This window comes from Calidithermus timidus DSM 17022 (genome assembly GCF_000373205.1).
Taxonomy (GTDB): domain Bacteria; phylum Deinococcota; class Deinococci; order Deinococcales; family Thermaceae; genus Calidithermus; species Calidithermus timidus.
Genome location: NZ_KB890697.1, coordinates 111,302 through 168,972 on the forward strand (window position 1 = coordinate 111,302; position 57,671 = coordinate 168,972).

General features: G+C 65.6%; 48 protein-coding genes (2 of these 48 running past the window's edge). 22 read left to right on the forward strand and 26 right to left on the reverse strand.

The annotated features are described in order from the left end of the window. The 3 genes in view from B047_RS0109635 to B047_RS0109645 are tightly spaced (at most 59 nt apart) and all read left to right on the forward strand, a layout consistent with a single transcriptional unit that may run on beyond the window. A protein-coding gene (locus B047_RS0109635; RefSeq protein ID WP_018466750.1) for an aldehyde dehydrogenase family protein crosses the window boundary here: on the forward strand, positions 1–2,302 show its 3' portion. Its footprint begins 83 nt before the window's first position; 2,302 of the gene's 2,385 nt are visible here — the last part of the coding sequence; its start codon lies beyond the left edge, outside the window; its stop codon occupies positions 2,300–2,302. Positions 2,303–2,361: 59 nt separating this feature from the next. Continuing rightward, complete coding sequence (locus tag B047_RS0109640; RefSeq protein WP_018466751.1) at positions 2,362–3,324, forward strand: GNAT family N-acetyltransferase; 963 nt, start codon at positions 2,362–2,364, stop codon at positions 3,322–3,324. Then, positions 3,321–4,199 carry a glucosamine kinase nucleotide-binding domain-containing protein gene (locus B047_RS0109645; RefSeq protein WP_018466752.1) on the forward strand — a complete coding sequence of 293 codons (879 nt, stop codon included), beginning with the start codon at positions 3,321–3,323 and terminating at the stop codon, positions 4,197–4,199. The genes B047_RS0109640 and B047_RS0109645 overlap by 4 nt, the downstream gene beginning before the upstream one ends. Here B047_RS0109645 and B047_RS0109650 read toward each other — a convergent pair. The 10 genes from B047_RS0109650 to B047_RS0109695 form a co-directional block, all read right to left on the reverse strand. Next, positions 4,167–5,261: an exo-beta-N-acetylmuramidase NamZ family protein gene (locus tag B047_RS0109650; protein WP_018466753.1), complete on the reverse strand. Its 1,095-nt coding sequence runs from the start codon at positions 5,259–5,261 to the stop codon at positions 4,167–4,169. The two genes, B047_RS0109645 and B047_RS0109650, sit on opposite strands and share 33 nt — an antisense overlap. A 16-nt stretch (positions 5,262–5,277) precedes the next feature. Next, positions 5,278–7,044: an ABC transporter substrate-binding protein gene (locus tag B047_RS0109655; RefSeq protein ID WP_040779700.1), complete on the reverse strand. Its 1,767-nt coding sequence runs from the start codon at positions 7,042–7,044 to the stop codon at positions 5,278–5,280. A gap of 49 nt (positions 7,045–7,093) precedes the next feature. Continuing rightward, positions 7,094–8,203, reverse strand: a complete 1,110-nt coding sequence (locus B047_RS0109660; RefSeq protein WP_018466755.1) for an ABC transporter permease — start codon at positions 8,201–8,203, stop codon at positions 7,094–7,096. A 39-nt stretch (positions 8,204–8,242) separates the two neighbouring features. Beyond that, a complete protein-coding gene (locus B047_RS0109665; RefSeq protein WP_018466756.1) occupies positions 8,243–9,211 on the reverse strand; it encodes an ABC transporter permease in 969 nt (322 codons plus the stop codon). A 76-nt stretch (positions 9,212–9,287) separates the two neighbouring features. Next, complete coding sequence (locus B047_RS0109670; protein WP_026234777.1) at positions 9,288–11,027, reverse strand: ABC transporter substrate-binding protein; 1,740 nt, start codon at positions 11,025–11,027, stop codon at positions 9,288–9,290. 82 nt (positions 11,028–11,109) lie between these two features. Beyond that, positions 11,110–11,991, reverse strand: a complete 882-nt coding sequence (locus B047_RS0109675) for an N-acetylmuramic acid 6-phosphate etherase (protein WP_040779704.1) — start codon at positions 11,989–11,991, stop codon at positions 11,110–11,112. Beyond that, complete coding sequence (locus B047_RS0109680) at positions 11,988–12,998, reverse strand: serine hydrolase domain-containing protein (RefSeq protein ID WP_018466759.1); 1,011 nt, start codon at positions 12,996–12,998, stop codon at positions 11,988–11,990. Before B047_RS0109680 ends, B047_RS0109675 begins: the two co-directional genes overlap by 4 nt. A gap of 6 nt (positions 12,999–13,004) precedes the next feature. After that, a complete protein-coding gene (locus tag B047_RS0109685; protein WP_018466760.1) occupies positions 13,005–13,847 on the reverse strand; it encodes an ABC transporter permease in 843 nt (280 codons plus the stop codon). Then, on the reverse strand, positions 13,844–14,794 hold the full coding sequence (locus B047_RS0109690; RefSeq protein WP_018466761.1) for an ABC transporter permease: 951 nt from the start codon (positions 14,792–14,794) through the stop codon (positions 13,844–13,846). Before B047_RS0109690 ends, B047_RS0109685 begins: the two co-directional genes overlap by 4 nt. 57 nt (positions 14,795–14,851) lie before the next feature. Beyond that, the gene (locus tag B047_RS0109695; RefSeq protein ID WP_026234778.1) at positions 14,852–16,360 is read right to left on the reverse strand and encodes an ABC transporter substrate-binding protein; all 1,509 of its coding nucleotides are present in this window, start codon (positions 16,358–16,360) and stop codon (positions 14,852–14,854) included. Positions 16,361–16,520: 160 nt separating this feature from the next. Here B047_RS0109695 and B047_RS0109700 point away from each other — a divergent pair, with 160 nt between their 5' ends. The 4 genes from B047_RS0109700 (at position 16,521) to B047_RS0109715 (ending at position 19,662) form a co-directional block, all read left to right on the forward strand. Then, positions 16,521–17,246, forward strand: a complete 726-nt coding sequence (locus B047_RS0109700; RefSeq protein ID WP_018466763.1) for a GntR family transcriptional regulator — start codon at positions 16,521–16,523, stop codon at positions 17,244–17,246. After that, positions 17,243–18,319, forward strand: a complete 1,077-nt coding sequence (locus B047_RS0109705; protein WP_018466764.1) for an anhydro-N-acetylmuramic acid kinase — start codon at positions 17,243–17,245, stop codon at positions 18,317–18,319. Before B047_RS0109700 ends, B047_RS0109705 begins: the two co-directional genes overlap by 4 nt. A gap of 169 nt (positions 18,320–18,488) precedes the next feature. Then, the gene (locus tag B047_RS0109710; protein WP_018466765.1) at positions 18,489–19,085 is read left to right on the forward strand and encodes a TetR/AcrR family transcriptional regulator; all 597 of its coding nucleotides are present in this window, start codon (positions 18,489–18,491) and stop codon (positions 19,083–19,085) included. 106 nt (positions 19,086–19,191) lie between these two features. Further along, positions 19,192–19,662 carry a methylated-DNA--[protein]-cysteine S-methyltransferase gene (locus tag B047_RS0109715; protein ID WP_018466766.1) on the forward strand — a complete coding sequence of 157 codons (471 nt, stop codon included), beginning with the start codon at positions 19,192–19,194 and terminating at the stop codon, positions 19,660–19,662. A 14-nt stretch (positions 19,663–19,676) separates the two neighbouring features. Here the strand turns inward: B047_RS0109715 and B047_RS0109720 are convergent, their stop codons facing one another. Next, positions 19,677–20,795, reverse strand: coding sequence for a site-2 protease family protein (locus tag B047_RS0109720; RefSeq protein WP_018466767.1), 1,119 nt, complete (start codon positions 20,793–20,795; stop codon positions 19,677–19,679). Positions 20,796–20,916: 121 nt separating this feature from the next. Between B047_RS0109720 and B047_RS0109725 the strand changes: the two genes are divergently transcribed. Next, entirely contained in the window at positions 20,917–24,330 is a 3,414-nt protein-coding gene (locus tag B047_RS0109725; protein WP_018466768.1) for a PAS domain S-box protein, read from the forward strand. 292 nt (positions 24,331–24,622) lie between these two features. Here B047_RS0109725 and B047_RS0109730 read toward each other — a convergent pair whose 3' ends face one another. After that, a complete protein-coding gene (locus B047_RS0109730; protein ID WP_018466769.1) occupies positions 24,623–25,669 on the reverse strand; it encodes a DUF4388 domain-containing protein in 1,047 nt (348 codons plus the stop codon). Between the two features lie 92 nt (positions 25,670–25,761). Beyond that, complete coding sequence (gene ruvB, locus B047_RS0109735) at positions 25,762–26,748, reverse strand: Holliday junction branch migration DNA helicase RuvB (protein WP_026234780.1); 987 nt, start codon at positions 26,746–26,748, stop codon at positions 25,762–25,764. 134 nt (positions 26,749–26,882) lie between these two features. Here ruvB and B047_RS0109740 point away from each other — a divergent pair, with 134 nt between their 5' ends. Both B047_RS0109740 and B047_RS0109745 read left to right on the forward strand, forming a co-directional pair. Further along, positions 26,883–27,776 (forward strand): universal stress protein, encoded by an 894-nt coding sequence (locus B047_RS0109740; RefSeq protein WP_018466771.1) that lies wholly within the window; start codon positions 26,883–26,885, stop codon positions 27,774–27,776. Between the two features lie 63 nt (positions 27,777–27,839). Further along, positions 27,840–28,757, forward strand: coding sequence for an RluA family pseudouridine synthase (locus tag B047_RS0109745; RefSeq protein ID WP_018466772.1), 918 nt, complete (start codon positions 27,840–27,842; stop codon positions 28,755–28,757). On the opposite strand, the gene B047_RS0109750 is transcribed toward B047_RS0109745, so the two are convergent. The 3 genes from B047_RS0109750 to B047_RS0109760 form a co-directional block, all read right to left on the reverse strand. After that, positions 28,743–30,017, reverse strand: a complete 1,275-nt coding sequence (locus B047_RS0109750) for an O-antigen ligase family protein (RefSeq protein WP_018466773.1) — start codon at positions 30,015–30,017, stop codon at positions 28,743–28,745. The two genes, B047_RS0109745 and B047_RS0109750, sit on opposite strands and share 15 nt — an antisense overlap. Positions 30,018–30,274: 257 nt before the next feature. Further along, positions 30,275–30,643, reverse strand: a complete 369-nt coding sequence (locus B047_RS0109755) for a type II secretion system protein (protein WP_018466774.1) — start codon at positions 30,641–30,643, stop codon at positions 30,275–30,277. Between the two features lie 63 nt (positions 30,644–30,706). After that, on the reverse strand, positions 30,707–31,060 hold the full coding sequence (locus B047_RS0109760; protein WP_018466775.1) for a prepilin-type N-terminal cleavage/methylation domain-containing protein: 354 nt from the start codon (positions 31,058–31,060) through the stop codon (positions 30,707–30,709). 339 nt (positions 31,061–31,399) lie between these two features. Here B047_RS0109760 and B047_RS18705 point away from each other — a divergent pair, with 339 nt between their 5' ends. From B047_RS18705 to wbaP, 6 genes are read left to right on the forward strand one after another with little or no spacing between them, the layout of a single operon-like run. After that, on the forward strand, positions 31,400–32,620 hold the full coding sequence (locus B047_RS18705; RefSeq protein ID WP_084784982.1) for an oligosaccharide flippase family protein: 1,221 nt from the start codon (positions 31,400–31,402) through the stop codon (positions 32,618–32,620). 9 nt (positions 32,621–32,629) lie between these two features. Next, the gene (locus B047_RS17630; RefSeq protein WP_084784983.1) at positions 32,630–33,793 is read left to right on the forward strand and encodes a glycosyltransferase family 4 protein; all 1,164 of its coding nucleotides are present in this window, start codon (positions 32,630–32,632) and stop codon (positions 33,791–33,793) included. After that, positions 33,790–34,629: a glycosyltransferase family 2 protein gene (locus tag B047_RS17635; protein WP_211209146.1), complete on the forward strand. Its 840-nt coding sequence runs from the start codon at positions 33,790–33,792 to the stop codon at positions 34,627–34,629. The genes B047_RS17630 and B047_RS17635 overlap by 4 nt, the downstream gene beginning before the upstream one ends. Next, positions 34,617–35,621, forward strand: a complete 1,005-nt coding sequence (locus B047_RS0109765) for a glycosyltransferase (RefSeq protein WP_026234781.1) — start codon at positions 34,617–34,619, stop codon at positions 35,619–35,621. Before B047_RS17635 ends, B047_RS0109765 begins: the two co-directional genes overlap by 13 nt. A 9-nt stretch (positions 35,622–35,630) precedes the next feature. Next, the gene (locus B047_RS0109770) at positions 35,631–36,764 is read left to right on the forward strand and encodes a glycosyltransferase family 4 protein (protein ID WP_018466777.1); all 1,134 of its coding nucleotides are present in this window, start codon (positions 35,631–35,633) and stop codon (positions 36,762–36,764) included. A 2-nt stretch (positions 36,765–36,766) separates the two neighbouring features. Continuing rightward, positions 36,767–38,206, forward strand: coding sequence for an undecaprenyl-phosphate galactose phosphotransferase WbaP (gene wbaP, locus B047_RS0109775; protein WP_026234782.1), 1,440 nt, complete (start codon positions 36,767–36,769; stop codon positions 38,204–38,206). A 58-nt stretch (positions 38,207–38,264) separates the two neighbouring features. On the opposite strand, the gene B047_RS0109780 is transcribed toward wbaP, so the two are convergent. The 3 genes from B047_RS0109780 to B047_RS0109790 form a co-directional block, all read right to left on the reverse strand. Beyond that, positions 38,265–39,866, reverse strand: a complete 1,602-nt coding sequence (locus B047_RS0109780; protein WP_018466779.1) for a DAK2 domain-containing protein — start codon at positions 39,864–39,866, stop codon at positions 38,265–38,267. Continuing rightward, positions 39,859–40,200, reverse strand: a complete 342-nt coding sequence (locus B047_RS0109785; RefSeq protein ID WP_018466780.1) for an Asp23/Gls24 family envelope stress response protein — start codon at positions 40,198–40,200, stop codon at positions 39,859–39,861. The genes B047_RS0109780 and B047_RS0109785 overlap by 8 nt, the downstream gene beginning before the upstream one ends. Positions 40,201–40,282: 82 nt before the next feature. Further along, entirely contained in the window at positions 40,283–40,945 is a 663-nt protein-coding gene (locus tag B047_RS0109790) for a DUF3108 domain-containing protein (RefSeq protein WP_018466781.1), read from the reverse strand. Between the two features lie 88 nt (positions 40,946–41,033). Here B047_RS0109790 and B047_RS0109795 point away from each other — a divergent pair, with 88 nt between their 5' ends. The 6 genes from B047_RS0109795 (at position 41,034) to nirB (ending at position 49,024) form a co-directional block, all read left to right on the forward strand. Beyond that, complete coding sequence (locus tag B047_RS0109795; RefSeq protein WP_018466782.1) at positions 41,034–42,212, forward strand: lipid-A-disaccharide synthase-related protein; 1,179 nt, start codon at positions 41,034–41,036, stop codon at positions 42,210–42,212. Positions 42,213–42,513: 301 nt separating this feature from the next. Beyond that, a complete protein-coding gene (locus B047_RS0109800) occupies positions 42,514–44,154 on the forward strand; it encodes an amidase family protein (protein ID WP_157205878.1) in 1,641 nt (546 codons plus the stop codon). Positions 44,155–44,225: 71 nt separating this feature from the next. Further along, positions 44,226–44,612: a hypothetical protein gene (locus tag B047_RS0109805; protein WP_018466784.1), complete on the forward strand. Its 387-nt coding sequence runs from the start codon at positions 44,226–44,228 to the stop codon at positions 44,610–44,612. A gap of 56 nt (positions 44,613–44,668) precedes the next feature. After that, positions 44,669–45,574 carry a hypothetical protein gene (locus B047_RS0109810; RefSeq protein WP_018466785.1) on the forward strand — a complete coding sequence of 302 codons (906 nt, stop codon included), beginning with the start codon at positions 44,669–44,671 and terminating at the stop codon, positions 45,572–45,574. A 241-nt stretch (positions 45,575–45,815) separates the two neighbouring features. Further along, on the forward strand, positions 45,816–47,138 hold the full coding sequence (locus B047_RS18420) for a molybdopterin oxidoreductase family protein (protein WP_018466786.1): 1,323 nt from the start codon (positions 45,816–45,818) through the stop codon (positions 47,136–47,138). Beyond that, positions 47,087–49,024: a nitrite reductase large subunit NirB gene (gene nirB / locus B047_RS16630; protein ID WP_018466787.1), complete on the forward strand. Its 1,938-nt coding sequence runs from the start codon at positions 47,087–47,089 to the stop codon at positions 49,022–49,024. Before B047_RS18420 ends, nirB begins: the two co-directional genes overlap by 52 nt. A gap of 140 nt (positions 49,025–49,164) precedes the next feature. Here nirB and B047_RS16635 read toward each other — a convergent pair whose 3' ends face one another. From B047_RS16635 to B047_RS0109850, 7 genes are all read right to left on the reverse strand, one after another. After that, positions 49,165–50,271, reverse strand: a complete 1,107-nt coding sequence (locus B047_RS16635; protein WP_018466788.1) for an FAD-binding oxidoreductase — start codon at positions 50,269–50,271, stop codon at positions 49,165–49,167. Continuing rightward, on the reverse strand, positions 50,250–50,561 hold the full coding sequence (locus tag B047_RS18230) for a hypothetical protein (RefSeq protein WP_211209148.1): 312 nt from the start codon (positions 50,559–50,561) through the stop codon (positions 50,250–50,252). The genes B047_RS16635 and B047_RS18230 overlap by 22 nt, the downstream gene beginning before the upstream one ends. 821 nt (positions 50,562–51,382) lie before the next feature. Continuing rightward, complete coding sequence (cas6, locus tag B047_RS0109830) at positions 51,383–52,177, reverse strand: CRISPR system precrRNA processing endoribonuclease RAMP protein Cas6 (RefSeq protein ID WP_018466789.1); 795 nt, start codon at positions 52,175–52,177, stop codon at positions 51,383–51,385. Next, complete coding sequence (locus B047_RS0109835) at positions 52,177–52,926, reverse strand: hypothetical protein (protein ID WP_018466790.1); 750 nt, start codon at positions 52,924–52,926, stop codon at positions 52,177–52,179. The genes cas6 and B047_RS0109835 overlap by 1 nt, the downstream gene beginning before the upstream one ends. Positions 52,927–52,934: 8 nt before the next feature. After that, positions 52,935–54,020 (reverse strand): DevR family CRISPR-associated autoregulator, encoded by a 1,086-nt coding sequence (locus B047_RS0109840; protein ID WP_018466791.1) that lies wholly within the window; start codon positions 54,018–54,020, stop codon positions 52,935–52,937. After that, on the reverse strand, positions 54,017–55,420 hold the full coding sequence (locus B047_RS0109845; RefSeq protein ID WP_018466792.1) for a hypothetical protein: 1,404 nt from the start codon (positions 55,418–55,420) through the stop codon (positions 54,017–54,019). Before B047_RS0109845 ends, B047_RS0109840 begins: the two co-directional genes overlap by 4 nt. Continuing rightward, positions 55,411–57,671 carry the 3' portion of a CRISPR-associated helicase/endonuclease Cas3 gene (locus B047_RS0109850; protein WP_084784985.1) on the reverse strand. It continues 283 nt past the right edge of the window, so 2,261 of the gene's 2,544 nt are visible here — the last part of the coding sequence; its start codon lies beyond the right edge, outside the window — the gene reads right to left on this strand; its stop codon occupies positions 55,411–55,413. Before B047_RS0109850 ends, B047_RS0109845 begins: the two co-directional genes overlap by 10 nt.

Here is a 57,671-nt window from a genome sequence, read left to right on the forward strand (position 1 = left end):
GCACAAGGGGCGTTTCGGGCTGTTCATCGGCGGCAAGTGGCGCGACCCCTCCACCCAGGAGTGGTTCGCCTCCATCAACCCCGCTAATACCCAAAAACTCGCCGACATCGCCCAGGCTGGCCCCGACGACGTGAGCGAAGCGGTGAAGGCCGCGCGCAAGGCCTTCGCCGCCTGGAGCAAGACGCCCGGCCACGTGCGGGCCCGCTACCTCTACGCCATGGCCCGGCAAGTGCAGAAGCACTCGAGGCTCTTCGCCGTGCTCGAGACCCTCGACAACGGCAAGCCCATCCGCGAGACCCGCGACATCGACATCCCGCTGGTGGCCCGGCACTTCTACTATCACGCCGGCTGGGCGCAGCTCATGGAGAGCGAGCTCTCGGGCTACGCGCCGGTGGGCGTAGTAGGCCAGATCATCCCCTGGAACTTCCCGCTCTTGATGCTCGCCTGGAAGATCGCCCCCGCGCTGGCAATGGGCAACACCGTGGTGCTCAAGCCCGCCGAGTTCACCCCGCTCACCGCCCTGCTCTTCGCCGAGATCTGCCAGAGCATCGGCCTGCCGGCGGGCGTGGTCAACATCGTCACCGGCGACGGGCGCACCGGGGCGGCCTTAGTGGAGCACGAGGGCGTGGACAAGATCGCCTTCACCGGCTCGACCGAGGTGGGGCGCATCATCCGACGGGCCACGGCGGGCAGCGGCAAGAAGCTCTCGCTCGAGCTCGGCGGCAAGTCGCCCTTCATCGTCTTTGACGACGCCGACCTCGATAGCGCGGTAGAGGGCGTGGTAGACGCCATCTGGTTCAACCAGGGGCAGGTGTGCTGCGCGGGCAGCAGGCTCTTAGTGCAGGAGGGCGTGGCTGAAAAGCTTTACCGCAAGCTGCGCGCCCGCATGGAAAAGCTGCGGGTAGGCGACCCGTTGGACAAGGCCGTGGACATCGGGGCCATCGTGGCGCCGGTGCAGCTTCAGAAGATCCAACGACTCGTGCAGAAGGGGGTGGAGGAAGGGGCCGAGCTGTGGCAACCCAGTTGGGCCGTACCTACCGAGGGCTGCTTCTATCCCCCCACCCTCTTCACGGGCGTGGCCCCGGCTTCGACCATCGCACAGGAGGAGATCTTCGGCCCGGTGCTCGCCGCCATGACCTTCCGCACCCCCGAGGAGGCGGTCAAGCTCGCCAACAACACCCGCTACGGGCTGGCCGCGAGCATCTGGAGCGAGGACATCAACCTCGCCCTCGATGTGGCGACGCAGATCAAGGCCGGAACCATTTGGATCAACAGCACCAACCTCTTCGACGCGGCTTCGGGCTTCGGCGGCTACCGCGAGAGCGGCTTCGGACGCGAGGGGGGCAAGGAGGGGCTGTGGGAGTACGTGAAGAAAGCCGAGCGCCCAACAGCGAACGCCGAACGCAAGACGCTAAACGCAAAGCGTAAGGCGCAAGATGCCCTGACCCTCGACCCTCGGCTCCCGGCCCTCGGCTTCCCTCCCATCGACCGCACCGCCAAGCTGTTCATCGGCGGTAAGCAAACCCGCCCCGACAGCGGTTACAGCAAGGTGGTCTATGGCCCGCAGGGGCAGCTCATCGGCGAGGTGGGGCTGGGCAACCGCAAGGACATCCGCAACGCGGTGGAAGCAGCCCGTGGGGCCTTTGAGGGCTGGCGCAGGACCACCGGGCACAACAAGGCGCAGATCCTGTACTTCCTGGCGGAGAACCTGGAGGCCCGCGCCCTCGAGTTCGCCCGCCGCCTCGAGCTCCAGACCGGCTTAGATGGCATGGCCGAGGTCGAAGCCTCGATCCAGGCCCTCTTCACCGCCGCCGCCTGGGCCGACAAGTACGACGGCGTGGTGCACAACACCCCCATCCGCAACGTCACCCTGGCGGTGCCCGAACCCATCGGCGTGATGGGCCTGCTCTGCCCCGACGACCAGCCCCTGCTCGCCCTTGCCACGCTGGCCGGGGCCGCACTGGCGATGGGCAACACGCTGGTGGTGGTGCCCTCCCCTGTCCATCCCCTGAGCGCCACCGACCTCTACCAGGTGCTCGAGACCTCCGACGTGCCCGCCGGGACCTTCAACATCGTCACCGGCGAGCGCGACGAGCTCGCCAAGACCCTGGCCGAGCACGACGACGTGGACGTGGTGTGGTACGCCGGGCCCCAGGCGGGCCGGGCCATGGTGGAAAAGGCCAGCGCCGGCAACATGAAGCGCACCTGGACCCTGGCCGAGAGCGGCCCCCTGCCCGGCATGGACGAGATCCTGCGGCAGGCCACGCAGGTCAAGAACATCTGGGTCCCCTACGGGGCCTAACCCTTCCGCAGCCCCCGACGGCGGTCAATTGGTCCTGGGTTGGTATATGCTTGGTACGCATGCTTCGTGCCTGGCAACCCTCGGACGAGACGGCCCTCCTCGAGCTCTGGCGGCGGCGCTGGGGCGAGCGCTTCCCCCTGGACAAGGCCCTCTGGGAGCAGCAGACCGCAGGCGACGCGCGGCACTTCCGGGCGGACCTGGCGCGGGTGTTCGAGGAAGGGGGTCGGGTCGTGGGGGCGGTGAGCCTCAAGACGCCGCCCTCACCGCCCTCCTGGGCCAACCAGAACCCGCACAACGCCTGGATCAGCTTCCTGCTCGTGGAGGAGGGGCGGGAGGGGGACGCGGGGCGGGAGCTGCTCGAGTACAGCCTCAACACCCTCCGCGCTGAGGGCTTCGCCCGGGTGCAGTACGGCGGCGACCCCAGCCACTTCTTCCCCGGGGTGCCGGTCGAGGATGCCGCGCTGGCCGGACTGCTACAGGCTTATGGCTTCGAGGCGGCGGGCCTCGAGCAGGACTTCATCCGCGACCTGGCCGACTACGCCTTGCCCGCCGCCGCGCGGGAGGCGCTCGAGGCGAGCGGGCTCAGGATCGGCCCCTGCCAGCCAGAGCAGGTGCCCAGTCTGCTGGGCTTCCTCGAGGCCACCTTTCCGGGGCGCTGGCTCTACGAAACCGAGCAGCGCCTGAAGGTCGAGCCCGGCCCGGCTGACGTGCTGGTGCTGGAGGGCGAGGGGCAGGTGTGGGGCTTCGCCCACGTGTACCACCGGGGCTCGAGGCGCATCGGGCCGGGGATTTACTGGCAGGAAGCGCTGGGGACGGCCTACGGCGGCCTCGGCCCCATCGGGGTTTCCGGGGCCCTGCGGGGGAAGGGGCTGGGCTTTGCGCTCTTGTGCTACGGGGTGCAGCACCTCAAGGGCTTGGGTGTGGAACGCATGGTGATCGACTGGACCACCCTGGCCGACTTCTACGGCAAGATCGGCTTCGTGCCCTGGCGCGGCTACCGCCCGCACAGCCGCGGGCTATGAGCCTGTACCGCGTGGGGGTGGACGCCGGGGGGACCGCGGTCCGGGCGGTGCTGGCGCGGAGGGGGCCGGAGGGCCTCGAGGCGCTGGGCAAGGGCGCGGCGGGGAGTGCCAACCCGCGGCAGGTGGGCCTCGAGGCCGCCCACCGCGAGCTACGCGCGGCCATCGAAGCCGCCTTCCGGGAGGCCGGGCTCGAGGCCGAGCTGGCGGGTTGCGCCGTGCACGCCGGGGTGGCAGGGCTGGCGACGCCCGAGGAGATGCGGGCCTTCGAAGGTTTTCCCCACCCCTACGCGCGGCTCGAGGCCCAGAGCGACGCTACCTTGACGCTGGACGCCTACTTCGCCGGGGAACCGGGGGTGCTGCTCATCGTGGGCACCGGCTGCATCGCTTTGGCCCGGGGGCCAGAGGGACGGCTGTACCGCCGCATGGGCTGGGGCTTCCCGCTCGAGCAGGGCGGGGGAAGCTGGCTGGGGCTCGAGGCCTTGCGGCTGGCCCTGGCAGACTGGGAGAGCGGACGGGCGAGCCCGCTGGCCCAGAGGGCGCAGGAGCGCTTCTCGAGCGTGCGCGAGGCCATCGAGTGGGCGCGGGGACAGGGCGCAGGCGGCTACGGGCAGTTCGCGCCCTGGGCCTTCGAGGCCGCGAGCGATCCTCACGCCGCCGCGCTGCTGCGCGAATGGCACGCACTGGGCCACCGGCTCGTGCGCGAACTCCAGGCCGAGAGCGGGTCCGGGAGTGCCGGGGTCTGGGGCGGGCTGAGCCAACGCTTCCTGGAGCTCGGGCCGCCCGAGGGCTACCGACCACCCAGGAGGGGGCCGCTCGAGCAGGCCCTGTTGCTGGCCGACCGCTTAGCCTCTGGGGTAGAGCCAGGCGCCCGATAGCCGCTCCTGGGCGTAGCGCCGAGCCGCGAGCTCCCAGGCCTGGCAGCGCTCCTGGGCCTTCTCCGGCACGAACAGCTCGGGCTCGAAGGGGACCCCCAGGAGTTTCTGCAACCAGTCGGGGTTGAGCTCGAGGCCCTGCTCGGCCAAGGCGCCCACCAGAGCGATCCCGACGGGGAGGGCGCGGGCGAGGGGCTCGAGAACGTGGATTTGCACCCCCGCGCAGTGCTGCCCGGCGTGCTTGGAGAGGGCAGGGGTGAAGTAGGCGGGGCGGAAGCGCAGCGGGCCGAGCTCGAGACCGTTGAGCCGCCGGGCCAGCGCCACCGCGTCGAGCCCGGGGGCGCCGACGAGGCGGAAGGGCAGGGCCGTGCCGCGCCCCTCCGAGGCCGCACTGCCCTCGACCAGGCAGGTGCCCACGTAGAGGCGGGCGGTCTCGAGGTCGGGGAGGTTGGGCGAGGGGGGAACCCAGGGCAGGCCGCCGTAGCCGAAGGGCTCGAGCGGGTCGCAGGGGATCACGTGGGCCTGCGGGTTCACCAGGCGGGCGCACTCCCCCAGGGTCAGGCCGTGGCGCAGGGGAACCTCGAGCGCCCCCACGAAGGAGCGGAAGCGCGGCTCGAGCACGGGGCCCTCCACCACGGAGCCCAGGGGGTTGGGCCGGTCGAGCACCACCACCCGGGTTCCGGTCTGCCGGGCGGCCTCGAGCACCTGCACCAGGGTAGAGACGTAGGTGTAGAAGCGCGCCCCCACGTCCTGCAGGTCCACGAGCAGGGTGTCCACCTGGGCGATGAGCTCAGCGATCTCGGGGATCTGCTTGTGGTAGAGGCTGTGGGTGGGCAGGCCGGTCTGGCGGTCGGTGGCGACCTCGGGCGCCTCCCCGGCTTGCCCGGAGCCGTCGATGCCGTGCTCGGGGCCATACAGGCGCTCGAGCCGCACCCCTGCCCGCAGGAGCGCCACCGCCGAGGGGGTGAGGTCGCGGGTCACACCTGCCGGGTGGGTCAGCAGGCCCAGCCTGCCGGGGCGGGGCAGCAGGCTGGGGTCGGAGCACAGGCGCTCGAGTCCGGTCATAGGGCCGATAGCGCAACTATTTCTCGAACATCGTGTAGTTGCTCTGCAAGATGCGGTTGTCCTTGGCGAAGAAGTTGCCCAGCCGGGCGTGGGCCGCGGCCACCGCATCGGGCTTGACGATCATGATGACGGGGAGGTTCTGGGCGAACAGCAGTTGCCAACGGTCGTAGAGCCGCTTGCGCTCGGACTGGTCGCCGAGCTGTTCGGCCTGGCGGAAGATCTCCCAGATGTTCTTCTCCCAGCCAAACATCTCGCCGAACTTGGGCTCTTCCCCGCCCTTCTCCGGCCACACCGAGCGGTGCCAGTAGTTGAGCTGGCCGCCGGGCTGCCAGATGTCCTTGCGCAGCTGGGGATCGGGCTGGTCGCCGAAAGCCACGATGATGCTCTCGAAGTTGCCGCTGGTGGCGGTGGGGAGCACGGTGCTCTGCTGGATGCCCTGGAGGTTGAGCTTGACCCCGATCTGGCGCAGATCGTTTTGCAAAATGGCGGCGATGGCCGAGATGGGGATGGAGTCGGAGGCGTAGGTGAGGCTGAACTCGAGCGGCCTCCCGCTCTTCAGGCGCCGCAGCCCGTCGGGGCCGCGCTTGAGGCCGAGGCTCTCGAGCAAGCCCGACGCCAACTGGAGGTCGTACTTGCCGAGGTAGGAGCGGGTGTCGTAGTACCAGAAGGTGCCCGGGGCCACCCCGTGGCCGGGCAGGCTGGCGAGGCCGTTGTACACGTCGTCGATGATGCGCTGACGGTTGAGGGCGGCCTGCATGGCCTTGCGGAAGGTGAGGTTACGGAAGAGCTCGACAAGCTCGGGGTTTTTAGCATCGAAGTTGAAGCCCCAGTGCGGCGGGGAAGTGTAGATGGTCACCCCCTTGAGCACCCGGATCTTGGCCCCGGCCACCTCCTGGCGCTTGAGGTCGGGGAATTGCGCGCCGGTGATGGGCACCGAGTCGAGGTTGCCGGCTTGGAACTGCGCAACCTGTAGGTTGGGGTCGCGGATGATGAGGTACTCGAGGCGGTCGAAGTAGGGCAGTTGGTTGCCTTGGGGATCGCGCCGCCAGGAGTGGGGATTGCGCACCAGCGTAACCTTCTGATCCACGGTGTAGCTCTGGATCACGAAGGGCCCGGTGCCCACGATCTCCTTGGGATCGGTGTTGGTCGCCCAGGCCCTCGAGAAGCCCTGCGCGTCCTGCAGGGGCTTGAACTGCGCAAGCTTGTGGCGCGGCAGGATGGGCGAGAAGGTCAGGGCCTGGAGCACCGCGCCGTAGGGCTTGGCGGAGGTGACCCGGAAGGTGAGGTCGTCGACCTTCTCGAACTTCAGCGGCGTGCCCGCCACGGTGAGGGTAGCGGCCTGGTTACCGCGCAGGTTGGGGTTGAGCGCGACCTCGGTGAAGGTGAAGAGCACGTCGTCGGCGGTGAAGGGGGTGCCGTCCGACCACTTCACTCCCCGCCGCAGCTTCACCGTAACCGTGCGGGCGTCGCGTGAGAAGGACCAGGACTCGGCCAGCACACCGCTGAGCTCGAAGGTCAGGGGGTCGAGCTGCATCAGTCGGTCAAGCACGTTGTTGAGCACGGTGTAGGCGAAGTTGTCGATGACCGAGAAATAGTTGAAGCTCTGCGGGCTGGCCCCCAGCGGCAGCGTGAGCGTACCCCCGCGCTTGCCGATCTCCTGGAACAGCGAGAGCGGGACGTTGGCCTGCCCCTGCTGGGCCATCGCCTTAGCGAGGAGCTGGGGGGCCAGAGCCCCCGCCCCCAAGGCCAGTGCCGACTTGGACAAAAAGTTTCTGCGGTTCATGCTTACCTCCATACGTTTTTCGCGCTTTTGGCTATGGGCTATCGGCAACTCAGTCCACGCTCCGCACGTCCGCCGCGTCACGCAGCGCGTCGCCGAAGAAGTTGTAGGCCAGCACCGCTACGAAGATCAGGATTCCGGGCGTGAGCAGCCAGGGGTAGAGGTTGAGCGACTGGAAGTTCTGTGCGTCCTTCAGCAGCAGGCCCCAGCTCGCCATCGGCTCCTTAATGCCCAATCCCAGGAAGGAGAGCGCCGACTCGCCGATGATGTAGCCGGGCAGCGCCAGGGTGGCGGTGACGATGAGGTAGGAGGTGAGGTTGGGGGTGATGTGCCACAGGATGATGCGCAGGTCGGAGGCTCCGATGGCCCTGGCTGCCATCACGTAGTCGAGGTCACGCGCGGCGAGCACCTGCCCGCGCACCACCCGCGCCAGCCCCGCCCAGCCGATGAAGGAGAGCACCGCGATGATCCCCAAGTAGACGTAGGTGCTGGGCCAGGAGGCCGGGATGACGGTGGAAAGGGCCATGAGAATGGGAAGACGCGGAATGGAGAGCAACACCTCGATGAGGCGCTGGATGACGGTGTCGATCCAACCGCCGAAATAGCCCGAAATGCCACCCATCAGAATGCCGATGGCGAAGGAGATCAGCACCCCGATCACCCCCACGGTGAGCGAGACCTGCGAGCCCACCAGGATCCTCGAGAGCAGATCCCGCCCGAACTGATCGCTGCCCAGCGGGAAGAAGTAACCCTCGGAGAGCGGCACGCCGAAGAGGTGCAGGTCGGTTTTGAACCCCAGAAAGCTGTAGGGCTCGCCCTGCCGGATGAAAAAGCGGATGGGCGTGGGGCGGGTCTTGTCCTCGACGAAGGTGTTGACGAAGGTAACGGGGTCGCGTTCCTTCTTCATCTGGTAGACAAAAGGACGCGTGAGCCTGCCCTCGTGGACGATCCGCACCCGCTGCGGCGGCTGGTACACGGCGTCGGGGTGCTGGGTGGTGAGGTTATAAGGGGCCAGGAAGCCGGCGAAGAGGGCCATCAGGTACAGCAGCGCCAGCACCCACAGGCTCACCACGCCCGGCTTGTTCTTGAGGAAGCGCCGCCAGGCCAGGTAGAGCGGGCTGCCAGGGTCGAAACGGAGCTTAAGGAGGGCCGGGGCGCTCATTCGGGTACCTCCCACGTCACTCCGGCGTCGGGTGTGCGGCTATCCATAGCGGATCCTCGGGTCGGCCCAGGCCAGGGCCACGTCGGCCAGCAGGTTGCCGATCATCAAGAGCACCGCCGACATCATCAACAGCGCCATCACCACGTACTGGTCCTTGTTGAGCAAGGAGTCGTAGAGGAAGGGGCCGATGGTGGGCAAGTTGAGCACGATGGAGGCGATGATGGTGCTCGAGATGAGGTTGGGCAGCGAGAGCCCGGCGATACTGATGAGCGGGTTGATGGCGTTGCGCACCGCGTGCTTCCACAGCACCACCCGCTCCGCCAAGCCCTTCGAGCGGGCCGTGCGCACGTAGTCCTGCGAGAGCACGTCGAGCATGTTGGCCCGCATCTGGCGCATGATGCCGGCAGTGCCGTCGAGGCCGATGACGATGAGGGGGATCCAGAGGTGACTCAGCATGTCGGTGAACTTCGCCCAACTCCATGGCGCATCGATGTACTGTGGGCTGAAGAGGCCACCCACGCTGGTGCCCCCGGCGCTCAGCACGGCGAAGATCAGCAGCAATGCCACCAGGAAGTCGGGGGTGGCGAGGCCGAAGTAGCCGATGAAGTTAGCCAGCATGGCCCCGAAGCCGTGCCGTCGCAAGGCGGTGTAGATGCCCAGCGGGATGGCGACGACCCAAGTCGCGAAGATGGTGATCACGGCCAGGAAGACCGTCCACCCCAGCCGCTCCCAGATGAGCTCGGAGACGGGGCGGTTGTTGAGGAAGGAGTAGCCGAAATCCCCGCGCAATACCCCGCCCAGCCAGTTGAGGTACTGCACCCACACCGGCTGGTCGAGGAGGTACTGCTGGCGGATGCGCTCGACGGTCTCGCGGGAGACGCGGGGGTCCTCGAGCATGTTCTCCAGGAAGCCCCCCGGCTGAAGCTGGATCACGGCGAAAACCAGCACCGAGATCAGGAGCAGGGTGGGAATCGCGATCAAAAAGCGCTTGAAAACGAAGGTCCACATAAAACGAAGGCCGGGGTTCGGGTGCAGGGGTGCGGGTGTGGGGCATGACGCACCCCACACCCTCTAGCTGAGGCCTTTACCTCTGGAACATCAGCGGCACGGGGTTGTAGCCGGGGATCACGCCCAGGCTGTAGACGTAGTTGCCGTAGCGGTTGGAGACCGCGCCCGCGGCGTACTCCTTGGCGATCATGATCACCATGGCCTCGCGGGCGAAGATGGCCTGCCAGCGGTCATAGAGCGCCTTGCGCTGGGTGACGTTGGTGGTGCTGGCCGCCTTCTCCCAGATGTCGTAGATCTCCTTCTCCCAGGGCAGGAAGTTGTTGAACTGCGGCGCGCCCTCGGGGGTGGCGGGCTGGGTGGACTGGTGCCAGTAGTACAGCGCCCCGCCTGGCTTCCAGATGGGCGTGCGCAGCTCGGGGTCGGGCTGGTCACCCAGGCCCAGGATGATCGCCTCCCAGTCCTTGCCGCGCCCGGTGGAGAGCAGGTTGGCGGCCAGGATGCCCTGGAGGTTGACCTTAACCCCAACCTGGCGCAGGTCGTTCTGCAGGATGGTGGCGATACCGGTGAAGGCGGTGGAGTTGGAGCCGTAGGTGAGGGTGAACTCGAGCAGCTTCCCGCTGGGCAGCAGCCGGATGCCGTCGGGACCGCGCTTGAGGCCGAGTTTGTCGAGCGCGGCGTTGGCGGCCTTGAGGTCGTAGCTGCCCAGGAGCTTGCGGGTATCGTAGTACCACTCGCTGATGGGGGCCACGCCGTTGCCCGGCAGCTCGGCCAGGCCGTTGTACACGTCCTCGATGATACGGTTGCGGTTTACTGCCGCCTGAATCGCACGGCGGAAGTCGGAGTTGCGGAAGAGCCGGGCCAGCTCGGGGTTCTTGGCGTCGTAGTTGAAAGCCAAGTGCGGGGGCGAGCCAAAGAGGGCGCGAAACTGCACCACCTTGAAAGGAGCCCCTTGCACCTCGCGGCGCTTGAGGTCGGGGAATTCGGCGCCGCTGATGTTGATCTGACCCAAATTTCCGGCCAGGAACTGGGCTACGCGGGCCTGCGAGTCGGTGATGATGAGGTATTGCAGGCGGTCGAGGTAGGGTAGCACAGCGCCATTCTCGTCACGCTTCCAGTAGTTGGGGTTCTTCACCAGCGTAACCTGCTGGCCTGGGGTATAGCTCTGCAGGCGGAACGGCCCGGTGCCCACCACTTCCTCAGGGTTGACGTTGGTGGGCCAGGCGTTGTTGATCTCCGCCGGGGCCTTACCCCCCTCCTGGCTGAAGCCCACCAGCTTGTGCTTGGGCATGATCGGCAGGCGCATGTAGTGGATGAAGGCCGGAGCGGGTTTGGGCAGGGTGAAGCGCACCCGGTAGGTATCGACCTTCTCGATCTTGACCCCGGCGAAGTTGCCCGCGTCGCCGCCGCGGGCTTCGGGATTGGCCACGATCTGGCTGTAGGTGAAGACCACGTCATCGGCGGTGAAGTCGCGCCCATCGTGCCACTTCACGCCCCGGCGCAGGTTGAAGGTGTAGACCCTGCTTCCCCCGCTGATCTGCCAGGAAACCGCCAGGGCGGGCTCGATCTTGTAGTTAGCCAGGTTGTACTCGATGAGCCCGTCGAACATCTGGTTGGCGAGGGTCTGGATGGCCGAGTCGATGGCCCCATAGTAGAAAAGCGTCTGGGGCGCGCTGCCCAACGCGAGGGTCAGGCTGCCCCCGGCCTTGCCGCCCGTCACCCCCAGGTTGCTGTAGCTGGAGATGGTCTTGGATTGGGCCAGGGCGAGGGCCCCCAGGAGCAAGAACCCCACTAGCCATAGTGCTCTTCGTTTACTCATCCCATTTCCTCCTTCTTATGTATACCATTCTAATACCAGTTGCCCGCTCATAGCACTAGATGCGCTGATGGCCCATAGCCATTCACCCCTCCCGCTCGAGCCGCTCGAGTGCCCCCCGCAGCCCACCGGCCTGGCTCAAGAGACGGTGGGCCTCCTCGAGCCCCACCCCTCTGAGCAGCAGCACCGCCAGGCTCACGCGACCTTGGGCTTGCTCGAGAGCCCGCTCAGCCTCGGCCCGCTCTACCCCGCTCAGCTCGCGCAGCATCGCCACCCCCCGCCGCCAGAGCTTCTTGTTGGTCAGCTCGACTTCCACCATGCGGTTGCCGTAGACCCGGCCCAGCCGGATCATGGTCAGGGTGGAGAACAGGTTGAGGGCCACCTTTTGCGCCGTCCCGGCGGCCATACGGGTCGAGCCCGCCACCACCTCGGGGCCGGTGTCGAGGCAGATGGCATGCTCTGCCGCGCATAACAGGGGGGTGCCTGGGTTATTGGCGATGGCGACGGTGAGGGCACCCCTCGAGCGCGCCTCCTCGATGACCGCCACCGTGTAGGGGGTGCGCCCGCTGGCTGCCACCCCCACCAGCACGTCGTTTGCACCCAACACCGAAGCGGCCTCACGGCCTGCTCTGGCATCGTCCTCCGCCCCCTCGACCGAGGAGAGCAAGGCCTTCTCACCCCCGGCCAGCAAGTAGAGCAGGCGGCTCCGCGGCCAGCCGTAGGTGGGTGGGAGCTCAGTGCCATCCTGCACGGCCAACCTCCCGCTGGTCCCGGCCCCGGCGTAGGCCAACCTTCCCCCCCGGCCCAGCCGCCGGGCAGCAGCCAGGGCGGCGGCTTCGATCTCCCCGCGCACCGCCCGCACCGCCGCGACGGCGACGAACTGGCGCTCCAGCAGGGCCTCGAGGATCTCCCCCGCCTCCCAGATGTCGAGGTCTGCATAACGTGGGTTAGCGGATTCGGTGTTCACCTCAAACTCATCCTCCATTCGGCGGCGATGGCGTTGCCTACCGCCCGCCTCAGCTCGGCAATGCCGCTTTCCCTGTGGCGGCCAGGGTGGACGCGGTTGGTGAGGAGCGCCCAGGCGTAGCCGCGCTCGAGGTCGATCCACACCCCGGTGCCCGTGAAGCCCGTGTGGCCGATGGTGCGCGGACTGCACAGGCTTCCGCCGCTAAAGCCCGGCTGCCACAGGACCCAGCCCAAAGCCCGCTCAGCAGTCTGCGGGCGGGTCATCTCCTCGAGGGCGGCTTGCGAAAGCAGGCTGCCCTCGAGCACGGAGCGGGCCCACTCGAGGACGCCCGCCAGACTGCCAAACAACCCCGCTTGCCCCGCACCCCCCAGGGCGAAGGCGTTCTCGTCGTGGATTTCGCCCCGCAGCACCCGCCCACGCCAGGGGCAACGCTCGGTGGCGACGGAGTTCTCGGGCCGGGGCTTCCAAGTGAGCCCCGAGGACAGCGCAAAGTCGGTGAGGGGTTTGCCGCGCAGGCGCTCGAGCAAAAGTCCCAGCAGGATATAGCCGATGTCGGAGTACACCGTCGGGCCCGGCTCACCCACCTCCCAGCGGTGCTGAAGGACCTGCTGCTTCAAGAGCTCGGGGCTCGAGTTCCAGGTATACAGCGGAGCCCAGGCCGGCAGCCCGGCGGTGTGGGTCAAGAGTTGGCGCAGGGTGCGCCTGGGGAGTTCACTGTTTTGCATCCAGGCCATCTCGGGGAAGAAGCGCGCGAGGGGGTCGTCGAGGTCGGCCAGCCCGTCTTCAACCAGGCGCAGCACCTCGGGCACCGTGAAGATGACCTTGGTCAGGCTGGCGAGGTCGAAGGTCATGGCGGCCTCGAGCGGCAAGCTTTCCGGCTCGAGCTGGGCCTTGCCATAGACCCAATGCTCAGCCTCCCCCTCGGCCCACACAACCCCCAGGGCCGCGCCGGGGATCTGGCCGGAGTCTATGGCGGATTGAAGGATTCGGGTGGCGTTGTGGATCATGGTCTTCTAGCGTCCCTTCAGGCGGGGATCGAGCGTGTCGCGCAGCACATCTCCCAGCAGGTTGAAGCCCAGCGAGGCGAGCAGGATGGCCAATCCGGAGAAAAGCGAAGTCCAGGGCGAGAGGGTCAGGTAAGCCCGCCCCTCCGAGAGCATCAGGCCCAACGAGGGGGTGGGGGGCTGGGTGCCCAAACCCAAAAAGGAGAGCGAAGCCTCCACCAGGATGGCCGTCGACAGCGAGAGGGTCGACTGCACCAGGATTACCGAAGCCAAGTTGGGCAGGAGGTGGCGGCCGATCACCCGCGCCGTCGAAGCACCCAGGGCCTGGGCCGCCTGGACGTACTCGCTCTCGCGCAGCACCAAGGCCGGGCCCCGCACCAGCCGGGCGAAGATCGGGGTGTAGACGATGCCGATGGCTAAGGCGGTGTTCGACTGATTAGGCCCCAGCATGGCGATGATGCCGATGGCCAGCAAGATGATGGGGAAGGCCAAGAACACGTCCATCACCCGCATAACCAGCCGGTCGTAGAGGCCGCCGTAGTAGGCCGCCGAGACACCCAGGAAGCCCCCTACCAGGAGTGCCAGCGCAACCGAAAGCCCCGCCACGAAGAGCGAAGCCCGGATGCCGTAGAGGATCCGCGAGAGCACATCGCGCCCGAACTGGTCGGTGCCCAGCCAGTGTTGAGCGCTGGGTCCGGCGAGGCGGGCCAGGATGTCCTGCCGCAGGGGGTCGTAGGGCGCAATCAGGGGAGCCAGCAAGCCACCGAGCACGATCAGCAGGGTCAAACCCAGGCCAAGCGCCCCCAACGGGTTCTTCAGGAGGCCTCGAGCAGAGCTCCAAATGCCGCTCATGCGTACTCCACACGGGGGTCGAGGTAGGCGTAAGCCAGGTCTACGAGCAGGTTGATGAACACAAAGCCCGCCGTGACCAGCAAAATGGTGCCCTGCACCAGCGGATAATTGCGCTCGTTAATGGCCCCCACGATCAGGCGGCCCATGCCCGGCAGGGCGAAAACCTGCTCGACGACGATAGCCCCACCAAAGAGGTAGCCCGCCTGAATGCCCACGACCGTGACCAGCGGAATGAGCGCGTTGCGCAGGGCGTGCTTGTACATAACGATCCGCTCGGAGAGTCCCTTGGATCGAGCGGTACGGATGTAATCCTGGCCCAAAATGTCCAGCAGGGTCGAGCGCAGCAGCCGCGAGAGCCCCGCCAAAAGCGGCAGGCTGAGGGCCAGTACGGGGAAAAGAAGTCTCTGGAAATGTCCCACGGGATCCTCGGCCAGCGGCACATAACCGATGGCGGGAAAACCGGGCCACAGCTTGAAGGAGAGGTAGATGAACAGCGTTCCCAACCAGAACGACGGCACCGTCACGCCCGCGATAGCCACCAACCGCACCAGGTACTCCCCCATGGAGTTGCGCCAGTAAGCGCTCAGAACCCCAATGGGAATAGAGAGCAAGACCCCAAAGGCCAACGAAAGCACCGTCAGCTCGAGCGTCAGCGGCAGCCGGGCAAAGATTTCCTCGCGGATGGGGGCTCCCGTCCACACGCTCTGCCCTAGGTCACCCCGCAACACCCCGGTGAGCCAGTCCCAGTACTGCGCCAGCAGGGGCTTGTTCAATCCCAGCTTCTCGCGCAGGGCCTCCAGGCGGTCTGGGGTGATCTCGGTGTTGGCCCCCAGCATGATCTGCACCGCGTCGCCGGGGATCAGCCGGATCATCAAGAACACCAGCACCGAGACCCCGAAGAGCACCAGCACGAGATCTAAAAGACGACGAAGGGTATAGGCAAACATGAGCCTCAGGCTTCGTAGGCCTTAGAGCCAGGAACGTACGACGTAGGGCAGCATCACTCACCGTGCCAGCCAGGTGTCGCGCAGGTACAGCAAGGAGCGGGTGGGGACGGGCTTGAAGCCCTGCACCCCCTCGCGGGCCGCCGAGAAGAGGGTGCCGTAGACCAGGTGGGCGATGGGCCCCTGGCAGGCCAGCTTCACCTGCAACTCCGCGTAGATCCTCCGCCGGGCATCGAGGGTGGTGGCGATGCGGCCCTGGTTGAGCAATTGGTCCACGCGGGCGTCGGAGTACTTGAAGACGTTGGTCGAACCGCCGGTGGAGAAGGTGCGGTAGAGGTAGCCATCGGGGTCGGCGCTGCCGCCGTTGAGCGAGGCGAAGGCGTCGAAGTTGGAGTTGCGCCACTCCTGCACGAACTTGCCGAGCTCGAGAATCTCGATCTTGGCACGGAAGCCGGCGGCGGCGAGCTGAGCTTGCAGGACCTGGGCCGCGTCCACCACGGTCTTGACTGAGCCCAGCGTCAGGATGGTGAAGTCCACCCCGCCAGGGTAACCGGCCTGGCGCAGTAGCTCACGGGCTTTGGCTGGGTTGGTGTTGTAGCAGGGGAAAGCCGAGGTGGGCGAGGCCCAGCCCTTGAGAGCCGGCGAGAGCGGCCCACCGGGAACCCCGTTGCCAAAGTACACCGCCTGCACCAGCGCCCTGCGGTCGATGGCGTAGTTGAGGGCCTCGCGCACCTTGGGGTTATCAAAGGGCTTGCGGCTGACGTTCATCCCCACCAGGCTGTAGGCCAGGTCCTGGGTCTGGTAGAGCCTAACCCCAGGGGCGTTCCTGAGGGTCACGGCCAGCGAGGGGTCGATGTTGGGCAGGAAGTGGTAGGTGCCGCTGGAGATCCCGATCTGGCGCGTGGCCGCGTCGGGGACGATGTTAAAGCGCAGGGCGTCGAGGTAAGGCCGGCCCTGGCGCCAGTAGCGCGGGTTACGCTCGAGCTGGATGTAGGTGTCGGGCACCCACTCCTTGAACTGGAAGGGCCCGGTGCCCACCGCCCGACGCTGCAGGTCGCCCCCGCCCGCGACGTACTCCGAAGGCACGATGGAAAGCCCGGCCAGCTCGCTGAGGAAGGGAGAGAAGGGCTGGGAGAGCTCGAAGACCACCTCCTGCGGGCCGTTGGCCCGGACCTCCTTGACCAGGTTGAAGCGGCTGGCGAGGGGCGAGCCGGTCTTGGGGTCACGCACGCGGTTGAAGCTCGCCACCACGTCTTTGGCGTCGAAGGCCTGGCCGTTGTGGAAGATCACCCCGGAGCGCAGCTTGAAGGTGTAGGTCAGCCCGTCGGGGCTCACCTTCCAGGACTCGGCCAGCGCCGGGCGCACCCGCAGGCCCTCGTCCACCTCGGTGAGCCCCTCGTAGATGTTGCCGATCACCACGAAGGTGGCGAAGGCCGTCGCCACGTGGGGGTCGAGGCCCGCCGGGGAAGAATCCACCGCGATCTGTAAGGTGCCCCCCCGCATCGGGGTCTGCGCCCAGGCCAGAGATCCGATCAGTACCGCCAGAAAGAGCCATCCCATTCGCCGCATAGGGCCTCCTCCTCGTGCTGAGATCCGTACCCTTCCGATCTTAGTGGCTCGAGCTTTGGTATTCAAGTGGTATTATGCAGAAATACCCTGATTTGCGTGGATTAGCAAGCCCCAACGGGTTGAGAAATTTTGGTAGTCAGGTGGTATATTTAGGCAAGGCATGAAGTTGCACCTGGATGGCTCCTCGCACACGCCCCTGTACCTCCAGCTCGAGGCCGCCCTGCGTGAGCGCCTGGCTTCGGGGGAGTGGCGCTCGGGACAGGCCCTACCGCCCGAGCGGGAGCTAGCCCAACAGCTCGGGGTCTCGCGCATCACCCTGCGGCGGGCGCTCGAGCGCTTAGAGGACGAGGGCTTGCTCATCCGCCGTCAGGGCAGCGGCACCTACGTCAGCCAGCGGGTCGAGCAGACCCTCACCGCCCTCACCGGCTTCAGCCAGGACATGGCGGCCAGGGGGCTCAAGGCCAGCAGTCGTTGGCTTCAGCGGGGCATCTTCCGCGCCACTCCCGAGGAAGCCCTGGCCTTCGGCCTCTCCCCTACCGCCGAGGTCAGCCGCCTGGAGCGCCTGCGCCTGACCGAAGGCGAGCCCATGGCCCTCGAGCTCGCCGCCCTCCCCGTGCGCTACCTGCCCGACCCCCAAGCCGTGGAGGATTCGCTCTACGCCTACCTCGACCTGCACGGGCTGCGCCCGGTGCGGGCCCTCCAGCGCCTGCGGGCGGTAGCCGCCCTCCCCCGCGTGGCCGAACTCCTGGCCATCCGCCCCGGCGACCCCGTGCTCTACATCGAGCGCCTGACCTATCTCCCCGACGGCAGCGTGCTCGAGTTCACCCGCAGCCATTACCGCGGCGACCGCTACGACTTCGTGGCCGAGCTCAAAGGGGGCAAGTGAGGGTCCTGGGCCTGATGTCGGGCACCTCGGTAGACGGGGTGGACCTGGTGCTGGCCGAGCTCGACGGGCGCCCTCCCCGCCTGGAGTGGAGGGTGCTCGAGCACCGCGAGGCTCTCTTCCCCGCCGGGCTGCGCGAACGGCTGCTGAGGGCTTTGCGCGGCGAGAGCCTGACCCGCGAGCTGGCCCTGCTGCACCACGACCTAGGCCGCTTCTACGCCGAGGCCGCGACCCCCTTCGCCGGGAGAGCCCAGCTCGCCGCCATCCACGGCCAGACCCTGTGGCACGAGCCCCCGCAAGCCACCTTGCAGATTGGGGAGGCGGCCTACCTGGTCGAGGCGCTGGGGGTTCCGGTAGCCGCCGACTTCCGCCCCTCCGACCTGGCTTTGGGCGGCGAGGCGGCCCCGCTGGTGCCCTACCCCGACCTGCTGCTCTACGGCGAGGCGGGCGTGCGGCGGGCCATCCACAACATCGGCGGCATCTCTAACCTGACCTACCTGAGTGGCCTCGAGCCCTCCGGCGTGCTGGCCTTCGACACCGGCCCTGGCAACTGCCTGATCGACGAGGCGGCGAGCTGGGTGGGCCTGAGCCACGACCCCGGCGGCAAGCTGGCCCAGAAGGGAAAAATCAACGAGGAAAAGCTCTGGGCCTGGCTGGCCCACCCCTATTTCCGGCGCCCCCCGCCCAAGTCCACCGGGCGGGAGATCTGGCGGCTGGACCAGCTCGAGACCGAGGGCTTCACCCCCCCCGACCTGCTGGCCACCCTGACCGAACTCACCGCCCGGAGCATCGCCCAGGCCTATGAGCGCTTCGTACTGCCGCACGGCCTCGACGAGGTCTGGGTCGCCGGGGGTGGCGCCTACAACCAGACCCTCATGCGCCGCCTGCGCGAACTCCTGCCTGTGCCCATCTACACCTTCGAGGAGCGTGGCCACAATTCCAAGGTGCGCGAAGCCCTGGCCTTCGCCGTCCTGGGCTACCTGCGCTTTTTGGGCCTGCCCAACGTGCTGCCTCAGGTCACGGGGGCCAAGGCCGCCGCCGTCGCGGGCAAGCTGCTAGTGCCGGGGGTGAGGTAGGGGAAGCGGTCAGCTTGTGGCCCGTGGTTGCCCCTCCCCAGCCCTCGCGTCTTGTATTTGGCGTACGACCCGCGCCCGGCCATCGGCGTTCAGCGTTGAACCTCACCTCCGACTCAGCCCAACAAAAAGTAAGTAGCCTGACCGAACGAACCTGAGTACAATGTATACCATGCCAAGCCTGCGCGAACGGCAAAAACTTCGCCGCCGCGAGCGAATCTACCGTACGGCGGTCAATCTCTTCCGCGAACGCGGTTTCCACCAAACCAGCGCTTCCGAGATTGCCAAGGCCGCGCACGTCTCGAGGGGCACCTTCTTCAACTACTACCCGTACAAGGAAGCGGTGCTGCTCGACTACGGCGCGGCCTTGCTGGAAGAGCTGCGCCTGAAGGCCCGCGACGAGCTCGCCAACGGTGATCCGCCCCTGGACGTGCTGCGCCGCCTGTGGGAGAGGTTGGCCGAAACCAGCGAGAACGAGCGCGAGCTGCTCTCGCCGTTGGCCTACGAGCTGCTCAACCCCGATCCCGCGCGGGCTCGAGCCGCCTTTGAGGCGCTACCTCTGGGGGCGCTGGTGGGCGAGATCCTCAAACCGCTGCTGGAGTCGGGTCAGTTGCGCAAGGACCAGTCCTTAGAGCGCATCGCCCGCTCCATCGCCGACGTCTACCTGCTGGCCGCGCTGCGCTGGGCGGCCTATACCCCCAACCGCCGCCTCAAAGACGAGATGATGAAGTTCCTCGAGCTCATGCTCGAAGGCGTTCTGGCCCGATAGACAAAAAAGAAGCTTACGATGGCTTAGGCGCCCGCGTCTTGGGGCGTTCGCTGGCAATGCCAAAGCCGCTCGAGGGAAGCCGGAGAGCGCGATAAGCTGGGGGGCGATGTTCTCCCGGCTCATCCCCACCCCACTCGGCCCGCTCTACGCCGAAGCCAGCGAGCGGGGCCTGACTTCGGTGCGGCTGCTGGTGCTGGCGGAGGGCTTTCCTGAGCGCAGCAATGCGCTGCTCGAGCGCCTGGCCGCCGAAGTCGGGCGCTACTTCGGGGGCGAAGGCGAGACATTCCTCGACATGCCCCTCGACTACCGCGGCCTCTCCCCCGAACGCATCGCCCTCTACGAACGCGTGCGGCACATCCCCTTCGGCAACACCACCAGCTACGCGGCCCTGGGGCGCGAGCTGGCCCTCTCACCCAGGGCGGTAGGGGCCGGAATGCGGGCCTGTCCCTTCTTCCTGGTGGTTCCCGCTCAGCGGGTCATCCACGCCGACGGGCGGCTGGGCGGCTTCATGGGCGCCGAGGGCATCAAGCTGCGGCTGCTGGTGCACGAGGGCCTCGAGGCCAACCGGTTCAGGTAGCCCACTACGGAAGGCTATTCACGCGGGTCTGTCATGCTCATTTGGGCCGCGCGCAACTGCAATACCCTCAGCAGATCGGTCTTGCTGAGGATACCCACCAGGTTTCCGGCCTGGTCGATCACCACCATGCGGGCAAAGCCCTGCTCGGCCATGCGCTGCAGGGCCTCGAGCGCCCCCGCGTATTCGCCAATCGTCTGGGGTGGGCGCATTCGCTCACTCACCGGCGCATCCGGAGAAGCCCCCTGCAAGTCCTCCAGGCTGACCATGCCCAGCAGCCGTCCATCGGCCACCACCGGGTAGCCCACGTGGCGCTCGGAGATCATCTTCTCCAGCAGCCCGGCCACGCTTAGCGTGGGAACGACCGTGCTGACGCTTCGGGTCATCAAATCGCGCACCCGCAGCCCCTCCAGGGCCTGGCTGAACACCGCCTGCTCGGCCTCGGCGCTGGCGGCCATGTAGACGAACAGCGCGACCAAGGCCATGAAGAGGTTGCCCACCAGCAAGCCCAGCAGGCCCAAGCCGAAAGCCAGGAAGCGGCTGACGGCGGCAGCGGTGCGGGTGGCGACGAGGTAAGGGCGGTAGAGCGCGAGCACGCCGCGCAACACCCTCCCCCCGTCCAGCGGCAGGGCCGGGAGGAGGTTGAACAGGGCCAGGCTCAGGTTCACCACGCCCAGGTAGCCCAACACAAAGGCCAGGCCCCCTTCCGCCGGCAGTAGGTTGCGCAGCAGGGTGAAAAGTCCGGCCAGGCCCAGACTCACCAGCGGGCCCACGATGGCGATGACGGCCTCGGCGCCGCGGGCCCGGGGGATGCGCTCGAGCTGCGCGACCCCGCCCAGCAGCCAGAGGGTGATCTCGCGGGTCTGCACCCCGTAGCCCCTCGCCGCGAGGGCGTGACCCAGCTCGTGAATCAGCACGCTGGCGAACAGGCTCAGCGCCGCGAGCAGGCCCAGTAGATAGGGCACGAGCCCCTCGGTCAAAGCGGGCTGGGGCTCGAGCCCCAACAGGCGCAGGTACTCAGGAAGCTGGCTCCCGATCAAGAAGGCGAAAAAAGGCAGCACGATGAGAAAGCTCAGGTCCAGCGAAATCGGGATGCCCAGCAGCCGAAAAGGAAGGCGGATGGCCCTTTGGAACATCGCCCCATTGTACGGGGGACGGGGGAGCGCTCGGTCGAGGATCGGCTCATAGGACATCTGGCTTTAGCCGGTGTGGGCCATACGACCCCCCCTCCAATCCCAGCCAGTAGAATGTCCAAGTATGGCGCGCATCCTCGTCGTCGCAGACGACGAAGCCAGCCTTTCGTTCGTCCGGCAGAGCCTCGAGGGGCTGGAGGTCGGGTTGCTCCATGCCGAGAACCCGGAGGCGCTGGAGCAGGCGCTGAGGGCGGGCGCTTTTGAGCTGGCGATCACCCAGTGCAATCTGGCTTTTGGCAGCGGCCTCGAGGTACTGCGCCGGGTGAAGGAGCGTTTTCCCGCGGTTCCGGTCCTCTTGCTCATTTCCCCCGACTTGGAGCAAGTCGCGCTCGAGGCCATGCAGCAAGAGCTGGACGACTACGTGATCGCAGAGCCCACAGGGCTTCCCCGCCTGCGGGTCTTGGTGAAAAAAGCCCTTGAGCGCAAACACCAGTGGGATCTCTTCGAGGCCATGCCGGTGGGGCTCTACCGCTCGAGCCCGGACGGGCGCATCCTCGAGGCCAATGCCGCCCTGTGCGCCATGCTGGGCTACAGCCGAGAGGAGCTTTTGGGCCTGAGTGCGCAAGCACTGTACTTCGAAAGTGAAGAGCGCAAGGCGCTGCTGAGGGACCTCGATCCTTCCAGCTTGTCCGGAACCCACCGCCTCCGCCTGCGGCGCAAGGACGGAAAGGTCATCTGGGCGGAGGGGTACGCTCGGGTGGTGCGGGATAGCCAGGGCCAGGTGCGCTACCTCGAGGGCAGCCTGGTGGACATCAGTGAACACGCCCGGCTGGAGGAGCGCTTCCGGGCCCTGGTGGAGAACACCTCCGACCTCATCTACCTGGTGGACGAAAACGGCACCATGCTCTACGTCAGCCCCAACGTGCGGCAGGTACTGGGCTACGACCCCGAGGGCTATTTACGCGAGCGAATGAGCGTGCTCGAGTTCACCCACCCCGAAGACCTCCCTTACGCCAAAGCCTCCCTGGAGGACCTCGTGCACCACCCCGGCCAGACGCGGGAGTACCGCCTGCGCATCTTGGACGCCTCCGGAGGGGTGCGCCACGCGCGCATCTGGGGTCGCAACCTGCTGCACGACCCCGCGGTGCGGGGCATCGTGCTCAACGTGCGCGATATGACCGAGGAGGACCGGCTGCGGCTCTCGCTCGAGCACGAGCGCAGCCGCTTCAAGGCCATCGTGGAAACCCTTTCGGGGGTGGTGTTCCAGATGGTGCCCCTGCCGGGACAGCCCGGCCGCCCGGTCTACGTCAGCCCCCAAGCCCACACCGTCCTGGGTCACCCCCCCGAGGCCCTGCTCGAGGACCCCTCCTTGTGGTGGGACAACATCCACCCCGAGGACCTGGCCAGCCTGCCCAAAGACGCCCATGCCCCCGGCGAGGTGCGGGTGCTGCGCTATCGCTACCGCCACGGCAAGAGCGGGGAGTGGGTCTGGATCCAGGAGCACCTGGTCGCCGACCCGGAGGGCGAGTTCCTCACCGGCTACGCCTACGATGCCACCGCCGAGATTGAAGCCCAGCGGGCCCTGGCCGAGCAGGAAGCCCTCTTCCGCACCCTCTCCGAGACCGCCCCCGCCCTCATCCTCTTGTGGCAGGACGACCGCCTGGTCTTCGCCAACCTCGAGGCCGAGCGGGTCACGGGCTACTCGTTGGAGGAGCTCAAAAGTCGCCCCTTGTGGGACTTCGTACATCCCCTCGACCGAGAGAGTGTCCGAACGCGTGGTCAGGCCCGGCTGAGGGGCGAGGCGGTAGAGCGCCGCTACCGCTTCCGCATCCAAAGCAAGAGCGGCGAGACGCGCTGGCTAGACTATTCGGCATCCAGCCTAGACTTCGGGGGCCGCCCGGCGGTCTTGGGGGTGGGTTTTGACATCACCGAGGCCCAGGAGCACCAGCTCGACCTCGAGGCCGTGGCCCGCCTCGCCGAGGCCCTGCGCCGCTCCGACGAGCTCAAGCAGATGCTCGAGGCCGCCCTGGACGAGACCCTAGCCCTTCTAAACACCTCCGTGGGCAGCCTGCTGCTCTACGACCCCGAGAGTCATTCCCTCGAGGAGGTAGCCAGCCGGGGCTGGCTGGCCCCCATCCCCACCCCACCCGTCGCCCAAGAGGGTAGCCTCACCGGCCGGGCACTGCTGCAGGGGGTGCCCTACGTCAGCCGCGAGTTCGCCACCGACCCCCGGCTGCGCCCGGCCATCCGCCACCTGGTACCCCCAGGCTGGGGCGGCGTGGTGCTGCCCCTGCGGGCGGGAAGCTGGCGCGTGGGGGCGCTCACCCTGGCCGTGGCCCACCCTCGCGAGCTCACCGCACACGAGCTCAAGCGCCTGGAGCTCATCGGCGAGGTCATCGGCAACGCGGTGCGCCGGGCCTCGCTGCGACGCAAGCTCGAAACCCGCGTGGGCCAGCTCGAGGCCCTACGCGCCATCGACCAGGCCATCAGCGCCAGCTTGGACCTGCACCTGGCCCTAGAGGTCTTCTGTGAGCAGCTCATGCGCCTGCCCCTGGATGCAGCCTCGCTGCTGCTGTACCGCAAGGAAGGCCACACGCTCGAGCTCATCAAGGCCCGCGGTTTCCGCACCCCTCCTTCGGAGATGCGCCGCCTTAGCATCCCGCTGGGCCAGGGGCATACCGGCCGCGCTGCTTTGGAACGGCAGCCGGTAGCGGTGGACGACCTCACCCACGACCCCGGCTTCGCTCCCGAGTTCATGCTGCGCGAGGGCTTCGTGGCCATGCGGGCCTTGCCCCTGCTGTCCAAGGGGGAGCTTTTGGGGGTGCTGGTGGCCTTCACCCGCCGTCCCTGGGACCTCTCGAGCGAGGAAGAGGAGTTTCTGGAGGCGCTGACCACGCAAGGGAGCATCGCCATCGAGAACAGCCGCCTCTTCGAGGGTTTGCAGCGAGCCAAGCAGGAGCTGGAGTTGGCCTACGACCTCACCCTTCTGGGCTGGGCCCAAGCGATGGAGCTGCGCGACCAAGAAACCGCCGGTCACACCCAGCGCGTCACCGAACTGACGCTGAAGCTGGCAAGGCAGATGGGCTTGCCGGAGGAGGATCTCGAGCACTTGCGGCGCGGGGCCATCCTGCACGACGTGGGCAAGCTGGGCGTCCCCGACGCGGTACTGCTCAAGCCGGGGCCGCTCAACGCGGAGGAGTGGGCGCTCATGCGCAAGCACCCCACCCTCGCCTACCAGTGGCTCTCCGGCGTTCCCTTCCTGCGCAAGGCCCTGGCCATCCCCTACGCCCACCACGAGCGCTGGGACGGCTCGGGCTACCCGCGGGGCTTGAAGGGCGAGGCCATTCCCCTGGAAGCGCGCATCTTCGCGGTGGCCGACGTCTACGACGCGCTCACCTCCGAGCGACCCTACCGCGGAGCCTGGCCGAGAGAGAAGGCCCTGGAGTACATCCGCGAGCAGAGCGGAAGCCACTTCGACCCGGAGGTGGTGGCAGCCTTCCTCGAGCTCATGCGCGCCGAGGAGCCGGGGGAGCGATGAGCCCTCCTACCCAGGTCATACCGGATTCAAAAAGATAATCACCCAAAGCAAAGACCTTCAGAGGCTATCTTTTTGCATCCTAGAGCACACCCCTCCCTGGCGGTCGGCCGCCCCGCCAAAGCGGGGCGGCGTTCCCACTCGGGAACGAACTGACCGAATCTGGTATCATACCGGATTCAAAAAGATACTCTTCAAAACCAAAAACCCAAGGGCTATCTTTTTGAATCCTAGAGCACTCCCTTCGGTCGGGTTAGTTCGTCACCATTCGGTGACGAACTAACCGAATCTGGTATCACACCTTGCGCTTGATGCTGGAGAGGGCCTCGAGCAAATCCTCCTCGCTGAAGGGTTTGGGAATGTGTCCTATCCGGGCGCTGCGCACCCACAGACCCCTGGGGGGCTCTTCAGACACCGCCCAGATGGGCACGAAGCGGCCATCGGGGGAAGCGCGCAGTTGCCGGACGCGCTCGGCTAGGTCGTGTACCTGGAGAATCACCCCCTGGGGCTTGTGGTGCTCGAGCATGCGCCGGGCGGAGTCGGGGTCGTGGGGCATGACCACCCGGTAGCGCGAGCGCTCGAGGGTCACCAGCAGCAGACGACGCACCAGCGACGACTCGGCCACCACCAGGATCAGCGGGTCGGCAGGACGCACCGCGGCCTCGCTCAGCAGACCCCGGCTTTGCAGTTCGTAGAGCAGGTGGTAGACCTGGGTCTCCGGCAAATCGGATTCCAGCGCGATGGAGCGGGCCCGCTTGAGCCCGTCCACCAACTCGAGCACGCTCCAGGCTTCGGCGGAGAGGGCGTGGCGGGTGGGGTCGCTGACGACGCGCAGCACCGCCTCAGGCTGCACCTTACCCCGCCGCCATTCGTCCAACCGACGGGCCGCCTCGAAGAGCACGGCGCTGGTGTCGAGCATCTCGGGCAGAAGTACCTGTGAGGCATTGTCGCTGACGGCCTCGGCGAGGATATCCCCCGTGCGCTGGGCCAACAGCGTCGCCAGGGCTTCCATCACCTGGGCATTCAGCGCCTCGCGCAAATCCGCGGGCTCGAGCCAGCCCAGCCGCAGGGCGAGCTGCCCCAAAGGAGTGCCGGGGTTTTCCCGCCCCTGGCGCAACACCAGTTCCTGGGTTTGCTCGAGGGTCAGAAGCTCCAGGCGCACCAGGTATTCCCCCAGGTGCGGCCCCGGATCGGTGGAGGCGTACAGTAACTGCCCCTCCCGCAGGTGCACCCGGCCCACCACCTCCTCACAGCGCACCGTGACCACCGCGTTGGCCCGGTTGGCCTCGAGGGAGCGCAACAGGTCGCTGAGTTCGATTTCGCCAATCCGCGCCCGAATCACACCTCACTCATGCTACACGGCAAGGCGCTTTGCCACGAGCGAAGCTGAACAGGAGGGTCCTACGTCGTACGCAGAACGCCAGGCGCCTTTCCCTACTCGAACAAGCGCTGTTCGGGCAGGGGGTAGCCCAGGTGCTTGTAAGCCCGCTCGGTGGCCACGCGACCCCGGAAGGTGCGCTTGAGGAGGCCTAGCTGGATCAAGAAGGGCTCGTGCACCTCCTCGAGCGTCTGGGCATCTTCGGAGATGGCCGTGGCCAGGGTCTCCAGGCCCACCGGCCCACCGGCGAAGCGCTCGATGAGGGTACTCAGGATGAAGCGGTCGCGGGAATCCAGGCCCAGAGGGTCCAGGCCCAGCGCGTCCAGGGCGGCTTTCGTGCGCTCGAGGCCGATGCTACGCTCCCCACTCACCTCGGCAAAGTCGCGTACCCGGCGGAAGAGACGCTTGGCGATGCGCATGGTCCCCCGGCTGCGATGCCCGATCTCCAACGCGGCCTCGGGGGCAAGCTCCAGGCCCAGCAGGCGGGCGTCGCGGCTGACCCCCTCGGCCAGCTCGGCTTCGGTGTAGAACTCGAGGTGTTCGATGATCCCGAAACGGCTGCGCAAGGGCCCGGAGATCATCCCCTGGCGGGTGGTGGCCCCGATGAGGGTAAAGCGCGGCAAATCCAGGCGCAGGGTGCGGGCCGCCGGGCCCTGCCCGATGACGATGTCGATCTTGAAGTCCTCCATCGCCGGGTAGAGGTGCTCCTCGGCAGAGCGCGAGAGGCGGTGAATCTCGTCGATGAAGAGGATATCGCCCTCCTCGAGGCTGTTGGTCAGGATGGCCGCGAGGTCGCCGGGTTTCTCGATGGCCGGGCCGCTGGTCACACGGATGTTCACCCCCAGCTCGTAGGCGATGACGTGGGCCAGGGTGGTCTTACCCAACCCCGGCGGGCCGAACAAGAGCATGTGGTCGAGGGCTTCCCCCCGGCTCCTGGCGGCCTCGAGGTAGACCCTCAGCTTCTGCTTGAGCTTGGCCTGCCCAACGTAATCCTCCAGCCGCTTGGGCCGCAGGGTCAGATCGCTTTCCACAACATCCATCATATCTTGTTCAGCGTATTACGTTTATAACGAAACCGGGGATGGGCATTCGGACAGCTTTGGGGTTGCAGGCCATGTGCCCTATCGCCACAGACAAAACGCTAAGCTGAGGTTGAGAAGGTGAAAGGAGGCGGCTCATGTACTCACGCATCCTCATGCCCACCGACGGCAGCCCTGCTAGCCAGAAGGCCCTGGGCTATGGCCTCGAGCTCGCCCACTTTTTGGGCAGCGAAGTGACCTTCCTCTACGCCCTACCCCAACTCAGCCTCATCCCCACCGCCCTCGGCAGCCTGGTCTTCCCTCCCGACCTCGAGCGCCAGAAAGCCACCGAGCAGGTGCTGAACCAGGCCCAGAAAATGGCCGCCGAAGCCGGGGTCGAGGCGGCTCTGGAGGGCGTGCCGGGTTACCCCGTGCCCAGTATCCTCGCGGCCGCCCGCTCCCACGACCTCATCCTGATGAGCCCGGGCGGGGGCGAGCGCTGGCCCATGGGCCTGGTGACCCAGGAGGTCTTGCAGCACAGCCCTATTCCAGTGCTCCTGGTGCGCCAAGCTCGCCAGGACGCCCCGATCCCCCCCAGGTCGCTCCTGCTGCCCACCGACACCAGCGAGCCCAGCCAGCAGGCCGTGCAGCACGGGCTCAAGCTGGCCCAGCGCTTCGGCGCCAGGGTCACCTTCCTCAGCGTGCTGCAAAACCCCAGCACCCTCATCCCCATGCCACCCGCCTTCGTCCCGCCCGAGGTGCCCCCCGAGCAGGCCGAAGTCCTGCGCCAGAGCTACGACCACGGCCTCGAGGCCCTGATGAAGCGGGCCCAAGCCATAGGCCTCGAGGCCCACACCCAGCTCCTCCGCCGCGACGACGTGGCCGAGGCCATCGTAGACATGGCCCAGGACTACGACTGGGTCGTGATGGGCACCCACGGACGCGGCTGGTTGGGCCGCTTGCTGATCGGCTCGGTAGCCCAGAAAGTCGCCAACCACGCTCCCAAGCCGCTGCTGGTGGTGCCCAACCGTCCCCAAAGCCGCCCGGCGTGAGGGGCATCGGGGCTGAGGAGTTTTGCGTTTGACGTCCCGCCTCCGGCGTTCCACAATACCCCCGTGCTGCGTTTCAGTGCCCAAGGGGTACGTCTCGACCAAGCTGTGGCCCAGGAAGCCCAGACCAGCCGGGCCAAAGCCCAGGAGTGGATCGCCGCCGGGCTGGTACGGGTAGGCGGCAGACCCATTACCAAAGCGGGCTACAAGCTCAAGGGCGAAACGGTCGAACTCGAGCCCCCTCCCCCCGAACCCACCACCGTCGAGCCGGAAGAGGTCGAGCTCGAGGTGCTTTACGAAGACGCCGACCTCGTCGTGGTCAACAAGCCCGCCGGGATGATCACCCACCCGGCCCCCGGCGTGGTCTCGGGCACCCTGGTCAATGCCATCCTGGGCCGCTATGGCCTGCAAGCCGCCGAGGGCGAGAAACCCGAGTTCGTGCGCCCTGGCATCGTCCACCGCCTCGACAAGGACACCAGCGGCGTCATCGTGGTGGCCCGCCACGAAGCCGCCCACCGTCGCCTGGCCGAGGCCTTCCGGGGCCGCAGCGTGTTCAAGCGCTATGTCGCCATCACCGTGGGCATCCCCAAAGAGGGCGTGCTCATCGCCCCCATCGGCCGCCACCCCGTAGACCGCACCCGCATGAGCGTGGGCGGCATCGCCGCCCGTTACGCCGAGACCGACTTTGTGGTGCTGCGAACCGCCGGGGTCTTCGCCCTCGTGGACGCCCGCCCCCACACCGGCCGCACCCACCAGATCCGCGTCCACCTCAAGCACCTCCACGCCCCCATCCTGGGCGACGAGGTCTACGGCAAGCCCAGCCCCCACATCGCCCGCCACGCCCTCCACGCCTACGAATTGCGGCTTCCCCACCCGAGGACGGGCAAACTGCTGGAGTTGCGGGCCCCCATCCCCGAGGACATGGCCCAAGCCTGGAAGGCTTTGGGGGGCAGCGACCTCGAGGCCGCCTTACACGCGGACTAGCCCAGCTTCACCCTTCTTATCGAGCAGAGCCCAAGCCATGGCCACGAAGACCATGTGGATGGGCTCGACCTGCACCACCGGGAACCAGAACAAGTAGTACAGAAACACCGCCAGCAGCGCGACGGGGATGGACTGCTCGAACACGTTGGCCCTACGGATCAGCCGCCAAACCGGCCACAGGTAGAGCATCACCGTGATCAGCACGGCAAAGAGCCCGTAGGAGATGAGCCGGTCGAGCAGGAGGTTGTGGGCCTTGTCGAGGTAGACCTTGTAGATCAGACCCTGCTTGCCCGTGTCGCTCTTGTAGTTGTCGAGGAAAACCAAAAACGCCTTCGAGCGGATAGGGTCGCCCGGCTGGTAGAGCGTCTGGATCTCCCGGATCGTCGCCTCGGGGGGCCAACCGTACTCGAGGCGGTACTCCCGCATGAGCTCCTCCGGCGGGATGTGGCGCAGCAGGGCCAGGCGGAACCCGTCCGGGCCGCTCCCAATCAGGGGGCTCAGCGGCAAGTGGGTCGCCGCCTTCAAGGCCAGTTCCCAGATAACCAGGCGGGTCTTCCCGGTGGTGGGGTCGGTCAGACTACGATTAAAGTCGAGGCGGTTGGGCACGAGGCTCTGCGCACCGAGAACCATGGCGAGTAGGACCACGGAAAGCCCTAATAGCCAGCGCTCGCGCCGGAGCAGGTTCCACAGCACCAGCACAGCGATCAGGGCATAGACCGAGGCCTTGTTGGTGGTAATGCCCAACCCCAGAGCAACCGCTAGCAGCGCCAGCGCCAAGAACACCCTCTGAGCCGTCCCGCTCGCCCGCAGGAACAAGCCCATCCCGCCAATCAAGACGACGACCATGAACCCCGCCACCATCCCGGGGTGGCCGATGGTGCCCACCGGAGCCTCGTACATGAAGCCTCGAGCCAGCGGCCCCACGGGGTCCAGGGCCAGTCGCTGCAACACCACCACGACTGCTTCAATCACACCCACGACCACTAAGCCAGACAGCAGCAGCGGCCAGGCTTGGCGGTTTTCACGCAACACCCGGTAGACGAAAAGCGACGTCAGAACCAGACCAATTTGGTAAAGCAGACCGTCCATCCGGCCCTCCGCCCCTAGGAGAATCGCGGATAAATCGTCGTCGCGGGCATTTACGCTAGCGATCCCCACGAGCAAGAGGTAAGACAGCAACAGGTAGCTGAAGGGGTTTCGGTAGGATTGCAGGCCGCGAGCTTGCAAAATCCCGAACACCCCGATCACCACCAGCAACATTACCCGTGGAAAAAGCCATACCAACTCGCTGGCGACCACCCCAGAATAAGTGAACTGGGTTATCCCGCTCGCAACCTCGAGGGTTGATACCGAGGGCTTAGGAGCGAAATAGTTAACGAAAAACGGGAAACTCCATATGAGTCCTAGAACAACGGCTAGCCAGATCTGGGGGAATTGATAGTCTCGTTTAAGCATCTTTCTCCAAAAACCTTAGGCGACCCCATTTTAGCTAGGGTCGCCTGAAAAGGTCCGATACCTCAGCGCAGCCAGTAAACCGCACTAAACACCCCGCTGGCTTGTGAGTTCACCGTGATGGTGTATTTATTATCTGCAGAGTCACGGACGATCACACAGCTTCTCACAGCCCTGGGGTATTCCGCCGGGGCCCCCTCATCTTGCAGAATGACACTCCTGCAGTCGCTGCCGTTTAGCGCACTCACATCGCCACCAGCGGTGTCAGCCGAAGCAATCCACTGTACCACCTGCTTCAGGTACATCTGGCTAGCCATGTCCAGTGCACGCTTGCGGGCAGTCAACACATTTGGGGTGAGCACGGCGGCCAAGAGGGCAATAATGGCGATGACGATGAGGAGTTCGACGAGCGTGAAACCCCTTGCCTTGTGCATTCAAGCCCCCTTTTTGCGGCGAGGGCCGGGCCCAAGCCCGGCCCTCGCCGATGCTAGGGCCCGTTAGTACACCGCACTTACAACAGTGCCGTTGACCGAGGTCACGGTAACGGTGCTGCGGCCATCAGTGGAGCTGTAAGAAATGGTGCAGTTACTCACAGCCTTGGGCCAGCTATTGGGAGCGCCCTCGCTCTGCAGCTGGGTAGCGGTACAGCTGGTGATGCTGCTGATCGGCGTACCGGCGGTGTCGGCCGCGGCGAGCCAGGTGGCGACCTGGCGGGCATAGGCAGCAGCGGCCTGGTCGTTGGCGCGCTTGCGGGCGTTGAGCACGTTGGGGATGAGCACGGCGGCCAGGATGGCGATGATGGCGATGACGATCAGGAGCTCGATCAGGGTGAAGCCTTTAGCGTTGCGCATGGTGTTCCTTTCCTTTCCCCGGCCAAGGGATGTATTGGGTATTGGCGCGGGATCTTCAAGTAGTGCAGCTAGAGGGCCTATTGCCGATTTGCCAACTTTGGTCTTGAGGTTGTGCCTCAATACCAAGGGTGATGCTAGCAAGAGGTACAGGTGCTCGCAAGGGCAAATGAACAAGTTATAAGATTCCACTATGCTAAAGCAGCCCCCTACAACCCTCCTTTAACTCGTTTGATCCGTCGTGAACATGATCCGGCGTTACGTAAGTATCATTAAGCTATGTTGTATGGGTCAAATTTCGGGGATGGCAAATGACTGCCATTGTATAACCAGGCTGATTTCATGTTGAAGAACTGGCTACATCGCCCGATAACGCGCAATACGGCTTGGATGCTGCTAGGCTACACAGCTAAGCTCGCTTTTCAGCTACCAACTTTCGTGCTACTAGCCCAGTTACTAGGCCCCGAGGAATTCGGCATCTTCTCCGCCTGCTTAGCCCTAGGAACCCTCCTGTCGCCTTTTGCCGAGCTGGGCGGATATAGTTTGCTCATACGCGACACCGTAGCAGGCATGCCCGCCAGGCAGGCATTGGGTAATAGCCTGTTGACGTCGGCAATAGCAGGCCCTGTCGTTCTGGCCATTATGCTGCTGCTTAAGCTTATCCTTTTACCACAAGCGACTTGGACTACCGTCGGCGCTATTGGAGTGGCTCAACTCATAGCCTCAAGGGCTTGGGTACTTGTGCAAGGCATTAACGTAGCCTACGGATTACTAGGACGCAACGCCGCATTAGAAATCCTCAATGGGCTGATATCGCTGATCTTTGTGCTGCTGCTGCACAGTATAGGTGCTTCAGCTCAGAATTGGGCTCTCCTCTTTCTAACAAATAGCTTACTTATCGGGTTTTTATCCCAATTCTGGGCGTTTCGTACCTGGGGTCTCCCAGTCGCCTCACTCAGCGGCGTGCGTAAGCGTATAGCCCTAGGATTGCAATTCTCTGTAGGAGTAGCCGCTCAGAGTGCTTATACAGAATTAGACAAAGCCATACTTGCCCGCCTAGCCTCAGCCGAGGCTGCTGGCATATACTCAGCTCCATACCGCCTCATTAATGTAGCTTACCTACCTCTGAACGCACTGCTAGCAGCGATGTATCCCTACTTTTTTCAAGCTGGTGGCCTGGGTTTGAGGCACTCTCGAGCGCTAGCGCTGAGGATACTGCCGTTTACTGCAGCCTACGGGCTTGTAGTAGCAACAGCGCTATATCTCATCTCACCGCTACTACCTCATTTTCTTGGTGAAAGCTTCCGGCAGTCAGCTGACGCCCTCCGTTGGATCGCCTGGATTCCCCTTTTGCAAGGACTCTATTGGCCTTTCGCCGACGCCCTTACAGGCGCAGGCTTCCAAAAGACGCGTGCTTTAATCCAAGGCGGTGCGTTATTCCTTAACGCCACACTAAACATATGGTGGATTCCAGGACACGGGTGGCTTGGAGCTGCCTGGGCTGGACTGGTGACTCATGTGGGCTTGTTGATGGCCCTAGGCATTTTGTCTAGAAGTCGCTAACGTACAACTGTGAAGTCACAAATCCTCATACCCCGTGATCGCAGTCCGGTCGGTGGAGTGAGCAGCCATATCGACACTCTGATAAGCGCTTTGTCAAGGGAATTTACTTTCAATTACTGGTACAATCCTCCTACAACCCCTCTAGTCCGAGGGCTTTTATTGCTCAAATCTAGAGCACAGGTATCTAGAGCGCGCATAGCCAATGCCAAGTATCGCATCAATAAGCTTAGATCCCAAATAAAGCAGCGATTAGCTGCGGATTCTCCGGCTATTATACATAGCCATGACCCCATCGCGGGTTATGCATCGCTTGCTTTCTCCAAGCAGCACCCCCTTCTGTATACAGCACATAGCCCGCTTTCGCGTGAAATTCTCATGGATCTAGGCGATGAAGAACTGAGTCGCTACGTAAGAGAACTCGAGATGCTAGTTTACCAAGGCCACAACGCCATCTTAGCCGTCGATAGTGGGCAAGCCGAGATTATCAACAAAGATTTTGGGATAGATCATAATAAAATTTTAGTTATCCCTAATGCGGTAGATTACCAAGACATTCGACGGCAATCTGCTGAAACTGCCCCCCAATTCCTATCTCAAGTCAAAACCATCAATCCGGGTGGGCTGAATTTGCTCTTGCCACGACGTCTAGTTGAAAAGAACGGTCCCCTTGTTGCCATTGAAGCAATGAGCCTACTACCTATTGATTTCCATCTCTGGATTACCGGTGATGGACCAATGCATTCAAAAGTAAAGCGCGCGATTGAAAAGTATGGCCTACATGGGCGTGTCCATCTGTTGGGCACGCAGCCGCGGAATAGAGTTCTCGGTTTAATGGGTGCTATGGATATTGTCTTAATTCCCTCAGTGCCTTCCCACGGAGTGGTAGAAGCATCATCAGTCGCCGCTTTAGAAGCAATGGCATTGGGAAAACCAGTTGTAGCATCAGCCATCGGCGGATTGTTGGAAATCATCACCCATAACCAAACCGGATTGCTGTTCCCTGCAGCAGAACCTCGTGCCTTAGCCGAGTCTGTGCTCCAATTGAAGAGCTACGAGATGCGGAGGTCTCTTGGGGAGGAAGCATCTCGGTACATTGAGCAGGTATGGTCTGTTGATAAGTGGGCAGGGCAGATTTCTAAGACATACCGTGCTTTATTGGAGCGCTACAGGTGAAATTCACGCTGATTCTTGCCACCATCAATCGCTCTACAGAGGTTGCTCGCTTCCTGGAAAGTTTAAGTCTCCAAGAATGGCAAGACCTCGAGTTGCTTTTAGTTGACCAAAACCCCAATGATTTCTTAGAAAAACTCATCACCCCATTCAAGGCAATGCTACCGATCACACACCTACGTTCAGCCCCCGGCTTATCCCGATCGCGGAATATTGGCTTGGCTCACGCCACCGGGGACGTGGTGGCTTTTCCAGACGATGACTGCTGGTACTCTCCTGGCCTACTAAAACAAGTAGCAGGCTTTCTATCTGCCAATCCTGATTGGGATGGTATTACAGGGCGTTCGATAGACGAAACCGGTTGCATATCTGCCGGACGTTGGGACACCACACCTGGACTACTCAACCGCCGCAATGTTTGGCGAAGGGGGATTTCGTTCACCATTTTTCTCAGGCGCAATGTAGTTCGTAAAGTTGGCCTTTTTGATGAAAGCCTGGGTGCGGGAGCGGGAACACGCTGGGGATCAGGCGAGGAAACCGATTACTTGATTCGCGCTATCGACTCGGGCTTTAGGCTTTGGTTTGAGCCTACTCTGCAAGTCTACCATCCTCAACCCACGCCTTCGTATGGCGCAAGCACGCTACACCGTGCGCGTAGTTATGGCCGTGGAATGGGGCACGTCCTTCGCAAACATCGCTATCCGCTATGGGACGTGGCCTACCATTGCCTGCGTCCTCTAGGGGGGGCGACCCTGTCCATATTCAAGGGGCATTGGCGTAAAGCTTACTACCACAGCACAGTTGCTCTAGGGCGGTGGGAAGGCTGGTGGGATCAATAGGATCAATACTAAGCGATGCCCGCTGGATCGGTCCACACGGGATCGGTCGCTTCGCACAAGAGGTGCTAAGCCGTGTAGGGGGGGAGCTGCTCGACAAAGGCCCGCCGCTGCTACACCCCCTCGAGCCCCTCTGGCTCTCCCTACAGCTCTATCGCCGACGGCCCCAGGTCTACTTCAGCCCAGGCTTCAACCCCCCTCTAGCCAGCCTGCGCCCTTTCGTTTTCACGATTCACGACCTCATCCACCTGCGCGTTCCTCAAGAGGCCTCGCTGGCCAAGCAGCTTTATTACAAAGCGGTGGTTCGTCCGGCAGCCCACCGGGCCTATCAAGTGCTCACGGTGTCGGAGTATTCCCGGCGGGAGATCCTCGAGTGGGCGCAGCTACCCGAGCACCGGGTCACGGTGGTGGGCAACGGGGTGAGCGCGGCCTATAGCCCTGAGGGCCCGCGCCACCGGCCGGGCTACCCTTACCTGCTGTACGTAGGCAACCGCAAGCCCCACAAGAACCTGGGGCGGCTCTTCCAGGCCTTTGCAATGTCGGGGCTTGCCCGGGACGTGCGCCTCGTCCTGAGCGGCCCTCCTGACGCTGAAACCCATAATTTGGCCCGCAGTTCAGGTATCACGGGCGGGGTTGTCTTCGCGGGCCCCATCCCGGAGGAAGAGCTTCCGGCGTATTACCGGGGAGCCACGGCCTTGGTGTTCCCCTCACTGTACGAGGGGTTCGGCCTGCCCCCCCTCGAGGCCATGGCGTCAGGCACACCCGTGCTCACGTCCAACACGACTTCCCTGCCCGAGGTAGTGGGGGACGCAGCTGTCACAGTTGACCCCCTCGACACTGAGCAAATGGCTGTACGTCTGCAGGAATTGGTTGAGGACACGGCCCTGCGGGCCGTCCTGAGGGAGAGGGGCCTCGAGCGAGCCCGGCTCTTCTCGTGGGAGAAGACGGCTGAGGCGGTCCGGCGGGTGCTCGAAGCGGCCGCGGGAGAGCGGTAGACTGCGCTCGTGCGGGTTGCCGTCGTCCATGACTGGCTGGTCACCTATGCCGGCTCCGAGCGGGTGCTCGAGCAGATTCTGCTGTGCTTCCCCCAGGCAGACCTCTTCAGCCTGGTAGACTTCCTTCCTCAAGGACAACGTGGCTTCATACAGGACAGACCCGTACAGACCTCCTTCATCCAAAGGCTCCCGAGGGCTCGCGCCGCCTACCGGAGCTATCTGCCCCTGATGCCCCTCGCCGTCGAGCAGTTCGACCTGCGGGGGTACGACGTGGTGATCTCGAGCTCCCACGCGGTGGCTAAAGGGGTACTCACCGGGCCGGACCAGCTGCACCTGAGCTACGTTCACACCCCTATCCGCTACGCCTGGGACCTACAGCCGCAATACCTGCGTGAAGCCGGGTTGGAACGGGGGATAAAAGGCGCACTGGCCCGTGCTCTCCTGCACTACATGCGGTTATGGGATCAACGCACGGCGGCCGGGGTCGACGTATTCATCGCCAATTCCCACTACATCGCCCGGCGCATCCGCAAGGCATACCGCCGCGAGGCTGAAGTGATCTACCCCCCTGTGGACGTGGAATCTTTCACGCTGCACGAGCCCAAGGAGGACTTCTACCTGGCGGCCTCGAGGATGGTTCCTTACAAGCGGATGGACCTCATCGTCGAGGCCTTCAGTCAGATGCCCGAGCGCAAGCTGGTGGTCATCGGGGACGGCCCCGACTTCGAGAAGGTCAAGGCGAAAGCGGCCCCCAACGTCCGGATGATGGGCTACCAGCCCTTCTCTTCCCTCAAGGAGCACATGCAGCGGGCGAAAGCCTTCGTGTTCGCAGCGGAGGAGGACTTCGGGATCATCCCGGTGGAGGCCCAGGCCTGCGGCACGCCCGTGATCGCCTACGGCAAAGGGGGAGCGCTCGAGACAGTACAAGAGGGGGTTAGCGGCGTTTTCTTCCCCGAACAGACGCCTCGAGCCATCCTCGAGGCCGTCGAGCGCTTCGAGCAGCAGACTTGGAACCCCAGCGCCGTGCGCCAAGCGGTCGAACGGTTTGGGGCGGAGCGGTTCCGGCAGCAGTTCAAGGATCTGGTGGAGCGGGAATGGTCAAAATTCGTAGCTTCCAAAAGCGACGGCCGTTACCCTGAGTAACGATGCTACGTCGCCCAGTAAATGCCTCGGTGCGCCTGTTGCATAACCCCTGCTTACCCTGGCTCACCTCGGCAACCCTGCTCTTTTCCGATCTCTTGATGCTGGGGTTGGCCTCGATCGCAACCATCTGGGTACGCTGGCTCCTACCCGGCAGCCTCCCCCTAGAGCTCTACACGGGGCTGTGGCCAGGCTTGATAGTGTTCGCAGCGATCTACGGCCTGGTGGGGCTTTACCGGGTTGGACTCACCCCGGTCGAGGAGTTGCGGCTGCTGTCGTACACCTCGAGCGGTCTTTTCCTGGTGTTCGGCGCCGCCACCTTTTTGCTCAAGGGGGGCGAGCTCTACTCGCGCTCGGTGTTCCTGGTGGTCTGGCTGTTGAGCTTGCTGCTGGTGCCGCTGGGGCGGGCACTGGTTCGGCATCTATTCGCCGCCAAACCCTGGTGGGGCGAGGCCGTGGTGATATTCGGGGCGGGGGCCACACAGTGCCAGGTGGTTCGAGCGCTCCAGGCCCAGCCCGGTCTGGGCTTCAAACCCATCGCCATGCTCGACGACGACACGAGCCGTCATGGCACGGCCTGCGCGGGGGTGCCGGTTGCAGGAGGAATGGACCTGGCCCCCGCGGTCGCCCGGCAGTTAGGAGTGCGCTACGCGGTGGTGGCGATGCCAGGGGTAACCCGAGGGGAGTTGCTGAAGCTTCTGGAGCAGCAGGAACGGGTCTTTCCGCACCTCCTGCTCATCCCCGACCTGCTGGGACTCAGCAGCCTGTGGATCTCACCCCGCGATCTCGGCGGGATGCTCGCCCTCGAGCTGCGCCAACAGCTCCTGCTGCCCGGGCCCCGCCTCCTCAAGCGGCTGATGGACCTTGGCCTGGTCGTACTGGCAGCCCTGCCGCTGGCCTTGCTCACCGCGGTGATCGCGCTGCTGATCCGCCTCGAGACCAAGGGTCCCGTCTTCTACGGCCACCCCCGTATCGGCCAGGGGGGCCGGATGTTCAGGGCCTGGAAATTCCGCTCGATGGTTCCCGACGCCGACCGGGTACTCGAGCAATACCTGGCACAGCATCCGGAGCTGCGAGAGGAGTGGGAGCAAAACCACAAGCTCAAAAACGACCCCCGGGTCACTCGAGTGGGCCGCTTCCTGCGGCGCACCAGCCTCGACGAACTCCCCCAGCTCTGGAACGTACTCAAGGGCGAGATGAGCCTCGTGGGACCTCGCCCCATCGTGCAAGAGGAGGTCGGCCGCTACAACCAAGAGCTGAGCCTGTACCTGAAGGTACGGCCCGGGCTTTCGGGCATGTGGCAGGTCTCCGGGCGCAACAACACCTCCTATGCTCAGCGGGTAGCGCTGGACACCTATTATGTGCGCAACTGGTCGGTGTGGCTCGACCTGTACATTCTCGCCCGAACAACCCTAGCAGTGCTCAGCAAAAACGGAGCCTATTGATACCGGATTCAAAAAGAGCTATCTTTTTGAATCCTAAAGCCCTCCCTTATGACAACGCCTACTCAATCGCAGCCAGGTAGTCGTAGAGGTCGGGGCTACCCGGCAGCACCTCGATGCTGAGGTCCTCGAACTGAGCCTTCAGGAAAGAGAGCAATTCATCGAGCTTCTCCCGCTCCACCGCGGCCCCGTGAAAAAGGGTCATGATCTCGTATTCGTTCTCGGCGACGCTCAAGCGCACCAAGTTGATCAGAGCTTCCTCAGGGGTGTCGGCCACCACGACGAGCTTGTCGTTCTTCAGACCGATGGGCTTGCCCTCCTTGACGTCGAGGCCCTCTAAGCTCGCGTCGCGGCTGGCACGGGTGACCTCGAGGGTCACCGCGCGGGCAGCGGCCTCCTCCATTTCGGGGATCAGTTCGGTGAGCTCAGCCTCGGCCTGATAGACCACCGCAGCCGCCAGTCCCGCGCCCAGGGTGCGGGTGGGCACCACCACCGCGTTCTTACCCTGGGCCCTAGCCAGCTCGGCGGCCTGGTTGGCGCTCATGATCACGTTGGAGTTGTTGGGCAACACGATGACGTTGGGATTGGGCAAGCTCTTGATGGCCTCGAGGATGTCCTGCACGCTGGGGTTGGCAGTCTGACCACCCGCCACCACCCGGGCCCCGAAGCCGCGGAAAGCCTTGACCAAGCCCCAGCCCGTAGCCACCACCACAAGCCCCGTGGGCGGCGGAGCCTCGTCGGCGGCCCCGGCCATGCTCAGGATTTCGGTGTGCTGCTGGGACATGTCCTCGACCTTGGTGCGCACCATCTTGCCATAGCGGGCCACCAGGGCCAGCAGGCCGTCGGGGTCGTTGGTGTGAATGTGACCCTTGACGTAACCCTCGGCCCCTACCACCAAGAGCGAGTCGCCGTAGGACGAGACCATCTCGCGTATCTTCTCCACCGGCTCGACCACGCCTTCCATGAGGAACTCGGTGCAGTAGCCGAAGTCCTCCTGCTCGAAGGCGGTCTGGGCGTACTTCTCGATTTTGGGGGGCTCGGGCAAGGGCAGGCCCAGCACGTAGCCCTGCAAACCCTCAACCAGGCGGATCAGGCCCGCGCCTCCGGCATCGACCACCCCGGCCTGCTTGAGCACCGGCAGCAGCTCAGGCGTGCCCTCCAGCGCCCGGCGCCCGGCGCTCAGGGCGGCCTCGAGCACCTCCTCGATGCTGCTGGCCCCCTTCCCCAGCGCTCTAGCCCCTTCGGCCAAACCGCGAATGACGGTGAGGATGGTGCCCTCTACCGGCTTCATCACGGCCTTGTAACCGGCCTGCTGGCCCTGCTCGAGGGCCCGCACCAGCAAGGGAGGCGTCAGGGTGGGCTCGTTCTTGATGGCCTCGGCAAAGCCCTTGAGGATCTGCGAGGTGATCACCCCGGAGTTGCCACGCGCTCCCAGCAGCGAACCGTAGCTGATGGCCCGCGCCACCTCGCTCATGCGGGAGGTATCGGCCAAGTCCAGCTCCCGCCGCACCGATTGCAGCGTGAGGTGCATGTTGGTGCCGGTGTCGCCGTCGGGGACAGGGTAGACGTTGAGGGCGTTGGTTTCCTCGACGTAGATGGCGAACCAGTCGGTAGCGTAGCGGAAGGCCTCGGCTACGGCGCCCGGGGTCAGGCTCTCAGCCACGGCTCACCCCCACCACGTGAACCCGCACCGCCGAGAGCTCGGTGCCGGCGAGGCTCTTGGCTGCCCAGTGAACCCGCTCACCGATGTTGTCCACCACGGCGGGGATGCGCGAACCAAAGGCCACCACCACGTAAAGGTCGGCCACGTATTTGCCGGGAGCGGCGGGATCGGGCTTGACCACCACCCCTTCGCTGGCTTCGGTCTTTCCCAGGATGCGGCTGATCGAATCGCGAATTCCGGCGGGGCTCATGCCCACCACGCCGGGCACTTCATGGGCCGCCAGGGCCACGATCGCGGCCAGGGCTCCTTCGGTTACGGTGATATTGCCTTTCAAGCAAGCCTCCAAAAGCGCTGAGGAAAGGGCTCACAGCTAAAACACAGCCATGGGCCAGCGGCTACTCGCTCAGCTATCGGCGCTATTCTATCAGCCGCGCCTCGAGGCGACCCCAGTCCCGCCCGAAAGCCAGGAACACCGGGGTGCGGCGGGCATCGTTGCGCAGCCAGATTTCGATGGTGGCCCCGTTCTGGGCGATGCGGTAGCCCAACAACCCCTCCTTGTCCTTCAAAAGCTCGGGCCTGCTCAGGATGATCGCCTTGAAATCCACCATCTGCACAACCCTGACTTCGGGGTTGAGCCGCAAGAAGTATAGCACCGAGAGGTCGTCGAGCACTGGGCGCACCTCGGCTTTGTAGCCGTGCTTCTGGCCGTCGGGCTCGGTGATGGTTACCACCAGCGGCTCCTGGCCGGCCTGTCGCTCGGCCAGGAGGCGGGTGGTGCCCCTGAAAGGCTCGATGAGGGTCTTGGAAAAGCGCAGGGTGTAGAATTCCTCGTCCACCAGGCTCTCCACCTCGTAGCCGTAGCCCAGCAGCACCCCCAGCCCCTTGGGGATCAGCTTTCCCTCGAAGCGCCAGCCCCCGGCCTGGGCGGTGGCCATGAGGCGCAGCTCGCCAGCCTCGAGGCCCGCCCAGCTAAAGCGGTAGACCAGCTTCTCCCCCGAAGCCCACGGCACCTCCCTGGCGGCCCAGGCCGATGGACCGAGAACGCTCAGGCAAAACAGCAGGGGCCAGACAAAGCTCATCGCTCACCGCCAGCTTACCAAGCTGGCCGAAGAGGGTAAATCCGCTGGAGGGCACTTATCGCCTGGCTGCTAGACTTGGTAAGGCTCTATGGGCCGCATCCTGCTGATCTCCAACGGCCATGGCGAGGACATCATCGCCGCGGTCATCGGACAGAAGCTCCAGGCGCTGGGGTACGGCCTCGAGGCGCTGCCGCTGGTGGGCCGGGGCACGGCCTATGAGCGCACGGGTTTCGTTGTGCACGGCCCACGCCGACAGATGCCCTCCGGAGGCTTCGTGCTCGACGACCCCACGGCCTTCCTGCGCGACCTGCGGGCGGGCTGGCTGGCGATGAGCCTGGGGCACTGGCAGGCAGCCCGCCAGGTGGCCGCCCGGTCGGAGGCCATCGTGGCCGTAGGCGACCTCTACGCCCTGGCGGTGGCCCGCATCTTTGGCCGTAAGCCCACCTTTTTGATGCAGTCGCGGGTTTCACTGCGGGCTTGGGGTGGCCGGGACAGGCGGGTAGACCGGGCGTACACGGGCCTCGAGCGTCTCCTCATGCGAAGCGCCGTGCGGGTCTACCCCCGCGAGCCCGAGGGGGCCCGGTGGCTACGCGCCCACGGCATCGCCCAGGCCGAGTACCTGGGCAACCCCATGCTCGACGCGGTGAGCGGCGAGGCCAGCCTCGAGCCTTCCCCACCCTACCTGCTGCTGCTGCCCGGCTCACGCCCCGACGCCTACTACAGCCTGCCGAGGATGCTCGAGGCCTGCCGCCTGCTGCGCTCCACCGGCCTGACCCCCGTGGTGGCCTGGGCGGGCCTCGAGCTGAGCAAGCTGCAAACCCCCGGATGGAGGAAGGAAGCCACCGCAAAGGCCGAGGGGGTGGTGCTGCGCCTGATCCACCCCGATGGCACCGTAGCCCACCTGACCACCGGAGCCTTTCGGCGGGCGCTCGAGGGGGCCCGCCTGGCCCTCTCCACCAGCGGAACCGCCGCCGAACAGGCCGCGGGCTTCGGCGTGCCCCTAGTAGGATTCCCCACCGCCGGCCCCCAATACACCCTCCCCTTCGCCCGGGCCCAGCAGAGGATGCTGGGAAGAGCCCTGACCCTGACAGAACCCAACCCCGAGGCCATCGCCCAAGCGGCCCGCGAGCTGCTCTCCAACCCCACCCGCTACGCAGCCGCCCAGGCCGACGGCAAGGCCGCGATGGGCGAAGCCGGAGGGGCTGAGCGGATTGCTCGAGATGTAGATCGGTGCTTGCGTCGGCTGCCGATGATCGATGGCGGATAGCCAAACGTCAAACGCAAGACGCCATTGGTAGGACGCCAAATCATCCCTTGAGGCCGTGCCCGGCAGTCAAAGCGATTGCAGCCGCGCTCTCGGGGCAAGCCCGAGCTTCGCCCCTACGGTCGTGATACCAGATTCGGTCAGTTCGTTCCCATTCGGGAACGAACTGACCCGACCGAAGGGAGTGCTCTAGGATTCAAAAAGATAGCCTCTGAAGGTCTTTGGTTTGGGTGATTATCTTTTTGAATCCGGTATGATTCGGTCTACAGGCTAGAGGCGGCGCGTTCTGGTAGTGTGGGGCGTCATGAGCCAGCAGTCCTCCCCTCCGACCTCCGCGGAGTCGGGTAAGCCAAGCAGCCCCAAGCGCGACTGGGAGAGCTTTGTAGCGCGGCAGGTCCATGAACAGACCGCCCAGCACGAATATCCTCTGCGCCAGGCCCTGGACTTCTCGCCCTTCGAGGAGGCTCTGACCGGTCTCGAGCCCACCCTCCTCGCGCGGCTCGAGCGCCTGAGCCAGTCCTCGAGCATCCAAGGGCTTCAGGCTGCGATGGCGGCAGGCGAGGTGAGTTCCGAACAGCTCACCCTCTTCTACCTGGAGCGCATCCGTCGCTACAACGACCGGCTTGGCGCCTACCTCGAGCTCAATCCCCTGGCGCTCGAGCAGGCCCGCGAGCGCGACCTCGAGCGCCAGCGGGGCCGCGTGCGCGGCCCACTCCACGGCATCCCCCTGTGCCTCAAGGACAACATCGCCACCGCCGCCCCCATGCACACCACTGCCGGAGCCGCTGCCCTGCGTGGGGCTACCCCCGATCGCGACGCCTTCGTCACGAAAAGGCTCTTAGAGGCCGGGGCGGTGATCTTGGGCAAGAACAACCTCTCGGAGTGGGCTAATTTCATGAGCAGCACCTCGGTCAACGGCTTCAGCGCCCTGGGGGGGCATACCCGCAACCCCTACGGCCCCTTCGACGTCGGCGGCAGCAGCAGCGGCACCGCCTCAGCGGTAGCGGCCAACCTGGCGGTGGCCGGGATCGGCAGCGAAACCTCAGGCTCGCTCATCTACCCTGCCGCCCAGAACAGCCTCTTCACCCTCAAGCCCACCCTGGGTCTGGTCAGCCGTGACCGCATCATCCCCATCACCGACGCACAGGACACCGCCGGGCCCATGAGCAAAAGTGCCGCTGATTTAGCCGTGCTGATGTATGTGCTGGCCGCGCACGACCCCAACGATCCCCTCACCCAACGAGCGCTGCATCCCAGGGTCGGGGAGTTCGCCAGGGCTCCGGTCCCGCTGGCGCTTGAGGGGCTAAGGGTGGGCTGGGTGCAGCACGTGCAGCGCGAGGGCGACCAAGCCGTGATGGAGCGCGTGGCCCAGAGCCTGCGCGAAGCGGGAGCGGAAGTGGTGCCCGTGCCCTATCCCCAAACCAAGCTCGAGATGCTTCCGGTGCTACGCTACGGCCTGCGCCAGGGGGTCAACGCCTACCTCGAGGCCACCCGAGCCCCCATCGGAAGCCTCGAGCAGGTGATTGTCTTTAACGCCCAGAACCCGGTGGCCGCTCCCTACGGCCAAGACCTGCTGCAGGCCTCCCAGGACGAGGCCATGACCGCGGATCAGTACCGTGAACTCACCCTGCACAACCGCAAGGTGGGTATGGCAACCTTGCGGGAGCTGATGACGCAAAGCCGGGCCGGGGGCGATCCCCTGTCGGGACGGCATAGCCATACACCAACGGTACTCATGGCCATCGGCAATAGCCTCTCGCTCTACACCTCGACTTCCGGCTTCCCCGTGCTCAACTTCCCGGCGGGCTACCGCGACTCCGGCGAGCCAGTGGGGGTTTCGCTGGTGGGGGACCTGCTCGAGGACGCCTACCTGATCTCCCTGGCCCAGGCCATCTCGGAACGCCTGAATGTTCGCCGCCCACCCTCGATGGCCGAGGACTCATGATCACCCCTCCCCTCCCCGCCAGTGGGGAGGGAGCACCCCCGGCGTTTTGCTTTGAGCTGTAGATTAGGCCCGTGGAACTCATCTTCATCTTGCGCGACCTATTGGTGCTCCTGGCGCTGCCCACGCTAGCGCTCAGCGCGCTGCTGAGCCTGCCCTTACTGGTGCGCGAGCCCGCCACGTGGCAGTCGCGGTTTTTCCAGGTGCTGGCGGGCCTGGCCATGGCCGGTTTCGTCTTAGATTTGCTGCTGCGCTTCTTGTTCGCCGGCGGCTCGCCTTGGCTGCACTCCGCCTACGGCCTGCTGGCGGTGCTGATCCTCTACGGCGTGAGCGGCCTCGAGCCCGGAGGCTGGCTGCGTAGCAGCCTCAGCAAAGCGCCCGAGCGCATCGGTCCCTATTTCTTCTGGGCTAGCTTCGTGGGCTTCCTGCTGTGGTGGCGCTTCATCGAAACGGGACGGTGAGTTGGTCAACAGCGTATCTTTGCGTTTCGCATTCTACCTACAGTAGCCTAAGGTCCGTGCAGGCCGGGCCTATCGAACTCATCACAAATGCCCCCGCCGATTGGCCAAAGGTGTGGCTCGAGGGCCCCCTCAGCGCGCATACCCCTACCCTGCACTTCATCACCGCCGCCGAGACCTGTTTTCGCGGCTCGCAGGTGCAGGTGCTCGAGGCCGATGTGGTGCGGGTCACCCGCCAGGGGGTGCTGGTGGTGCCCTTGCGGGTCAAGGCCCCAGATGGCGAGTACGACCTGTTCTTCTACCCCGAAGCCGACGAGAAGGCCGCCGGGCACTTCATGGCCGTTCACGAGATTGCCCGCAAGTTCGGACGGCTCAGGCCGCTTTTCTACAGTACCGACGACCTCTTCGCCATCTATCCCGACGACGTGGGCGAGGTGGCGCGGCAGGACCGGCTGTTCATCCAAGCTTCGCTCGCACCCCCCAAGGGGCAGTACGCCATGTGGTGGGCCGAGCAACCCGGCGAGCGCTTCGAGTTGAGCCCTACCTACGGCCTCATCGACCGACTGTACCGCGAGATCAGCGGGCTGGAGTTCTCGGCCTTCGCCCAGATCCTCATCGAGATCGGGATGATCCAGCACGAGGAAGAAGCCACCGCCCACACTTTCCCCGATCAGACCGTGGAAATCCCACTCCAAGGTCCCGAAGGCGTGCCGATCATCCTATCCTTCTCCCAGGCGCGGGGAATTCGCTTTCACTTTCACGTCCAGCGCACCCCGCCGGAGTACCGCGAACTCTTCCTCAACCTAGCCCTGCTGCGTTTCAAGCTTTGGAAGAAGCGACCTGAGATCGCCTCCATGCCCAGGCTCGAGAGCCCCCCCTTGCTGTGGTGGCAGGACCTGGGCAAGCGTCTGCGCTCGCTGAGTGACGACCAGGCTATCGGCGCGGTGGGCTCGGTCAAGCGCTGACCCGAGCGGCTGCTACTCCCTGGGTTTCCAGGGAGTTAATTTATTTTGGAATTAAATTTGCACCATGTACTCTTGCCATATATTAAATAATACGATGACATTTTGCATATATTAAGCGTATTTGTGCAAAGTGTTAATCATAAAGTGATTAGTTGACCAAAAATTCATTGACAGTTTGCATATTCAACTCTATACTTCCCGGCATGGGAGGCCTGGCTTCCCATCCCTAGAACACAACCCTATGGAGGCACTCCCCAGCACCCCCACCCACTGCTGTTTCTGCGCCATGCAGTGTGCGATACAACTGCACGCTGACGGCACGGTTAAGCCGCTGCCCCACCCCGTCAACGGGGGAAAGCTCTGCGTGCTGGGCCTGACCTCGGGCGAGTTGCTGGGGCACGCCGACCGCCTGAGGACCCCGCTAGTGCGCAAGGGTGGGCGGCTCGAGCCCACAAGTTGGGAAGAGGCGCTGGAGGTGGCCGTGCGGGGTTTTCGGCCCGTCGCCGCCGAGCACGGCAGGAGCGCCAACGCGGTATACGGCGGGGCCAGCCTGAGCAACGAAAAAGCCTACCTGCTGGGCAAATTCGCCCGGCTGGCCCTGGAAACACCGCACGTGGACTACAACGGGCGCTACTGCATGTCGGCGGCGGCGGCCCAGAACCGTGCGCTGGGGCTGGACCGGGGGCTCAACCGCCCCCTCGCCGACCTTCCCCGATACGACCTGATCCTGTTGGTGGGCTCCAACGCCGCCGAGTGCCTGCCCATGCTGATGCCTCATCTGCAGCGGGCCAAGGAGGGCGGAACCCGTTTCATCGTGGTAAACCCCCGACGCACCCTCACCGCCAACCTGGCCACCGTGCACTTGGCCGTGCGCCCCGGCACCGATCTGGCGCTGGCCAACAGCCTGCTCTATCTGCTGGCCAGGGAGCAGCGGCTCAACCACGGCTTCATCGCCGAGCGCACCCGAGGGCTAGAGGAAGCCCTGAGCGCTGTGCAGGGGTGTACAGCGGCCTGGGCCGCGGAGGTCTGCGGGCTGATGCCTTACGAGGTCGAACAGACCGTCCTTCTCCTTGCCAGCGCCCGTAAGGCCCTCATCCTCACCGGGCGCGGAGCCGACCAGAACTCGCGCGGCGTCGCCACCAGCTTGGCTTTCATCAACCTGGCGCTGGGGGCTGATTTTGGCACCCTCACCGGCCAGGCCAACGGCCAAGGGGCGCGGGAAATGGGCTTGAAAGCGGACCAGTTGCCGGGCTACCGCAGCATCGAAGACCCTGCCGACCGCCAGGCCGTCGCCCGCGTGTGGGGAGTGGAGCCCGAGCAACTCCCCGGCAAGGGGTACTCGGCCTTTGGGATCCTGGAGGCCGTCGCTCGAGGGGAGATCCGGGGGATGCTGGTAATGGGCTCGAACCCCATCCCTTCTTCCCCACGCTCGGACTGGGTGCGCGAGGCTCTGGTGCACATGGAGCACCTGGTGGTGATCGACTCCTTCCTCTCGAGGCCAGGGGCAACCGCGTGGCGGCGCTGCATTTCACCGACGGGGAGCGCCTCGAGGCCGACCTGGTGATCTTCGCGGCGGGGATCCGCCCCCGCGACGAGCTGGCGCGCCAAAGCGGCCTGGAAGTGGGCGAGCGTGGCGGCATCGTGATCGACGAGCACTGCCGGACCTCCGACCCCCACGTCTACGCCATCGGGGAGTGCGCGCTCTACCAGGGCCGCGTCTACGGGCTGGTAGCGCCCGGCTACGAGATGGCCCGGGTCCTGGCCGAGCGCCTCACGGGCGGCGAGCGGGCCTTCAGCGGCACGGACCTGTCCACCAAGCTCAAGCTGCTGGGCGTGAAGGTGGGCAGCTTCGGCGACGCCTTCGCCCAGACACCGGGCGCCCAGGAGGTGCTCTACAGCGATTTTGGCAAGGGCTTCTACAAGAAGCTGGTGCTCAGCGAGGACGGCAGGCGGCTCCTGGGCGGCATCCTGGTGGGCGATACCTCCGACTACGCCAAGCTGCACAACCTGGTCTTGAACGCCGTGGAGCTGGACAACCCCGAGCACCTGCTCGTCCCCCCCGGCGAAGGAGGTCCTGCCCCCAAGACCCGCCTGCCCGCGACGGCGCGGGTGTGCTCGTGTGAGAACGTGACCAAAGGGACCATCTGCGAGGCGATTCGCTCGGGCTGCCGCGACGTCGCCTCGCTGAAGAAGGCCACCCGCGCTGGCACCGGCTGCGGCGGCTGCGTGGGCACGGTGGGCGAGATCCTCAAGGAGGAGTTACTTCGGTTGGGCGAAAAGGTCAGCGACCACCTCTGCGAGCACTTCCCCTACAGCCGCCGCGAGCTCTTCGACATCGTGCGGGTCAAGGGCTACAAGACCTTCGACGCCCTGCTGCGCGACCACGGCACGGGGTACGGCTGCGAGGTCTGCAAGCCGGCGGTGGCCTCGATCCTGGCCTCGCTCCACAACGAGTACGTGCTCGAGGACGCCCACGCACCCTTGCAAGACACCAACGACCGCTTCCTGGCCAACCTGCAGCGCGACGGCACCTACTCGGTGGTGCCCCGCATCCCCGGCGGGGAGATCACCCCCGAGGCGAAGAAGTACGGGCTTTACACCAAGATCACCGGAGGGCAGCGGATAGACCTCTTCGGCGCACGGCTGGAGCAGCTCCCGCACATCTGGGCCGACCTCATCGCCGCCGGCTTCGAGTCGGGCCACGCCTACGGTAAGGCCTTGCGCACCGTCAAGGGCTGCGTGGGCGACACCTGGTGCCGCTACGGGGTGCAGGACTCGGTGGGGCTGGCCATCCGCCTGGAGAACCGCTACAAGGGCCTCAGGACCCCCCACAAGATCAAGATGGCGGTCTCGGGCTGTACCCGCGAGTGCGCCGAGGCCCAGGGCAAGGACGTGGGGGTGATCGCCACCGAGCGGGGCTGGAACCTCTACGTGTGCGGCAACGGCGGCATGAAACCCCGCCACGCCGACCTGCTGGCCGCCGACCTCGACGAGGAGACCCTGGTGCGCTACATCGACCGCTTCCTCATGTTCTACATCCGCACCGCCGACCGGCTCCAGCGCACCAGCGTGTGGCTGGAGAAGCTGGAGGGGGGCCTCGAGTACCTGCGCGAGGTGATCGTGGAGGATAAGCTGGGCCTGGCGGCGGAGCTCGAGGCCCAGATGGCCCGCCACATCCAGACCTACCAGTGCGAGTGGAGGGTCACGCTGGAGAGGCCCGACAGGCTCAAGCACTTCCGCCACTTCGTCAACTCCGACGCCCCCGACGACAACATCGTGATGGTCGAGCAGCGCGGCCAGCACCGCCCGGCCTACGACTTCATGCACGCCACCGCGCTGGCGCTGGCCGAGGCGATCCCCAACGCCCGGCACCGCACCCTCGATGACCAGACCCACGAGGTGGCAGCCGAGGCCTTGGCCCCCGTGTTGGTCGAGTTTTTCAGCGGTTGAGGCCTTCTTCTGCGCGGCCTCAGGCCCTGGAGCGCCGCTGCTAGCGGCACATCTTGCCCTGCGCGCCGCAGGCTTAAGCGGCGCTTGCCGGGAAGCGACGAGGGCCGGGGGGACGTCCCCCGGCCCCGGCGTCGGGCGGTTCACCCTCGAGACGGGATGTTCTGGTTGCGCCGGAAGAGGTTGCCGGGGTCGTAGCGGCGCTTGACGGCCACCAGCCGCTCCCAGGTCGGGCCCGGGTAGGCCGCGCGGACCCGCTCGGCCCCCTCGTCGCCCAGGAAGTTGACGTAGGCGCCGCCGTCGCCCTGGCGCAGGGCCGCCGCGAAGCCCTTCACCCAGGCCTCCTGCTCGGCCCGGTCGTGGGGGCCGTAGAAGGCGGCGACGTTGGCCATGATGCGGCGGCCGCGGTGGGCGAAGGCGGTGGCCTCCACGGGCACGCGGGCCATCGCCCCGCCCAGCACCCGAAGCTGCGCCACCCGCATGGCGGCGGTGGAGGAGCGGAGGTGCTCGAGGACCGTCTCGGCCACGCCCCGGTCGACGGCGTCGAGGAACATCGTGCGGGCCACCGCCGTCGGGCGGTAGCCCTCCTCCTCCGGCGGGTAGACCTCGGGGTAGCGCATGGGGCGCAGCAGGTCTACGAGGGGTGGGGCCAGCCTGCGGAAGGGGGCCAGGGCCCGCTCCCCGGCCTCGGCCTCGCCCGCGTAGGCCATCAGGGCCATCAGCACCAGCTTGCCGTGGTGCTCGGCGGGCACGAAGGGCATCGGCGGGGCGGGCATGACGTTGACGATGGCCGAAAGCTCCTCGGGCGCGGCCTCGGCCTCGGCGATGAAGCCGGCAATGACCTCGGGCGTGGCCGGGAGCAGGAGCATCCCGCCCACCACGGAGTCCACCGGGTGCAGCCGGAACTTGAAGCGGGTCACGACCCCGAAGTTGCCCCCGCCCCCGCGCAGGGCCCAGAAGAGGTCGGGGTGGTGCTCCTCGTCGGCGTAGAGGAGCTGCCCGTCGGCGGTCACGACCTCGGCGGCGAGCAGGCTGTCGACGGTGAGGCCGTGCTTGCGCACAAGGTAGCCGATCCCCCCGCCCAAGGTGATCCCCCCGATCCCCACCGAGCCGGTGTCGCCGAACCCGGTCGCCAGGCCGTGCGCCCCGGTGGCCTCGGTGTACTCGCCCGCGGTCAGGCCGGCCTCGGCCCAGGCCGTGCGAGCCTCCACGTCGACGTCCAGGGCCTTCATGTCGCGCAGGTCGAGCACGATGCCCCCCTCGACCGTGCTGTGCCCGGCCCCGCTGTGCCCCCGCCGCGGACGGCGAGCTCGAGGCCGCTCCCCCGCGCCAGCGCGACCGCCCGGGCCACGTCGTCGGCGTTCGCCGCCCGCAGGATCACCGCCGGCCGGGCGTCGATGCCCCCCATGAAGACGGTGCGGGCCTCGTCGTAGCCCGGGTCGTCCGGCGTGATGACCCGGCCGCGGAAGCTTCCGCGGAGCTGGGAGATGGAGAGGGCGGGGTGAATCTGGGCCGAGGGGGAGTGAGGTTCGTTCGCCATAAAATTTCCTCCTGCTCTTGCTTGAGGGGCCGTTCTCCTGTTTAGAGCATACTGCTTACATCTATTACGATGATAACATATCAAGGTTCTAATTTGCAATCCTTTGCTACGGAAACCGTAGCGTTCAGCGGTGCCCGCCGCCCCCCTTCACCTGCCGCTCGCGCGCCAAGCGGCGCAGCATCACCCGGTGGAGCCGTCGTGCTCGAGGCGCTTGAGGGCCGCAGGTCATGCGGCCTTCCCTGGCTTCCCGCTGCTGCCGCTTCGCCCGGGGCCGGCCTCTGGGCCACCTCCGCGAGTTGCAGGTTAGCGGCTGAGCCCCTGTCGCGCCTCCGACTTAAGCCCGAGGCGGGCCCGGCGGGGGTTAACAACCAATTGAGCAAGGGCTGTCGGACCTGCGCTACCAGCGCTTTCAATCCTCTACGAGGTTAAGCGCCTTTGCAACCACCTCTCGCCTTGAGCGGGAGGAAGAACTTGCTGGCCTTTCAATCCTCTACGAGGTTAAGCGCCTTTGCAACCGAGTCGTCGCAGCGCTCGGTCTCGGCCTGCATCTTTCAATCCTCTACGAGGTTAAGCGCCTTTGCAACGCCCCGATCAGGCATCCTGTTCGTCACAGCCTTTCTAGCTCCGAAATCGCACACGGCGTGTGGACTTTTCCTAGTCTACACGAACTGACGCCCTCGAGGCAGCATGAGACCCGTTCCTGACGGGTACGCACGCGAGCTTAGCCTGAGTGTGCAAAAGGTGGGGTCTGGTCTACGTCCAGGACAGTAAAAGCCCCCATTCAGGGGGCTTTGGGCCGAGAAGTGGCGTTCGCGCTCGCGTCAGTAGGGCGTGGTGAGCCCGAGGCCGTAGGCGGTCTTGGCCCCTACCCCAGCGTAGAAGGCGTACGCCTGCAGGATTCCTAGTGCCCGCTGCGCCTCGAGGCTGTCGCTGTGGCAGTGCACCTCCACCGCCCCGGTGAAGCCGGGGAAGAACCCCTTGGCGGCCTGGGCCCGCTCGAACCGGAGGTCGGCGAAACGGGTGAGCTCGAGGTCGAGCTCGAAGACCGCCAGCAGCGCAGCGGCCTCGACCTCCGGGAAGCGCAGGGGGCTGTGGTGCTGCCAGCTCGATAACAGGGACTTGGCGATGAGGAGGGGGTCCGGTAGGGGGGTGTGGCGGGCGCGCCGACCGGGCTTGGAGGTAGCGAACACGGTGGGGGTGCGGAAGCGCAGGCGCAGGCAGCGGGTGGGCGGGGCCGCGGCCAGCTCTTCCCAGGTGCGGCGGCCGGCGAGGGGGCTGCCCTGGGGGGTGGCCACAACCCGGGCCAGGCGGTACGGGTGGTCGCCCAAGGCCAGGCCGTCCACGCCCTCGCGGAGGAGGACCCCCAGCAGCGGGCCGAACAGACCGTCATCGAGGGTGGTTATCCGCAGCACCACCTCCCCTCCCCTACCCGCTGGCGGGGAGGGCTCGAGCGCCGCCAGCGTGAAGGGCTTGCGGGGAGCCGCGTGGACCGCGGCGGCCAGAGCCGGGTCGAGCTTGCCCAACAGCGCGAAGAACAGGCCGTGCGCGTAAAGCCCGGGGTAACGCAGGGGGCGGGGGTCGCTCGAGGTCAGGTGGAGCAGGAAGGCGTGGGGCATCAGCCTCCCCCACCGCGACGGAACACCTTCACGTTGCCGGAAGAGTAAACCTGCCCCTCGACCAAGTAAGTGCCCAGCCGGTAGTGCTCCTTGAGCCGCTGGCTAGGGAGCAGGCGCTCCAGGGTGAGTGCCTTATCCTGGGCCTTCTGCTTGCCTTTAGCAGGGGGAAATAATCGCTCACGCCCCTCGAAATCGGCGAGCTGCAGCACCACGTAGTCAGCAACCCTGGTCATATCGGCGTCCTCCAGGGACACCGCGCAGTCGGGCGGGGGTTCAGCCACCGGCTCAACTTCCCCCTGGCAACTCACCAGGGAGTCTTTGGCGCCGAGGTAGGGGATGCGCTCGAGGGCCTCCGCCACGAGCCCGCGATGCTCGGCCGGAACTAGTACGTAGACCTCGAGAGCCCCGTCGATCAGGGCGAACTCGCGGAAGTGCGGCGAGATCTTGTAGCCCGCACCGGTATTTTTGTCGAGGTCGCCTGCGTCCTTTGGCGGGCGCACGTAGCGCATGATGCCCCGGTAGATGACCGCACCCCGTGGGGGGCGCACCCGCACCTTCAAGGGCAACAGCTCCAGCAGGGCCTGGGCCTTCCCCCGCTCACCCTCGCGCAGGTACGCGGCTAGCATGGCCATCTGCACCGTGAGGGGCGAGGGCACCGCCGGGTTGACGGCGCTGATGGCTACCGTGTCGGGCATGCGGTAGTGGAAGGAGTGCGTCAGAAAGCGGGCCCGTAACCAAAGCTCCGACATGGCCGCTCCTACAGGCCGATCGCGGCCCGGGCCTGGTCGAAAGCCCTAGCCAAACCGGGCAGGCCATCGAACTCGAGCGCGCGGTAGCGCCCGGGCTTGGCCTCTGCCAGCGTGGCGAGCTCGGCTCTGTAGCGCGGGTTGGGCTTGATGCGCTCGGCGAGCGGGCTGCCCTCGGCGTCGTACCTGAGCTCGACCTCGATGGGGGAACGGAAGGGAGCGGGCCCGAAGTTCGAGAGCACCAGGATGCCCTCGAGCTGCCCCGTGTGCTGCAACCAGCCGGCCTGCTTCGCCCCCGCCGGGGAGAGCAGCCACTGCTCCCAGGCGTCGAGCAGTGCTGCCGCCCGCTGGCGACGCTGCTCGTCGTCCAGGTGGAGGTCGTTGCGATCCGGCGCGAGCCAGGCCCAGTCGTTGTAGCCGATGCGCCCCAGGTCGAGCCGGGCCACCCCGCCGTACACCGCCGCCCGCATGTTCTGGGTGAAGAGGTTGTGCTGCCCGTCGGGGCGGTAGGCGGCGTGCTGTGAAAACTCCACGATGGCTGGCGTTTCGGAAATAAGCCATCCTACATCAAAAACCGAGTCGCGCTTCAAGGTTCCCTCGACGCCGTAATCCTTTCCATCGCGCTGCACCTTCTCTTCTTTGCTTATCGCTGCCAAGAAGCCCCCTACATCAACGATTGCGCAACACTCCAACAGTTTACGTGATGCGACCGCGAAGTGCCTTGGTTCCATCTTTAGAATTGCTTTTTTCTTCTTTTCCTCTTGAGTACCACCCCCGTCTTTTTCCCCATCCCCCTTGTCCTCAATCGGTTGAATCTCAGAGTTCTGTGCAATCCACTCCTTAACAAGATCCTTTGCCCTGTCCGAATGAAGCCCTTCGCCTGCCAAGCTAAGCGGAAGCTTCTTAGACTTCGCGATGCGCACGAAGTTCTCCAAGACGTGGCGGCGGACCATCTCGCCCGAGATGCCGTCGTAATTATGACCGCCCACGCTGATGCGCCGCGGCTCCATCACGTTGGTCCCGCTGCTGCCCTCGTTGTTCATGGCGTGGAACGCCAGGCCGATGCGGAAGCTGATCGAAAGGCTGGTGTAATTCATGCTTCTTCTCCTTGGGCGGCTTCGACGGCCTCGAGTTTGGCGGGCTGATACTTCATGCTGGCCAGCACGCGCAGCAAGAAAGCGGTCTTATGAGCGGGGAAAGTGCGCTGGTCATGAGCCGACAGAACTTCCTCAGAGCTCAGCGAGTCCATGGCCTCCTTGAGGTTCTTCGCCAGCCATTTCCGCTCCTTCTCCGCCCTCGCGAGTGCCCTCGAGAGGATCTTGGCGACCTCCGCGTAGAACTTCTCGGGCTTGTCGGCGCGCTCGAGGCCGATGTACGCCCCGATCCAAGCGCCCTCGCGCTCACCACGAAAGACCTCGCCCAGTGCCTTCACCAGGGCCTCGCTGGGGGGTGGGATCTGCCTAGCTTCTGCCATTTTCATCGCCTCCTGTATCGACACCAGGGTTCCCAAAAGCTCACTAGCCGCCGCCCGCACATAGCCCCGCACATTAACGGGCAGACTTTCGTCTACCAGCACCCTCGCCTTGGCCCGCGCCATCGCCGCCAGGGTGTCCATCGAGGGGTTCTTGAGGAAGTCCGCCAGCAGCCGCGCCAGGTCGAGCGGCACGCCCGCCTCGAGGCTGCGGGTGCGCTCGAGGTAGCCCAGGGCTTCGTGGGCGAACTCCTTCACGCCCGCGAAGGCCACGCACAACCGGTGCAGCCCGAGGAGGCCGCTGTAGTAGAACCCCCTCCCGCCGTGGTAGGCGAAGGCGAAATCCTGTATGCGGTACCTCAGGCCGAGGTCGGCAAGGATCCCGAGCGCGGCGAACACCGCCGAGATCGCGCCGCCAGCGCGGTGCTGGTAGCGCTGTCTGAAGGTGATGAAAGGGGTCATGGGCTGGACCGAGTTTTCCAACACGGGCAGCACCGTGGTGACCTCGTCGTTGCCGTAGGCCAGGGCGGCCTGGGTGAGCCCCAAGGTCGCCACGAGGATCTCAGGGACAGGGCGCTTGCCCGGCAGCCCCCGCTGGGACGCGAGCACCCCGTACTGGGCGGCGTCGGGGCTGCGGGCTCCCGTCAGCCAGGCGGGCTCGAGGTAGCGCGAGACGCCCTCCTGCTTGGCCTTTTGCAGCACCTCGGCCTTTGGGGGCCTGGCCTCGAAAAAGCCTTCGACCTCGCCCCGGGAGGCCTCGAGCTCGTTCAGGACGACCAGTGTCGTCTGCTCCACGCGTTCTAAACCCTTGCCCTTGAGGCGCTCGCCGTAGTTGGCGGGGTTGGCCCCCACCACGGGGCCGGAAAGCTCCCAGTGCGTGCGCAGGTCGCGCAGGCTCGAGGCCCCCGAGCCGAAGAACAGGTGCATCGCCCCCACCAGTTGGCAGGCGTCGTAGAAGGGGAAACCCGTCTTCTGGACGTAGTAGGTCTTGGTCGCCACGCCCAGCCGTCCGAACTTCAGCGGCACAACTCCACCTCCCGCTCCCCGCTCGCCTCCCAGTCGCCCACCTTGATCATCCGGCTGGCCAGCACGTAGAAGGGGTAGTAGTCCTCGGATGGGCTCGGCGTGTCGAGGACGTAGGTGTGTTTCCCCTCTATCAGCTCGTAAGTGCTGGCGTCGTTGATGTGGTCGAAAAGCCCCGGGGCGATCAGCGCCTGTATCGGCTCGGAGTCCTCGCCGAGCTCGTCCCGCAGGAGCTGCTGAATTTCCTCGAGAACCCCCTCGTGCAGCTCGAAGGGCTGCCATTTCAGCGTCCCGTCCAGCTCACCCAGCGAGTGATGCCGCGCAGCGGCCAGGGCGATCAGCTCGGCCAGTCGGTCTACCTTGCCCTGCTCGTCGACCACACCGAGTTGATAGAACAGGTAGCGCAGGGCGGGCAGGGCGTGGAAGGCGTGGGGCGGGAGTTCCCCGACCCTCACCCCCTCCTTGCTCTTCGCCCAGAACTCTCCCTCACGCCAGCCGATCGCCCGCTGCCAGCCCTGGCTCAATTTCCCGATATCGTGCAGCAGCGCGGCCAGGCGGATCATGCTCTCGAGGGTCTGGGCGAACTGCTCGGCGCTTTCCAAGGCCCCTCTCGCCTGCATCTGCTCGGCGATGTGGAAGATCCAGGCCGAGTACTTCGACTTCAGCATCGAGTCCACGGCGCGGTAGACCCTCGAGCAGTGCGCCCGCCAGCCCTGAAAGTTGTGCTTGGGCGGCTGGGCCTGTTCGCTGAGGCGGGGCACCACGGGCGTGATCAGGCCGTGGACAGGCTCCACGTAGTCCACCTCGCCAAAGCTCAGGCCCACGGTGGGTGAGTAACCGGCCCGGGCCTGCGGGAGTATGTACGTGTGGTTGGGCCGCACCCGCTCGGCTCGCTGCAGCAGGTAGAGGGGTTTGTCGTACCTCTCTTCCTTCACCAGCTTGAGTTCCCACAGGTCCTGCTCCTCGAGTCTGCGGGCGAAGCGGCCGTAGCTCACCGGGATGCTCTCGAGGGTGTCGCGCTGGTAGGGCTTGAGCAGGTTTTGCTGTGCGAGGTAGCGCTCGAACTCCGAGAGGTTCTCCCCGCCTTCACCCCCAACGACCTCGGTGCCTGCGACGTTCCGGGGAGGCTCGCTGACCACCACCACCTGAACGTTGTTGATCTCGCGCAGGGTACCCTCGAGCACGTCCGCGCTGCGGCTGTGAAAGGTTTGGTCGAGCAGGCCGAGCGCGTCCGCGATGGTGATGGACTTCGTCTTCGGCGCGGGCTGCGGCAGTTCCACCCGCTCGCCCTTTCTGGCCTTCTTGATCTCGGCGTCCCTGCGGCTGACGTTCTCGCCGCGGATGAAGTGCGCGTAGTAGGCGTCCAAGACCTCATCCACCAGCTCGTTCTCGGCGGTCCAGTCGAGCCGGAAGCTGTCGCCGCGGTTGTGCAGGGCGGCCTCGGTGCGTCTCACCAGGTCTTCGCCGTAGGGGATGTGGTTCCGCTCACGCCTGGGCCGGTAGACCACGAACCGGCCTTCCGGCTGGGTGTCGAACCGGGCGCAGCGCCCCGCCCGCTGGATTAGGCTGTCGACGGGGGCGAGCTCGGAGAGCACGACCGGGGCGGAGATGTTGATCCCCGCTTCGCCGACCTGGGTGAGGACGCAGACGGCCCGGGCCGTAGAGCCCCGGCCGAAGACCTCGAGCAGGCGCTCCTCGACGGCCTTGCGGTGGCTGGGCGCGAAGTTGGAGTGGGCCAGGAACAACTCCTCGGGGCCGAGCCGGGGCTGAAGCCGCCGGTAAAGCTCGACGGCGGCGTCGACGGTGTTGACGAAGGCGATCACCCGTCCGTGGGCCTTGAACTCCTCGAGGACGCGCTCGGCAGGCTGCTCAACCTCCTCGAGGCTCAAGGTAACCCTCCGCCAGCCGTCGCGGGCCTGGACGTCGGCGGAGCTCAGCTCTACGGCCTCCAGGCCCACCTGCTCCACCAGGAACTCGCGCACCGACTTCGGCAGCGTCGCCGTCATCACCGTCGAGAGCAGGCCCCAGCGCTTGCGCTGCTGCAACACGGCGTACAACAGGGGCAAGCCGCGCTCGGGCCCCAGGAGGTGCACCTCGTCGAACACGCTGTACGAGGCCACGATCGCCCCCGCCACGGCGTGCCCGCTCCTGCTGGAGAAGCTCAGGGGTGCCCCCGCGAAGCCCGCGAGGTACTGGTCGATGGTGGTGACCCCTACCCGCTCGGCGAAGATCTCGCTCTCCTGCTGCTGACCGT

What these genes read in the sequence shown, in the direction of transcription:
- B047_RS0109640 (WP_018466751.1), top strand. Translation starts at nt 2,362, where the DNA reads ATGCTTCGTGCCTGGCAACCCTCGGACGAGACGGCCCTCCTCGAGCTC.
- B047_RS0109645 (WP_018466752.1), top strand. Translation starts at nt 3,321, where the DNA reads ATGAGCCTGTACCGCGTGGGGGTGGACGCCGGGGGGACCGCGGTCCGG.
- B047_RS0109650 (WP_018466753.1), bottom strand. Translation starts at nt 5,261, where the DNA reads ATGACCGGACTCGAGCGCCTGTGCTCCGACCCCAGCCTGCTGCCCCGC.
- B047_RS0109655 (WP_040779700.1), bottom strand. Translation starts at nt 7,044, where the DNA reads ATGAACCGCAGAAACTTTTTGTCCAAGTCGGCACTGGCCTTGGGGGCG.
- B047_RS0109660 (WP_018466755.1), bottom strand. Translation starts at nt 8,203, where the DNA reads ATGAGCGCCCCGGCCCTCCTTAAGCTCCGTTTCGACCCTGGCAGCCCG.
- B047_RS0109665 (WP_018466756.1), bottom strand. Translation starts at nt 9,211, where the DNA reads ATGTGGACCTTCGTTTTCAAGCGCTTTTTGATCGCGATTCCCACCCTG.
- B047_RS0109670 (WP_026234777.1), bottom strand. Translation starts at nt 11,027, where the DNA reads ATGAGTAAACGAAGAGCACTATGGCTAGTGGGGTTCTTGCTCCTGGGG.
- B047_RS0109680 (WP_018466759.1), bottom strand. Translation starts at nt 12,998, where the DNA reads ATGATCCACAACGCCACCCGAATCCTTCAATCCGCCATAGACTCCGGC.
- B047_RS0109685 (WP_018466760.1), bottom strand. Translation starts at nt 13,847, where the DNA reads ATGAGCGGCATTTGGAGCTCTGCTCGAGGCCTCCTGAAGAACCCGTTG.
- B047_RS0109690 (WP_018466761.1), bottom strand. Translation starts at nt 14,794, where the DNA reads ATGTTTGCCTATACCCTTCGTCGTCTTTTAGATCTCGTGCTGGTGCTC.
- B047_RS0109695 (WP_026234778.1), bottom strand. Translation starts at nt 16,360, where the DNA reads ATGCGGCGAATGGGATGGCTCTTTCTGGCGGTACTGATCGGATCTCTG.
- B047_RS0109700 (WP_018466763.1), top strand. Translation starts at nt 16,521, where the DNA reads ATGAAGTTGCACCTGGATGGCTCCTCGCACACGCCCCTGTACCTCCAG.
- B047_RS0109710 (WP_018466765.1), top strand. Translation starts at nt 18,489, where the DNA reads ATGCCAAGCCTGCGCGAACGGCAAAAACTTCGCCGCCGCGAGCGAATC.
- B047_RS0109715 (WP_018466766.1), top strand. Translation starts at nt 19,192, where the DNA reads ATGTTCTCCCGGCTCATCCCCACCCCACTCGGCCCGCTCTACGCCGAA.
- B047_RS0109720 (WP_018466767.1), bottom strand. Translation starts at nt 20,795, where the DNA reads ATGTTCCAAAGGGCCATCCGCCTTCCTTTTCGGCTGCTGGGCATCCCG.
- B047_RS0109725 (WP_018466768.1), top strand. Translation starts at nt 20,917, where the DNA reads ATGGCGCGCATCCTCGTCGTCGCAGACGACGAAGCCAGCCTTTCGTTC.
- ruvB (WP_026234780.1), bottom strand. Translation starts at nt 26,748, where the DNA reads ATGATGGATGTTGTGGAAAGCGATCTGACCCTGCGGCCCAAGCGGCTG.
- B047_RS0109740 (WP_018466771.1), top strand. Translation starts at nt 26,883, where the DNA reads ATGTACTCACGCATCCTCATGCCCACCGACGGCAGCCCTGCTAGCCAG.
- B047_RS0109750 (WP_018466773.1), bottom strand. Translation starts at nt 30,017, where the DNA reads ATGTTGCTGGTGGTGATCGGGGTGTTCGGGATTTTGCAAGCTCGCGGC.
- B047_RS0109755 (WP_018466774.1), bottom strand. Translation starts at nt 30,643, where the DNA reads ATGCACAAGGCAAGGGGTTTCACGCTCGTCGAACTCCTCATCGTCATC.
- B047_RS0109760 (WP_018466775.1), bottom strand. Translation starts at nt 31,060, where the DNA reads ATGCGCAACGCTAAAGGCTTCACCCTGATCGAGCTCCTGATCGTCATC.
- B047_RS18705 (WP_084784982.1), top strand. Translation starts at nt 31,400, where the DNA reads ATGTTGAAGAACTGGCTACATCGCCCGATAACGCGCAATACGGCTTGG.
- wbaP (WP_026234782.1), top strand. Translation starts at nt 36,767, where the DNA reads ATGCTACGTCGCCCAGTAAATGCCTCGGTGCGCCTGTTGCATAACCCC.
- B047_RS0109790 (WP_018466781.1), bottom strand. Translation starts at nt 40,945, where the DNA reads ATGAGCTTTGTCTGGCCCCTGCTGTTTTGCCTGAGCGTTCTCGGTCCA.
- B047_RS0109795 (WP_018466782.1), top strand. Translation starts at nt 41,034, where the DNA reads ATGGGCCGCATCCTGCTGATCTCCAACGGCCATGGCGAGGACATCATC.
- B047_RS0109800 (WP_157205878.1), top strand. Translation starts at nt 42,514, where the DNA reads ATGAGCCAGCAGTCCTCCCCTCCGACCTCCGCGGAGTCGGGTAAGCCA.
- B047_RS18420 (WP_018466786.1), top strand. Translation starts at nt 45,816, where the DNA reads ATGGAGGCACTCCCCAGCACCCCCACCCACTGCTGTTTCTGCGCCATG.
- B047_RS18230 (WP_211209148.1), bottom strand. Translation starts at nt 50,561, where the DNA reads ATGGCGAACGAACCTCACTCCCCCTCGGCCCAGATTCACCCCGCCCTC.
- cas6 (WP_018466789.1), bottom strand. Translation starts at nt 52,177, where the DNA reads ATGCCCCACGCCTTCCTGCTCCACCTGACCTCGAGCGACCCCCGCCCC.
- B047_RS0109835 (WP_018466790.1), bottom strand. Translation starts at nt 52,926, where the DNA reads ATGTCGGAGCTTTGGTTACGGGCCCGCTTTCTGACGCACTCCTTCCAC.
- B047_RS0109840 (WP_018466791.1), bottom strand. Translation starts at nt 54,020, where the DNA reads ATGAATTACACCAGCCTTTCGATCAGCTTCCGCATCGGCCTGGCGTTC.